The organism is Bradyrhizobium sp. B117 (assembly GCF_038969555.1).
Lineage (GTDB): Bacteria > Pseudomonadota > Alphaproteobacteria > Rhizobiales > Xanthobacteraceae > Bradyrhizobium.
Genome location: NZ_CP152414.1, coordinates 2,607,732 through 2,663,454 on the forward strand (window position 1 = coordinate 2,607,732; position 55,723 = coordinate 2,663,454).

The 55,723-nt window shown below is 62.6% G+C and carries 54 protein-coding genes, 1 tRNA gene and 2 pseudogenes; 33 read left to right on the forward strand and 24 right to left on the reverse strand.

Going from position 1 to position 55,723, the window contains the following annotated elements; translation table 11 throughout:
• Positions 1-21: 21 nt before the first annotated feature.
• Both AAFG16_RS12645 and AAFG16_RS12650 read right to left on the reverse strand, forming a co-directional pair.
• Positions 22-1,332 (reverse strand): ABC transporter substrate-binding protein, encoded by a 1,311-nt coding sequence (locus AAFG16_RS12645; RefSeq protein ID WP_342739349.1) that lies wholly within the window; start codon positions 1,330-1,332, stop codon positions 22-24.
• A gap of 163 nt (positions 1,333-1,495) precedes the next feature.
• Complete coding sequence (locus AAFG16_RS12650) at positions 1,496-2,884, reverse strand: PLP-dependent aminotransferase family protein (protein WP_342739350.1); 1,389 nt, start codon at positions 2,882-2,884, stop codon at positions 1,496-1,498.
• Positions 2,885-3,216: 332 nt separating this feature from the next.
• Between AAFG16_RS12650 and AAFG16_RS12655 the strand changes: the two genes are divergently transcribed.
• Genes AAFG16_RS12655 through AAFG16_RS12690 form a run of 8 tightly spaced genes read left to right on the forward strand, consistent with a single transcriptional unit; the run spans position 3,217 to position 10,136 of the window.
• Entirely contained in the window at positions 3,217-3,699 is a 483-nt protein-coding gene (locus AAFG16_RS12655; protein WP_027526573.1) for an MSMEG_0572/Sll0783 family nitrogen starvation response protein, read from the forward strand.
• 33 nt (positions 3,700-3,732) lie between these two features.
• Positions 3,733-4,788, forward strand: coding sequence for a Nit6803 family nitrilase (locus AAFG16_RS12660; protein ID WP_342739351.1), 1,056 nt, complete (start codon positions 3,733-3,735; stop codon positions 4,786-4,788).
• The gene (locus tag AAFG16_RS12665; protein WP_342739352.1) at positions 4,715-5,833 is read left to right on the forward strand and encodes an MSMEG_0568 family radical SAM protein; all 1,119 of its coding nucleotides are present in this window, start codon (positions 4,715-4,717) and stop codon (positions 5,831-5,833) included. Before AAFG16_RS12660 ends, AAFG16_RS12665 begins: the two co-directional genes overlap by 74 nt.
• Positions 5,830-6,378 carry an MSMEG_0567/Sll0786 family nitrogen starvation N-acetyltransferase gene (locus AAFG16_RS12670; protein WP_342739353.1) on the forward strand — a complete coding sequence of 183 codons (549 nt, stop codon included), beginning with the start codon at positions 5,830-5,832 and terminating at the stop codon, positions 6,376-6,378. The genes AAFG16_RS12665 and AAFG16_RS12670 overlap by 4 nt, the downstream gene beginning before the upstream one ends.
• Positions 6,379-6,380: 2 nt before the next feature.
• A complete protein-coding gene (locus tag AAFG16_RS12675) occupies positions 6,381-7,376 on the forward strand; it encodes a sll0787 family AIR synthase-like protein (protein WP_342739354.1) in 996 nt (331 codons plus the stop codon).
• Complete coding sequence (locus AAFG16_RS12680; RefSeq protein ID WP_342739355.1) at positions 7,373-8,539, forward strand: MSMEG_0565 family glycosyltransferase; 1,167 nt, start codon at positions 7,373-7,375, stop codon at positions 8,537-8,539. Before AAFG16_RS12675 ends, AAFG16_RS12680 begins: the two co-directional genes overlap by 4 nt.
• On the forward strand, positions 8,532-8,819 hold the full coding sequence (locus AAFG16_RS12685) for an MSMEG_0570 family nitrogen starvation response protein (protein ID WP_342739356.1): 288 nt from the start codon (positions 8,532-8,534) through the stop codon (positions 8,817-8,819). The genes AAFG16_RS12680 and AAFG16_RS12685 overlap by 8 nt, the downstream gene beginning before the upstream one ends.
• 12 nt (positions 8,820-8,831) lie before the next feature.
• A complete protein-coding gene (locus tag AAFG16_RS12690; protein WP_342739357.1) occupies positions 8,832-10,136 on the forward strand; it encodes an MSMEG_0569 family flavin-dependent oxidoreductase in 1,305 nt (434 codons plus the stop codon).
• Between the two features lie 61 nt (positions 10,137-10,197).
• Here the strand turns inward: AAFG16_RS12690 and uvrA are convergent, their stop codons facing one another.
• From uvrA to AAFG16_RS12730, 8 genes are all read right to left on the reverse strand, one after another.
• Positions 10,198-12,720: an excinuclease ABC subunit UvrA gene (gene uvrA, locus AAFG16_RS12695; protein ID WP_342739358.1), complete on the reverse strand. Its 2,523-nt coding sequence runs from the start codon at positions 12,718-12,720 to the stop codon at positions 10,198-10,200.
• Positions 12,721-12,882: 162 nt separating this feature from the next.
• Positions 12,883-14,118 carry an ABC transporter substrate-binding protein gene (locus AAFG16_RS12700; protein WP_283084864.1) on the reverse strand — a complete coding sequence of 412 codons (1,236 nt, stop codon included), beginning with the start codon at positions 14,116-14,118 and terminating at the stop codon, positions 12,883-12,885.
• A 40-nt stretch (positions 14,119-14,158) separates the two neighbouring features.
• Positions 14,159-15,640 carry an ATP-binding cassette domain-containing protein gene (locus AAFG16_RS12705; protein WP_342739359.1) on the reverse strand — a complete coding sequence of 494 codons (1,482 nt, stop codon included), beginning with the start codon at positions 15,638-15,640 and terminating at the stop codon, positions 14,159-14,161.
• Entirely contained in the window at positions 15,640-16,566 is a 927-nt protein-coding gene (locus AAFG16_RS12710; protein ID WP_342739360.1) for a branched-chain amino acid ABC transporter permease, read from the reverse strand. The genes AAFG16_RS12705 and AAFG16_RS12710 overlap by 1 nt, the downstream gene beginning before the upstream one ends.
• Position 16,567: 1 nt before the next feature.
• The gene (locus tag AAFG16_RS12715; RefSeq protein WP_283084867.1) at positions 16,568-17,443 is read right to left on the reverse strand and encodes a branched-chain amino acid ABC transporter permease; all 876 of its coding nucleotides are present in this window, start codon (positions 17,441-17,443) and stop codon (positions 16,568-16,570) included.
• Positions 17,444-17,545: 102 nt separating this feature from the next.
• Complete coding sequence (locus AAFG16_RS12720; protein WP_283086861.1) at positions 17,546-18,760, reverse strand: ABC transporter substrate-binding protein; 1,215 nt, start codon at positions 18,758-18,760, stop codon at positions 17,546-17,548.
• 287 nt (positions 18,761-19,047) lie between these two features.
• Positions 19,048-20,148 (reverse strand): FAD-dependent oxidoreductase, encoded by a 1,101-nt coding sequence (locus tag AAFG16_RS12725; RefSeq protein ID WP_342739361.1) that lies wholly within the window; start codon positions 20,146-20,148, stop codon positions 19,048-19,050.
• Positions 20,149-20,247: 99 nt separating this feature from the next.
• Positions 20,248-21,486 (reverse strand): SMP-30/gluconolactonase/LRE family protein, encoded by a 1,239-nt coding sequence (locus AAFG16_RS12730; protein WP_283084869.1) that lies wholly within the window; start codon positions 21,484-21,486, stop codon positions 20,248-20,250.
• A gap of 318 nt (positions 21,487-21,804) precedes the next feature.
• On the opposite strand from AAFG16_RS12730, the gene AAFG16_RS12735 reads away from it, so the two are divergent.
• The 6 genes from AAFG16_RS12735 to AAFG16_RS12760 all read left to right on the forward strand — a co-directional run bounded on the left by AAFG16_RS12735 (position 21,805) and on the right by AAFG16_RS12760 (position 27,505).
• Positions 21,805-22,068: a hypothetical protein gene (locus tag AAFG16_RS12735; protein ID WP_342739362.1), complete on the forward strand. Its 264-nt coding sequence runs from the start codon at positions 21,805-21,807 to the stop codon at positions 22,066-22,068.
• Between the two features lie 590 nt (positions 22,069-22,658).
• Positions 22,659-24,221: a 2-isopropylmalate synthase gene (locus AAFG16_RS12740; RefSeq protein WP_027560443.1), complete on the forward strand. Its 1,563-nt coding sequence runs from the start codon at positions 22,659-22,661 to the stop codon at positions 24,219-24,221.
• A gap of 272 nt (positions 24,222-24,493) precedes the next feature.
• Positions 24,494-25,510: a TRAP transporter substrate-binding protein gene (locus AAFG16_RS12745; RefSeq protein WP_342739363.1), complete on the forward strand. Its 1,017-nt coding sequence runs from the start codon at positions 24,494-24,496 to the stop codon at positions 25,508-25,510.
• Between the two features lie 222 nt (positions 25,511-25,732).
• Positions 25,733-26,329, forward strand: a complete 597-nt coding sequence (locus tag AAFG16_RS12750) for a Spy/CpxP family protein refolding chaperone (RefSeq protein WP_342739364.1) — start codon at positions 25,733-25,735, stop codon at positions 26,327-26,329.
• 158 nt (positions 26,330-26,487) lie between these two features.
• Positions 26,488-26,563, forward strand: a tRNA-Lys gene (locus tag AAFG16_RS12755).
• Positions 26,564-26,695: 132 nt separating this feature from the next.
• Positions 26,696-27,505, forward strand: a complete 810-nt coding sequence (locus tag AAFG16_RS12760; RefSeq protein WP_342739365.1) for a metallophosphoesterase — start codon at positions 26,696-26,698, stop codon at positions 27,503-27,505.
• On the opposite strand, the gene AAFG16_RS12765 is transcribed toward AAFG16_RS12760, so the two are convergent.
• Entirely contained in the window at positions 27,444-27,713 is a 270-nt protein-coding gene (locus AAFG16_RS12765) for a hypothetical protein (RefSeq protein WP_248890107.1), read from the reverse strand. The genes AAFG16_RS12760 and AAFG16_RS12765 overlap by 62 nt on opposite strands.
• Positions 27,714-27,894: 181 nt before the next feature.
• Here AAFG16_RS12765 and AAFG16_RS12770 point away from each other — a divergent pair, with 181 nt between their 5' ends.
• Positions 27,895-28,227, forward strand: a complete 333-nt coding sequence (locus tag AAFG16_RS12770) for a hypothetical protein (RefSeq protein WP_244553781.1) — start codon at positions 27,895-27,897, stop codon at positions 28,225-28,227.
• A gap of 267 nt (positions 28,228-28,494) precedes the next feature.
• Here the strand turns inward: AAFG16_RS12770 and AAFG16_RS12775 are convergent, their stop codons facing one another.
• From AAFG16_RS12775 to AAFG16_RS12790, 4 genes are read right to left on the reverse strand one after another with little or no spacing between them, the layout of a single operon-like run.
• Positions 28,495-28,749 (reverse strand): hypothetical protein, encoded by a 255-nt coding sequence (locus AAFG16_RS12775; RefSeq protein WP_092216788.1) that lies wholly within the window; start codon positions 28,747-28,749, stop codon positions 28,495-28,497.
• Positions 28,746-29,066, reverse strand: a complete 321-nt coding sequence (locus AAFG16_RS12780; protein WP_092216787.1) for a hypothetical protein — start codon at positions 29,064-29,066, stop codon at positions 28,746-28,748. The genes AAFG16_RS12775 and AAFG16_RS12780 overlap by 4 nt, the downstream gene beginning before the upstream one ends.
• A 1-nt stretch (position 29,067) precedes the next feature.
• Positions 29,068-30,906, reverse strand: a complete 1,839-nt coding sequence (locus AAFG16_RS12785; RefSeq protein ID WP_248889911.1) for an AAA family ATPase — start codon at positions 30,904-30,906, stop codon at positions 29,068-29,070.
• Positions 30,903-31,028 carry a hypothetical protein gene (locus AAFG16_RS12790; RefSeq protein WP_283258615.1) on the reverse strand — a complete coding sequence of 42 codons (126 nt, stop codon included), beginning with the start codon at positions 31,026-31,028 and terminating at the stop codon, positions 30,903-30,905. Before AAFG16_RS12790 ends, AAFG16_RS12785 begins: the two co-directional genes overlap by 4 nt.
• Positions 31,029-31,216: 188 nt before the next feature.
• Here AAFG16_RS12790 and AAFG16_RS12795 point away from each other — a divergent pair, with 188 nt between their 5' ends.
• The 8 genes from AAFG16_RS12795 to AAFG16_RS12830 all read left to right on the forward strand — a co-directional run bounded on the left by AAFG16_RS12795 (position 31,217) and on the right by AAFG16_RS12830 (position 38,040).
• On the forward strand, positions 31,217-31,597 hold the full coding sequence (locus AAFG16_RS12795; protein ID WP_143130629.1) for a hypothetical protein: 381 nt from the start codon (positions 31,217-31,219) through the stop codon (positions 31,595-31,597).
• A gap of 285 nt (positions 31,598-31,882) precedes the next feature.
• On the forward strand, positions 31,883-34,465 hold the full coding sequence (locus AAFG16_RS12800) for a hypothetical protein (RefSeq protein ID WP_092216783.1): 2,583 nt from the start codon (positions 31,883-31,885) through the stop codon (positions 34,463-34,465).
• A 158-nt stretch (positions 34,466-34,623) separates the two neighbouring features.
• On the forward strand, positions 34,624-35,079 hold the full coding sequence (locus AAFG16_RS12805) for a hypothetical protein (protein WP_092216782.1): 456 nt from the start codon (positions 34,624-34,626) through the stop codon (positions 35,077-35,079).
• 226 nt (positions 35,080-35,305) lie between these two features.
• Positions 35,306-35,548, forward strand: a complete 243-nt coding sequence (locus tag AAFG16_RS12810) for a hypothetical protein (RefSeq protein ID WP_342739366.1) — start codon at positions 35,306-35,308, stop codon at positions 35,546-35,548.
• Complete coding sequence (locus AAFG16_RS12815; RefSeq protein WP_092216780.1) at positions 35,545-36,228, forward strand: hypothetical protein; 684 nt, start codon at positions 35,545-35,547, stop codon at positions 36,226-36,228. Before AAFG16_RS12810 ends, AAFG16_RS12815 begins: the two co-directional genes overlap by 4 nt.
• Before the next feature lie 305 nt (positions 36,229-36,533).
• Positions 36,534-36,788 (forward strand): hypothetical protein, encoded by a 255-nt coding sequence (locus tag AAFG16_RS12820; protein ID WP_143130628.1) that lies wholly within the window; start codon positions 36,534-36,536, stop codon positions 36,786-36,788.
• A 174-nt stretch (positions 36,789-36,962) separates the two neighbouring features.
• Positions 36,963-37,190 carry a hypothetical protein gene (locus AAFG16_RS12825; protein ID WP_143130627.1) on the forward strand — a complete coding sequence of 76 codons (228 nt, stop codon included), beginning with the start codon at positions 36,963-36,965 and terminating at the stop codon, positions 37,188-37,190.
• A gap of 169 nt (positions 37,191-37,359) precedes the next feature.
• Positions 37,360-38,040 (forward strand): SOS response-associated peptidase family protein, encoded by a 681-nt coding sequence (locus AAFG16_RS12830; RefSeq protein ID WP_018646271.1) that lies wholly within the window; start codon positions 37,360-37,362, stop codon positions 38,038-38,040.
• Between the two features lie 101 nt (positions 38,041-38,141).
• Here the strand turns inward: AAFG16_RS12830 and AAFG16_RS12835 are convergent.
• Positions 38,142-38,329, reverse strand: a pseudogene (locus tag AAFG16_RS12835) (hypothetical protein); the annotation flags it as partial.
• 364 nt (positions 38,330-38,693) lie between these two features.
• Positions 38,694-39,482 (reverse strand): polyphosphate kinase 2, encoded by a 789-nt coding sequence (gene ppk2 / locus AAFG16_RS12840; protein WP_092216779.1) that lies wholly within the window; start codon positions 39,480-39,482, stop codon positions 38,694-38,696.
• A 328-nt stretch (positions 39,483-39,810) separates the two neighbouring features.
• Here ppk2 and AAFG16_RS12845 point away from each other — a divergent pair, with 328 nt between their 5' ends.
• The 3 genes from AAFG16_RS12845 (at position 39,811) to AAFG16_RS12855 (ending at position 42,392) form a co-directional block, all read left to right on the forward strand.
• Complete coding sequence (locus AAFG16_RS12845) at positions 39,811-40,674, forward strand: transglutaminase family protein (protein ID WP_092216778.1); 864 nt, start codon at positions 39,811-39,813, stop codon at positions 40,672-40,674.
• Positions 40,675-41,652: 978 nt separating this feature from the next.
• Positions 41,653-41,991 carry a hypothetical protein gene (locus AAFG16_RS12850; RefSeq protein ID WP_342739368.1) on the forward strand — a complete coding sequence of 113 codons (339 nt, stop codon included), beginning with the start codon at positions 41,653-41,655 and terminating at the stop codon, positions 41,989-41,991.
• 236 nt (positions 41,992-42,227) lie between these two features.
• Entirely contained in the window at positions 42,228-42,392 is a 165-nt protein-coding gene (locus AAFG16_RS12855) for a DUF3309 family protein (RefSeq protein ID WP_018646276.1), read from the forward strand.
• 606 nt (positions 42,393-42,998) lie between these two features.
• On the opposite strand, the gene groL is transcribed toward AAFG16_RS12855, so the two are convergent.
• The 3 genes from groL to AAFG16_RS12870 form a co-directional block, all read right to left on the reverse strand.
• Complete coding sequence (gene groL / locus AAFG16_RS12860) at positions 42,999-44,639, reverse strand: chaperonin GroEL (RefSeq protein WP_028338372.1); 1,641 nt, start codon at positions 44,637-44,639, stop codon at positions 42,999-43,001.
• Between the two features lie 139 nt (positions 44,640-44,778).
• The gene (locus AAFG16_RS12865) at positions 44,779-45,093 is read right to left on the reverse strand and encodes a co-chaperone GroES (RefSeq protein ID WP_092216776.1); all 315 of its coding nucleotides are present in this window, start codon (positions 45,091-45,093) and stop codon (positions 44,779-44,781) included.
• A 343-nt stretch (positions 45,094-45,436) separates the two neighbouring features.
• Positions 45,437-45,706: a hypothetical protein gene (locus AAFG16_RS12870; protein WP_092216775.1), complete on the reverse strand. Its 270-nt coding sequence runs from the start codon at positions 45,704-45,706 to the stop codon at positions 45,437-45,439.
• Positions 45,707-45,904: 198 nt separating this feature from the next.
• Here AAFG16_RS12870 and AAFG16_RS12875 point away from each other — a divergent pair.
• A pseudogene (locus AAFG16_RS12875) lies at positions 45,905-46,230 on the forward strand (IS701 family transposase); the annotation flags it as partial.
• Positions 46,231-46,258: 28 nt separating this feature from the next.
• On the opposite strand, the gene AAFG16_RS12880 reads toward AAFG16_RS12875, so the two are convergent.
• Positions 46,259-46,534 (reverse strand): hypothetical protein, encoded by a 276-nt coding sequence (locus AAFG16_RS12880; RefSeq protein WP_018648614.1) that lies wholly within the window; start codon positions 46,532-46,534, stop codon positions 46,259-46,261.
• A gap of 209 nt (positions 46,535-46,743) precedes the next feature.
• On the opposite strand from AAFG16_RS12880, the gene AAFG16_RS12885 reads away from it, so the two are divergent.
• From AAFG16_RS12885 to AAFG16_RS12900, 4 genes are all read left to right on the forward strand, one after another.
• Positions 46,744-46,992 carry a hypothetical protein gene (locus AAFG16_RS12885; protein ID WP_018273528.1) on the forward strand — a complete coding sequence of 83 codons (249 nt, stop codon included), beginning with the start codon at positions 46,744-46,746 and terminating at the stop codon, positions 46,990-46,992.
• A 261-nt stretch (positions 46,993-47,253) separates the two neighbouring features.
• On the forward strand, positions 47,254-48,618 hold the full coding sequence (locus tag AAFG16_RS12890) for a trehalose-6-phosphate synthase (protein WP_026312942.1): 1,365 nt from the start codon (positions 47,254-47,256) through the stop codon (positions 48,616-48,618).
• A 330-nt stretch (positions 48,619-48,948) separates the two neighbouring features.
• Entirely contained in the window at positions 48,949-49,479 is a 531-nt protein-coding gene (locus AAFG16_RS12895; protein WP_018648616.1) for a DUF1003 domain-containing protein, read from the forward strand.
• A 687-nt stretch (positions 49,480-50,166) separates the two neighbouring features.
• Positions 50,167-51,231 carry an IS110 family transposase gene (locus tag AAFG16_RS12900; RefSeq protein WP_342739369.1) on the forward strand — a complete coding sequence of 355 codons (1,065 nt, stop codon included), beginning with the start codon at positions 50,167-50,169 and terminating at the stop codon, positions 51,229-51,231.
• Between the two features lie 791 nt (positions 51,232-52,022).
• Here the strand turns inward: AAFG16_RS12900 and AAFG16_RS12905 are convergent.
• Positions 52,023-52,184, reverse strand: a complete 162-nt coding sequence (locus AAFG16_RS12905; RefSeq protein ID WP_244436661.1) for a DUF2061 domain-containing protein — start codon at positions 52,182-52,184, stop codon at positions 52,023-52,025.
• On the opposite strand from AAFG16_RS12905, the gene AAFG16_RS12910 reads away from it, so the two are divergent.
• Positions 52,117-52,644: a hypothetical protein gene (locus AAFG16_RS12910; protein ID WP_225005886.1), complete on the forward strand. Its 528-nt coding sequence runs from the start codon at positions 52,117-52,119 to the stop codon at positions 52,642-52,644. The genes AAFG16_RS12905 and AAFG16_RS12910 overlap by 68 nt on opposite strands.
• A 41-nt stretch (positions 52,645-52,685) precedes the next feature.
• Here the strand turns inward: AAFG16_RS12910 and AAFG16_RS12915 are convergent, their stop codons facing one another.
• Together AAFG16_RS12915 and AAFG16_RS12920 are read right to left on the reverse strand one after the other, a co-directional pair.
• Positions 52,686-53,057, reverse strand: coding sequence for a hypothetical protein (locus AAFG16_RS12915; RefSeq protein WP_018643682.1), 372 nt, complete (start codon positions 53,055-53,057; stop codon positions 52,686-52,688).
• 13 nt (positions 53,058-53,070) lie between these two features.
• Positions 53,071-53,589: a hypothetical protein gene (locus AAFG16_RS12920; RefSeq protein ID WP_244553930.1), complete on the reverse strand. Its 519-nt coding sequence runs from the start codon at positions 53,587-53,589 to the stop codon at positions 53,071-53,073.
• Positions 53,590-54,937: 1,348 nt separating this feature from the next.
• On the opposite strand from AAFG16_RS12920, the gene AAFG16_RS12925 reads away from it, so the two are divergent.
• On the forward strand, positions 54,938-55,615 hold the full coding sequence (locus tag AAFG16_RS12925) for a Crp/Fnr family transcriptional regulator (RefSeq protein ID WP_342739370.1): 678 nt from the start codon (positions 54,938-54,940) through the stop codon (positions 55,613-55,615).
• Positions 55,616-55,723 lie beyond the last annotated feature (108 nt).

Genomic DNA, 55,723 nt, shown 5'->3' on the forward strand with positions numbered 1-55,723 from the left:
AAAGGGAGAGGCCCCACCGCCTCACGCCCCGTAGGTCGAGCCCTTCGGCAGCGGGAACACCGGATCCTGCGTGCGGATGTTGGTCGGCCACACCACCGAGATGTGCTCGCCGGCGTTCTGCATCACGACCGGCGTCGAGCGCTCGTTCTGTCCGGAGAGCGGCGTGCCCGGCGGGAAGAACTTGACGCCATAGCCCTGGATGGTGCCGCCGGCGGGAATGTCGACGTCGAGCGCGGCCTTGCGGATCGCTTCCGGCTCGAAGCTGCCGTATTTCTCCTTGGCGACGGGCAGCACGTTGTTGAGCAGCACCCAGGTCTGGTTGAAGCCCATCGAGCAGTGCGGCGGCACCTCGGTGGCGCCGGTCTTGGCCTTGTAGCGCGTGACCATCGCGTTGGTCAGATCGCCGATACCTGGCGCGAGCTTGGCCGGATCGAGCAGCTGTGCCGGCACCGGATCGATGTTGCAGAAATTGTCGATGTCGGCGCCAAAAGTGGCGCGCAGCTTGTCGAGCTGGCTGTAGCCGGCGCCGGCGCCGAACAGCATCTTGAAGCGCAATCCGCTCTCGCGCGCCTGGCGCAGGAACAGGGTGATGTCGGGATTGTAACCCGCATGCGAGATCACGTCGGCCTTGGCGCGCTTGATCTTGGTGACCAGCACCGAGAGATCGGGCGCGGAGGCCGAGTAGCCCTCGCGCAGCACCACCTGGATGCCGGCCTGCTTGGCATAGGCTTCGTCCGCGGCGGCGACGCCGACGCCATAGGGACCGTCTTCGTGGATCAGCGCGACCTTGACCTCCTTTGGGTCCATGCCGAGCTTGCCTTGCGCGTGTTCGGCGAGGAAGGCGGCGAAGGCCTGTCCGTATTGGTCCGAATGGATCTGCGCGCGAAACACGTATTGCAGGTTCTTGTCCTTGAACACGGCGGTCGAGACCGCGGTCGTGATCCAGAGGATCTTCTTCTGCTGCTCGACCTTGGCCGCGAGTGGCACCGCATGCGAGCTCGCATAGACGCCGTTGAGGATGTCGATCTTCTCCTGATTGATCAGGCGTTCGGCCTCGTTGATGGCAACGTCGGGTTTGCTCTGGGAATCCGCGGCGACCGGAGCAATCTTGTACTTGCCGCCGACACCGCCTTTCTCGTTGACGAGGTCGATCGCGATCTGTGCGCCGATCGACGAGGCGACCGAGCCGCCGGCGGCGAAGGGGCCGGTGAGGTCGTAGATCAGCCCGATGCGCAAATTCTCGGCTTGCGCCTGGGCCCTGGTCCAATCGAGGCTGAGTGCGGCGGCGGCAGCCGCCGAGCTCTTCAGCAGCTGTCTGCGTGAAGTCGGCATCCTATCCTCCCTCAAAACCCGTCTGTTGATCGGTCTTGTTGTTTTTTGCGAAGTATTTGGAGGGTGCGTGTGAAAGTCAACATGCAGCGCACCAGACAATTCGCAGTCGGCCGCGCGGCGCGGATGGCGCGAGCCGGCACTGCATCATCGTACGCCTGACGGATCAGAGAAACGGCGATGCCAAGGCCGGAGTTTCGACCAGCGCGTGAGCGGCATACTCGAGCGCAGATCTAATCTGCGCTCGCGTGGAAGGGCCGCAGATGCATACTCTGACGGCCTCGGGGGGCGGATCAGTCACGACAAAGGCGTCACTTGCGACGACGCCGACGCCGGTCTGCCGCATATGCTCCACGAAAGCCGAGCGCCTCCAGGGCGTGGGCAGCGCGACCCACAGGTTGAAGCTGAGGGGATCGCCCCGGTAGGACCCCTTGGGCAGGATTTCGGCCGCGAGCTTCTGCCGCGCCGAGGTCTCGGCGCGGATGAACCGCAACATCGTGTCCGCGGTGCCGTCTTCGATCCAGCGGGTCGCGATCGCCACGGTAAGGGGCGATGCCATCACGGTCGCGGACCGGAGCGCCGAGGCAAACGGCCAGGCCGAGCGCGTATCGGGCACGACGACATAGGCGGTGCGCAAGCCTGCTCCGATGCATTTTGCCAGTCCCGCAACGTGCCAGGTCAGATCGGGCGCGATCGCGGCGAAGGGCGCGTGGCCGTGGCCGTGCTCGGGAATGAAGCCGTAGGCGTCGTCCTCGATGATCGGCAGCTTGAAGCGTCGTGCAATCGCGACGATCTCGCGCCGTCGCGAGTCCGGAATCGTCAGGGTCGTCGGATTCTGCAGCGTCGGATTGAGGTAGATGGCCTTGGGCTTCAGCTTCTTGCAGGCATCGGTCAGCGCCTGCGGCTCAATGCCATCGTCATCCATCGGCAAGCCGACGAGCGTGATGCCGAGCTGCGCGGCGATGGACCTGATCCCGGGATAGGTGATGGCCTCGCACAGCACCACCTCGCCCGCCTTCGCAAGGATCGAGAGAATGCCGAGCAGCGCCGGATGTGCCCCCGGCGAGACGAAAATGCGGCTCTGCGCCGGCACCAGCGCACGGCGGCCGAGCCAGCTCGACGCGGCATCCTTGTCGGCCTGCGTGCCGCCAAAGCCCTGGTAGCGCAGCAGCGGGACAATGTCGCGCATCACATGCTCGACGCCTGCCTGCATGCGCTCGATCAACTCGGGATCATCAGGCTCCGGAGGCAGGTTCATCGACAGGTCGACGGGGCGAGGCGGAAAGTTTGTCGCAGAGCGCCGCAGCCGCGGCTTGTCGCGAACGAAGGTTCCCTGTCCAACCTTCGATTCAATGAGCCCGCGCTTCTGGGCCTCGACATAACCGCGCGCGACGGTGGTGAAATCGACATCGAGACGCTTGGCCAGTTTCCGCTGCGGCGGCAGGCGGTCGCCGATCACAAGCCGTCCGGCGGCGATATCATCGGCAATTGCGTCTGCGATGGCGAGATAGCGCGGCTTGTCGCTGCTCGAGAGATCGGGTCGCCAGTCGGCCATAGTTCAGTTCCGGTCAGTTACGTCAGCATAATTGACTGTATATTGTTGCAAGCGTCGAGGCAATTGCATCGCGTATTTTGGACTGCCTGCGGAGGCGTTCCGTCTGAGCGCTTTGCACACCGATCAGGCGCGCTGCCCAGCATTTTTCAGGCACTATTTTTCGAGCACAGCGCAAGCATAGCCAAATCCAGTCAGGTCTCCATTCAACATTGAATGCATAATTGAATGTAAATTGAATGGTTTGATGATTTGTCGTGCAGAAGGTCGCTTGGCACATTGATTGCAAAACCTGATCTCGATCCGGGAGGCCCGGACGTGAACAGGAGGTGTCTATGCCAGCAGTGAACATGCCCGCGCGTCAGAAGGGCGACTTTCTTGTCGACTATGAAGAGAAGGTTTTCGAGGACGTCAAAGCAAAGCCGGGTGAGAAGGCGCTGGTCACCTTCCACACCGTCGCGTTCGAAGGCTCCATCGGCCTCGTCAATATTCTCCAGGCGCTGCGCCTGAAGCGGAAGGGCTTTGAGACGTCGGTTCTGCTCTACGGTCCCGGTGTCACGCTCGGCATTCAGCGCGGCTTCCCGAAGATCGGCGACGAAGCCTTCCCCGGCGCGCAGAACTTCAACAACCAGCTCGCAAAATTCATGGACGAGGGCGGCAAGGTCTATGCCTGCCGGTTCGCGCTGCAGGCGCTTTACGGCCATGGCGAACCTTCACTCATTCCGGGTATCCGGCCGATCAATCCGCTCGATGTGCTCGACCTCATCCTGCTTCACCGCAGGGACGACGCGTTCATGATCCACACCTGGACCGTCTGACTTCGGCTCGCGCGACGGACGAGGGAGAATGCAGTGACAGCGAAACGCACGATCAGGGCTGGCGCGATTCAGATCGCGCCGGATCTGGATACGCCGACCGGAACGGTCGACCGGATCCTGGCGGCCATCGCGGAGGCGGCGGGCAAGGGAGTCCAGTTCGCCGTTTTTCCGGAGACGTTCGTTCCCTGGTATCCGTATTTCTCCTTTGTCCGTCCGCCGGTCCTCAGCGGCGCCGAGCACATCCAGCTCTACGACAACGCCGTCGTCGTGCCGGGTCCCGTCACAGACGCCATTGCGCAGGCGGCGAAGCGCCACGGCATGGTGGTGGTGCTCGGCGTCAACGAGCGCGATCACGGCTCGCTTTACAACACCCAGCTCGTGTTCGACGCGAACGGCGCGCTCGTCCTGAAGCGGCGCAAGATCACGCCGACCTTTCACGAGCGCATGATCTGGGGGCAGGGCGATGGCGCCGGCCTGAAGGTGGTCGAGACCGCGGTCGGTCGTGTCGGCGCGCTGGCGTGCTGGGAGCATTACAACCCGCTCGCCCGCTACGCGCTGATGGCCCAGCACGAGGAAATCCATGCGGCCCAGTTTCCGGGTTCGCTGGTCGGACAGGTCTTTGCCGACCAGATCGAGGTGACGATCCGGCATCATGCGCTGGAAAGCGGATGCTTCGTCGTCAATGCCACCGGCTGGCTGACCGAGGAGCAGATCGCGAAAATCTCGCCGGAGGAAGGCCTGCGCAAGGGCCTGCGCGGCGGCTGCATGACAGCGATCGTCTCACCGGAAGGCAACCATCTGGTGCCGCCGCTGACCAGCGGCGAGGGCATCCTTGTCGCCGATCTCGATCTCGCTCTGATCACCAAACGTAAGCGGATGATGGATTCTGTCGGCCACTACGCCCGGCCGGAGCTGCTTTCGCTGGTGCTGAACGACCGACCCGCGCGTCCGATGCACGGCTTTCACCCGAACCGCCTCATGTCCATTCCGGGAGACCAATCAGATGAGACCGCAGATGCCGCAACCCAAGGCGATCCCGACCGAGCAGCTGATCAACGAGTTGCAGTCCTTCGGAGTCCGGCTCGCTGATCCCAAGACCGGCGGAACGAGCCGCCGCGGCGGCGCCGGGCCCTCGGATCACACGGCGTTCACGATCGACGGCGCGACCGTGATGATTCCGGTCCACAACGCGCCGGCTTTCGAGAGCCCTTATCTCGTCGAGCGTCCCGACGAGGCCGGGCGAAGCCGCATCTCGCGCGACGGCGTGGTGCTCGCGGACGTCTCGTTTCCGTTGCGACCCAAATTCTACGACCGCACCACCGAGGACGGCGTCCCCTATTGGAAGATCGCGACCCTGCACGGGCGCGACGTTCTCGCCACCACCGTGCTCCAGACCTGCATTCGCTACCAGAGCCGCACCAAGACCTGCCAGTTCTGCGCCATCGGCCAGTCGCTCGCAGCCGGGCGTACGGTCGAGCGCAAGACGCCGGCACAACTCGCCGAAGTGGCCAAGGCGGCCGTCGAGCTCGACGGTGTCAGGCACATGGTGATGACCACGGGCACGCCGCACACGTCCGATCGCGGCGCCGGCATCCTTGCGGAGAGCGCGCAGGGCATCAAGGCCGCCGTCGATTTGCCTATCCAGGCGCAATGCGAACCGCCGGACGATTTCGCCTGGTTTCAGCGCATGAAGAGTTCAGGGGTCGACGCGCTCGGCATGCACCTGGAGGTCATCGGGCCCGCCGTGCGGCAAAGGATCATGCCGGGCAAGGCGCAGGTCCAGGTCGAGCAATACATGGAAGCATTCGCCGCGGCCGTGCCGGTCTTCGGCCGCGGTCAGGTCTCGACCTATATTCTGGCTGGCCTTGGCGACGAGCCTTCCGAGATTCTCGCGCTGTCGCGCCGGCTCATCGATATCGGCGTCTATCCCTTCGTCGTGCCGTTCGTGCCGATCGCCGGCACGCCGCTGGAGAGCCATCCGACGCCGTCTCCAGGGTTCATGCACGACATCCTGCGTCCGCTCGCCGAGATGCTGCGCGCCGGCGGCCTGCGCGCCACCGATATCAAGGCAGGCTGCGGCAAATGCGGCGCCTGCTCGGCCCTGTCCACTTACGAGCGCGGAGCACGTGCATGATCTTTGAGCCATTCAAGCCGTTCGTCGCGCCGGAGTTCCAGGTGAAATTCGCGACCGAAGCCTGGGAGCGTGGTGCCGCCGCAGCCTTGCGTCGCAAGGTGTTCTGCGAGGAGCAGGGCGTGTTTGCGGGTGATGATCGCGACGCGGTCGACGATTTCGCCATCCCGCTCGTGGCCGTGTCGCTGCTCGGCGTCGCCGAGGATGAAGTCGTCGGCACCGTGCGCATTCACCCCGATGACCACGAGACGGATGTGTGGTGGGGCTCCCGCCTTGCCGTCGAAAAAGGCTATCGCCGGCTCAGCGCGGTTGGCGCCGGCCTGATCCGGCTCGCGGTCTCCTCTGCCCATGCGCGCGGTTGCCGGCGCTTTCTTGCCAATGTGCAAAGTCAGAACGCGCTTCTGTTCCAGCACATGCATTGGCGCTCGCTCGGCGAATTCGAGCTCCATGGCCGGCCGCACCATCGCATGGAGGCCGATCTCGACCACTACCCGCCGTTCCGGACGCCCGAAACCGGCTTCCTGTCACTCGCAAAGCTGGCGGCCTGATCATGCTGACGGACGCCGCACTCGCAAGCCTTGCCGAGACGTTCCGCAAAAGCCGCGGCATCGCCGCCAAGGCCGACATTGCGGGTGTTGCGGCCGCGCTCGACCTCTCGAGCGGCGATGCCATCCCGGTGGGGGACGATTGCGCGGCGATCCCGGAGGGCGACGGCTATACCCTGTTCGCCATCGAAGGCTTCATGAACGAATTCGTCGCCGCCGACCCCTGGTTTGCGGGTTGGTGCGGCGCCATGGTCAACATCTCGGACGTCGCGGCAATGGGCGGACGGCCGACGGCCATCGTCAATGCGATCTGGTCCGATGGCGCGGATAAGGCCGCGCCCATTCTCGAAGGATTGAAAGCTGCCGCGAAGACTTTTGGTGTGCCCGTCATCGGCGGCCACACCAATGTGCGCAGCAACCAGAGCCAGTTTGCCGTCGCGATCCTGGGTCGCGCGAGGCGGCTTCTCACGAGCTTCGACGCGAGGCCCGGCGACAAGCTCGTTGCGGCGATCGATCTGCGCGGCCGCTACCGCGAGCCGTTCGCGAACTGGGAGGCTGCGACCGACGCACCCGCGGAGCGGCTGCGCGGCGATCTGGAGATCCTGCCGTCGATCGCCGAGGCGGGGCTCGCACGCGCAGCCAAGGACATCAGCCAGGGCGGCATCGTCGGAACCGCGGCGATGCTGGCCGAATGCTCGCAGGTCGCCATCACACTGGACGTCGAGGCGGTTCCGATTCCTGCCGGCGCGCCGCTCGAACGCTGGCTCCTGACGTTCCCGAGCTTCGGCTATCTCCTCTCGGCGAAGTCCGAAGATGTCGACGAGATCCTGTCGCGCTTCCAGCGGCGCGGCATTGCGGCAGCCGCGGTCGGAGACGTCAGCGCGGGGACGAGCGTCGACATTCGCGCCGCTTCCGGTCGCGCAACGGTCTGGGACTTCGCGGCGCAGCCCCTGATCGGATGTGCGCCAGGGCAGGGCTATCGGCAGCGGAGCGTGGCATGAGCGGAGGCTCGTCAAGGCTTCGCATTGCGATCCTCACGCACTCGACAAATCCGCGAGGCGGCGTGGTGCACGCGCTCGCGCTTGCGGACGCCCTGGCACATCTGGGACATCGGCCGGTCGTGCACGCGCCCGACCCACCAGGCAAAGGCTTCTTCCGCCGCAGCGTCGCGGCGACGCGCTCCGTGCCTGCATCGCCCGTCTCGGGCGACGTCGTTGCGATGGTCGAAACGCGCATCGCCGACTATGTCCGGCATTTCGGGGATGTGGCCAATCGGCAGTACGACGTCTTCCATGCCCAGGACGGCATCTCCGGCAATGCGCTCGCGATGCTGAAGCAGCGCGGCCTGATCCAACGCTATGTCCGCACCGTTCATCACATCGATGCATTCAAGGACGAACGGCTCCGCGAACTCGACCGTCGCTCGATCGTCCGCGCTGACAGCCTGTTCGTCGTCAGCCGGTTCTGGCAGGAGCACTTGAAGGCGGAGATGTCCCGCTCTGCAATATTGGTCGGCAATGGCGTCGACACGGGGCGATATTCGCCTGTCTCGTCACCCAGTGATCGGCTCCTGCGCGCCCGGCTCGGCCTCCGCGCAGGCCCGATCCTGCTGTCGATCGGCGGCGTCGAGCAGCGCAAGAATACGCTCGGCATTCTCGAGGCGTTCCGGCAGGTGCACGCCGTACATCGATCCGCGCAGCTCGTCATCGCCGGCGGGGCTTCGCTGCTGGACCATGGTGTCTATCGGCAGCAGTTCGAGTCACGGCTGCGCGATGCGGGACTGCCTGTTGGTGCGGTGATCGAGACGGGGCCGCTGATCGATGCCGACATGCCATCGCTCTTTCGCCTCGCGGATGTCTTGTTGTTCCCGTCCCTGCGCGAAGGCTTTGGCCTGGCCGTGCTCGAAGCGATGGCAAGCGGCGTGCCGGCCGTGGTCTCGCATACCGCACCGTTCACGGAATATCTCGGCCCGGACGATGCTGCCTGGTGCGATCCGCATCACGCAGGCTCGATCGCGGATGCCACCCTCAGCGCCCTCGCCGAGCCCCTGCGCTCACGCCTGATCGCGAATGGCGCGAGAGTCGCCCGGCATCATGACTGGAGTCGCACCGCCATGGCACACATGGCGACCTATCAGGATATGCGCGAGGTGCATTATGCCTGAGATGCGCTTCCACGTGCGCTGGCCCGATGAGCGGATCGAGGTCTGCTATTCGCCCTCGCTGGTCATCAAGGATCATTTCGTCGCCGGCACGACCTACACGCTCGACGACTTTCGCGAGCGCAGCCGCGTTGCCCTGACGATTGCGGCCGAGCGGGTCCGGGAGAAGTACGGCTTTCTCTGCTCGCGTGCGCTCGGGCAACTCGCGCGGATCGAGGCGACAGCCGTGCGGTTCGAGGCCACGCCTGGCGCTTCCGTCACTATCGTCTCGTTTGAAGAATAGCAGGAGCTGATCATGTCCGACCTTCACACACACTATCCGGTCGTCGTGATCGGCGGCGGCCAGGCCGGCCTTGCCATGAGCGCGCAACTCAAGGCGCGCGGCGTCGCCCATGTCGTGCTGGAGAAAAACACCATCGCGCATTCCTGGAAGACGCAGCGTTGGGACGCGTTTTGCCTCGTGACGCCGAACTGGCAATGCCGGCTTCCCGGCTTTCCTTACGCCGGCAGCGATCCGCATGGCTTCATGCTGCGTGACGAGATCGTCACCTACATCGAGGATTTCGCCAGGCACATCGATGCTCCGGTCCGCGAGGGCGTCGCCGTCACACGCCTCAGGCAGTCCGGTCGTGGCTTCATGCTCGAGACGACAATCGGCGAGATCGCTGCCGACAGCGTCGTGCTGGCCGTCAGCGGATATCACGTTCCGAAAGTGCTGCCGTTTGCGGACCGGCTCGATCCGTCGATCACGCAGATCCACTCTTCAGCCTACCGCAATCCGGAGCAGTTGCCGCCCGGCGAGATCCTCGTCGTTGGAAGCGGACAGTCGGGCTGCCAGATCGCCGAAGACCTGCATCTGGCCGGCCGCAAGGTGCATCTCGCCGTCGGCAGCGCGCCGCGGTGCCCGCGCTTCTATCGCGGCCGGGACGCCGTCGATTGGCTCGACGATCTCGGGCAGTACGACTTGCCCGTCGACAGGCATTCGCTAAAGGAAGGCGTTCGCAAGAATGCCAACCATTACCTGACCGGGCGAGACGGCGGCCGCGACATCGACCTGCGCAGGTTCGCGCTTGAGGGCATGAAGCTCTACGGTCGCCTCAAGGACGGCCGTGGGACGTCCTTGCAGCTTGGCGACGATCTCCAGGTCAATCTCGACAATGCCGATCGGGTCTACAACGGCATCTGCCGAATGATCGACGAGCACATCGTAAAGAACAGAATCGCCGCGCCCGTGACGCCTCACTATGAGCCCGTGTGGTCCCCCACTGCGGCGCCCACGGAGCTCGATCTCGCAGCGAGCGGCATCAGCAGCATCGTATGGACGACCGGCTTCCGGTCCGACTGGTCCTGGGTCGACCTGCCGATGTTCGATGGCACCGGTTATCCAACCCACAAGCGGGGCATCACGTCGGTCGACGGTGCCTATGTGGTCGGCCTGCCGTGGCTCTACACCTGGGGCTCGGGTCGGTTCGTCGGCATCGGTCGTGATGCAGAGTTCGTTGCAGACCATATCAAGGAGCGATCGAGCGCATCGCATGCCGACGCGTATCGAGCCGGCCGACGCGAGTTCTCGCAAGATGCCGCGCGAGAAGCCGTTTAACCTTGCGCGACTACGCGCCCTCAATAGGTGAGGCGAGGCGACCATGCCCGGGACAGGCCCATCACTGCTCCAGGCGGCGGGCAAGATAGCGCGCCGTCTTCCCGCTGCTCCTCCCATTGTTCTTGGCGACCTGATGCGGTGTGCCGGATGCGACGATCTTGCCGCCCTCGTCGCCGGCGCCGGGGCCGAGATCGATGATCCAGTCGCTGTGGGAGACGACATCCATGTCATGCTCGACCACGACCACGCTGTTGCCGGCCTCCACGATCCGGTCGAGCTGGGCGATCAGGCGCTCGACATCGCGTGGGTGAAGACCGGTGGTCGGCTCGTCCAGGACATAGAGCGTGTGCCCGCGTTGCGGACGCATCAGCTCGGTCGCCAGCTTGATGCGTTGCGCTTCGCCGCCGGACAATTCGGTGGCGGACTGACCGAGGCGGATATAGCCGAGGCCGACCTCGCGGACGACCGACAGCGACCGGTTCAGCGTGGCATCGCCCTCGAAGAAGTCGAAGGCCTCGTCGACGCGCATCGCCAGCACGTCCGCGATGGACTTTTCGCGGATCTTCACTTCCAGCGTCTTGTCATTGTAGCGCGCGCCCTTGCAGGTTGGGCAGGGCGCATAGACGCTGGGCAGGAACAGCAGTTCGACGCAAACGAACCCCTCGCCTTCGCAGGTCGCACACCGGCCCTTCGCGACATTGAACGAGAAACGCCCGGCATCGTAGCGGCGAGCCTTGGCCTGCGGCGTTGCCGCGAACAGTTTTCGCACATGGTCGAACAGGCCGGTATAGGTTGCAAGGTTCGATCGCGGCGTGCGGCCGATCGGCTTCTGGTCGACGACGACCAGGCGATCGATTTGATCTAGGCCGGCGACAATCCTGCCGCCCAATGTCGCGATCGTGGGCGCCAGGCTGTCATCCTCGGGATCGGCGGCAAGCGTGTGCCCGAGATGATCGGCCACGGCATCGACCAAGAACTGGCTGATCAGGCTCGATTTGCCGGAGCCAGATACGCCGGTGATGCCGGTGATCACGCCCAGCGGGATATCGACGTCGAGGCCTCGGAGATTGTTGCGGACCACACCCCTGATCTTCAAATGCCCTTTCGGCGCGCGGCGGGTCGTCGGCAGCTTCTTGCGCGGATGCGCGAGATAGGTCGCGGTTCGCGATTGCGCGATGCCGCCGAGCCCCGCGGGCGGCCCGCTATAGAGGATGCGTCCGCCACCCTCGCCAGCGTCGGGCCCGACATCGACCAGCCAGTCGGCATGCCGGATCACCTCGATCTCGTGCTCAACCACGAAGATTGAATTGCCCGCGCGCTTCAGCCGGTCCAGCGCCCGCAGCAGCGCCTCGGTGTCGGCGGGATGCAGGCCTGCGGACGGCTCGTCGAGCACGTAGACGACGCCGAACAGGTTGGAGCGGACTTGTGTCGCCAGCCGCAGACGCTGCAGCTCGCCCGGCGACAGCGTGGGAGTGCTGCGTTCGCAGGCGAGATAGCCGAGGCCAAGGTCGAGCAGGACGGCGAGGCGCGCCGACAGATCCTCGCAGATGCGCCGGGCGACGACGGCCTTCTCCGACTTGTCCGGCGATGTTTTTGCGAACGGCTTGATCAACTCGTGCAGCTGCTTGAGCGGCAAATGCGAGATCTCTGCGATGTTGAGCCCAGCGAACTTGACCTTGAGCGCCTCCGGCTTCAGCCGCGTGCCATGGCAGGTCGGGCAGTCCTGCGTGATCATGAACTGCGCGACGCGGCGCTTCATCATCGCGCTCTCGGACTTGGCGTAGGTCTGCATCACGTAGCGCTTGGCGCCGGTGAACGTGCCCTGGTAGCTCGGCTCCTCCTTGCGGCGCAGCGCCCGTTTGACCTCGGCGGCGTCGTAGCCGGCATAGACCGGAACGGTCGGCTGCTCCTCGGTGAACAAGATCCAGTCGCGGTCCTTCCTGGGCAGCTCGCGCCAGGGCTTGTCGACGTCGTAGCCCAGCGTCGTCAGGATGTCCCGGAGGTTCTGGCCCTGCCAGGCGCTCGGCCAGGCGGCGATGGCGCGCTCGCGGATCGTCTTGGTGTCGTCGGGCACCATGGACTTTTCGGTGACGTCGAGCATCCGGCCGATACCGTGGCAGGTCGGGCAGGCGCCCTCCGGCGTGTTCGGCGAAAATGCCTCCGCATAGAGCATCGGCTGCCCGCGCGGATAATCGCCGGCACGGGAATAAAGCATCCTGAGCAGGTTGGAGATCGTCGTTACGCTACCGACGGACGATCGCGTCGTCGGCGCTCCCCGCTGCTGCTGGAGTGCGACGGCAGGCGGCAGCCCTTCGATGTCGTCGACTTCAGGAATCTGCATCTGGTGGAAGAGGCGTCGCGCATAGGGCGACACCGATTCCAGATAGCGCCGCTGCGCCTCGGCGTAGATCGTCCCAAAGGCGAGCGAGGATTTTCCGGAGCCTGATACGCCCGTGAACACGACGAGGGCGTTGCGCGGAATCTTGACGTCGACGTTCCCAAGGTTGTGCTCGCGCGCGCCCCGGACCCGAACGAAGCCGTCATCCTGCATCAGACTGTCAGTTTGCTTTGGTCGATCGTCCATTTGGCTTCTCCGGCCCCATCCGGGCATTAACGGCAAGATCGCAGGATGGGTCCTTTGATGCCAGCGGGCCGGTTACGTTCTGCACAAAGCGAAGGCCCGCCGCGGTGCTGGCGGCGGGCCTTGCGGAGTGTTGGGCTGCCGGCAGCGCGCCGGCGCCGGGCGTTACTGCGACAACTTCACGAAGTTCGGAAACTTCAGCTTGCCTTCGGCGATCTTCTCGGGCCAGACCACGACCTGCTTCTGATCCTGCCACTGGAAGACGAGGCCGGTCACCGCGCCCGGGCCGGACTTGAGGCCGTGAGTGAACTCGTCGTCCTTGCCGTAGAACTGGATGCGGCCGATCGTGCCCTCGTAATCGGTCTTCTCGAGCTCGGCCACCATCTTGTCGGGATCGGTCGAGCCCGCGCGCTTGATCGCTTCCGTGATGAAGTACACCTCGTCATAGGCGGTGTAGCCGGTATAGGCCGGCGGCGTGCCGAACTTGGCCTTGAAGGCGGCCGCGAACGGTTTTGTCTTGGAGGTCACGGCGACGTCCGGGGTGGCCACTGCGAGCGACGGCACACCGTCGGCGGCGCCATTGGTGTCCTTCCAGAAGGTCGGGCTCAGCGCCTGCGCGCTGATGCCGAACATCGGGATCGGCACCTGCTGGTTCTTCCACTGCACGGTCGGCTGCACGCCGACATGCGAGATGCCGGTGACGATCACGTCGGGCTTCTTGCTCTCGATGTTGTTGAAGATCGGCGTGAAGTCGGTGGTATCGGGCGAGAAGCGGACGTGCTCGACGACCTTCAGGCCCGCCTTGGGCAGGCAGGCCTCGTAGCCGACGTCGAGCGGCTTGGTCCAGGCGGCGTCCTCGCTCATGATCGCGACGGTCTTGAACTTGAGCTTGTCCACCAGCAGGTCCTTGGCGGCGTCGCAGACGAGCTGGGCCTGGGCGGCCGAGGTCAGATAGCCGTGGAAGGTGTACTTGTTCTTCTCGTAGTCGTTGTGGATCGCTTTGGTGATCTCGTTCGAGGCGGCGCCCGGGGTGATCAGCGGCATCTTCAGCCGCGCCGCCCAGGGCTCGAGCGCGAGAACGACCTCGGAGATGTAGCTCGCGATCACGGCCGAGACCTTGTCCTCGCTCACTGCGCGCTGGAAGGCGCGCACGGAGTCGGCCGAGGAGCTCTTGTTGTCATAGGTGACGATCTCGACCTTGCGGCCGAGGATGCCGCCCTTGGCGTTGATCTCGTCCGCGGCGATCTGCGCGCCGCCCGGGGTTGCGGCGCCCGCGATCGACTGCACCTCCGCGATGACGCCGATCTTGATCGGATCGTTCGATTGCGCGTAGGCCGGGGCGGCAAGGCACAGTGCCAGCGCCGAGGCGATGAAGCTGCCGCTGAGAACTGAAGATCGCATGGTCGTTTCCCTTTCTATGCTTTTTGTTGATGTCGAGGACTTACAGAAAATCGGCGCCGGCCTCCGCCGCGAAGCGGCCGGGATCGCCTTCCCAGACGATCCGGGCATGCTCCAGCACGTAGACGCGATCGGCATGCGGCAGCGCGAAGGTCACGTTCTGCTCGCCGAGCAGCACCGTGATCGACGTTGTCTGCCGCAGCTTCGTCAGGGCCTTGGACAATTGCTCGAGGATGACGGGCGCAAGGCCCAGCGTCGGCTCGTCCAGGATCAGGATCTGCGGCTGCATCATCAGCGCGCGGCCGATCGCGAGCATCTGCTGCTCGCCGCCGGAGAGCGTCTGCGCCATCTGACCCTGGCGTTCCTTGAGGATCGGGAACAGCTCGAACAGCCAGGCGAGCTGCACGGCGCGCTTGTCGTCGGAAAGATGCTGCCCGCCGAGATCGAGATTCTCCCGCACGCTCATCTCGCCGAACAGCTCGCGCGATTCTGGGCACTGCACGAGACCGCTGCGAGCGATCTTGGCAGGAGACGTGCCGCGCAGCTTGTCGCCGCCGCGCACGATCTCGCCGGTGTAGGGCAGGAAGCCGGAGATGGTGTTGAACAGCGTGGTCTTGCCGGCGCCGTTGAGGCCGACAACGGAGACGAACTCGCCCTCGTGGACGTGGATCGAGACGTTCTCCAGCGCCTGCGCCTTGCCATAGAACACGCTAACATTCTCGACCTGGAGCAGCGGCACCTTGTCCTTGAAGCTGGTCTCGGGCCGCGCATGGGTCTCGATGGCGCCACCGAGATAGACCCGGCGCACGGTCTCGTTTCGCATGACGTCCTCGGCCTTGCCGGTGACGATCTCCTCGCCGAGATACATCGCGAGCACGCGGTCGACCAGCGCTGCGACGCTCTTGACGTTGTGGTCGACCAGCATCACGGCGCGGCCCTCGTCGCGAAAGCTGCGGATCAGGTCGGAGAAGATATCGACCTCGGCCCGCGTCAGGCCGGCAAAGGGCTCGTCCACCAGCACGACTTTTGGATCGCGCGCGATGGCCTTGGCGAGCTCGAGCCTGCGCAGGTCGGCAAAGGGCAGCGTCGGCGGACGGCGGTTCATGACGTTGCCGAGTCCGACGCGGTCGGCGATCCATTTGGCGCGCTCGACCAGCGCCTTGTCCGGGAACAGCATGAACAGGCTGTCCGGCAGCAGCGCCACCATGATGTTCTCCAGCACCGTCTGTCGGTTCAGCGGCCGCGAGTGCTGGAACACCATGCCAAAACCCTTGCGCGCGATCTTGTGCGCGGGCAGGCCGGCGACGTTCTCGCCCTCGAAGATCACCTCGCCCGCGGTCGGGCGCTCGATGCCCATCACGCTCTTCATCGCGGTCGACTTGCCCGAGCCGTTCGGCCCGATCAGGCCAAAGATCTCGCCGCCACTGACCTCGAAGCCGAGGTTCTTGACCGCCGTTAGTCCGCCGAAGCGTTTTGTCAGGCCGTGAACTTCGAGCACGGCCCGATTTGAAAGTCTCATATCCATCACGAGCGAGCCTCGCGCGAGAGGGCCGCTCCGAGGAAGCCGCCGGGGAAGAACAGCACGACGAGCAGCGCGACTGCCGAGACGATGAAGGTCGCAAGCTCGCCGGTCGGCCGCAAAAATTCGCCGGCGACAATCAGGAAGATCGCGCCCAGCGCAGCGCCGAGCACGGTGCGCCGGCCGCCGAGCACGGCCGAGACGATGACGTTCACGCCGACCGCGACGTCGACGACGGTGCCGACCGAGGCGGTGCCGAAGTAGAACACCAGCAGTGCGCCTGATAGCCCCGAGAAGAACGCCGAGACGATGAAGGCGGCGAGCTTGTGCTTGACGATGTTGAAGCCGAGCGCGCCGGCCTGCACCGGATCCTGGCCGCTCGCCTGCAGCACGAGTCCAACAGGCGATTGCGACAGGCCATAGAGGATCGCCGCCGAGATTGTCATGAAGCCGAGCGCGATCCAGTAATTGGCGCCGGAATTGATGGTGATGACATCGGGGATGGTCAGGCCGATCTCGCCGCCGGTGAGGTCGGCGAACACCACGATGAAGTTCTGCAGCATCAAGACCGCGACCAGCGTGGTCAGGCCGAAATAGGGCCCGCGCACCCGCAGCGCCGGCAATGCCAGCACAAGGCCGGCGATGACCGAGGCCAGCGCACCGAGCACGATGCAGAGATAGACCGACCAGCCGAACTGGTTGTTCAAGATGCCGGCGGTGTAGGCGCCGACGCCGATCAGGAAGGTCGGACCGAAATTGACCTCCCCGGCGAAGCCGAACAGCAAATCCCAGGCCATCGCGAACACACCGAAATAGAACGCGACGGTGAGCAGGCCGAGCACATAGCCGGAGACGTAGAGCGGCAGCGTCGCCGCGATGATGACGAGGGCCAGCGAGACGAAGAACAGCCGCGAGGTGAAGAAGGTGGACATCTCAGCGCCTCCCCAAGAGGCCCTGGGGCCGGATGTACATCACGAACACGAGCAGCAGCAGCGCCGGGATGGTGCGATAGGCCGGCGAGACCAGATAGGCCGTGATGGTTTCGAGATAGCCGACCACGAAGGCCGCGATCAGCGAGCCGGAGACGCTGCCGAGGCCGCCGAGCACGACGATCGAGAACGCGCTCGCGGTCAGCGGTCCCACGCTGTAGGAGCTGACGCCCAAGAACATGCCGAGCAGCACGCCGGCGATGCCGGCGAGGATGCCGTAGATCGCCCAGACCACGATGTAGATGTTGGTGAGCTCGAGCCCGAGCAGGGTGACGCCGCGCGGGTTCATCGAGGCCGCCAGCACCGCCTTGCCGGTGCGGGTGCGGTTCACCAGGAGCCACAGCAGCGCGATGACGAGGCAGCACACGATCGCGGTGAAGATCTCGTTGCGCGGCGTACGCACGCCGAGGATCTCGACCACGCCCTCGACGATTGGCAGCACGGTCTTGGCGTTGTTGGTGAAGAAATAGGCGATCAGCTCCTGGATCATGATGCCCCAGAGCAGCGTGCCAGTGAGGACGAAGATCTCCTTCTCCTCATTCGGGATGCGACGTGAATCCTGGATCGGCTTCACCACCGCGAAATAAGTGGCGAAGGCGGTGACGAGGGCGACCGCGACGCCGATCAGCGCGCCGGCATAGGTGCCGACGCCGAGGATGCTGGCGGCGGCCCAGGCGGCGACGGCTGCGGCCACCATGATGGCACCGTGGGAGAGGTTGAGCACGCCGGAGACGCCGAAGATCAGTGTGAAGCCGGTGGCACCGAGAGCGTAGAGAGCGCTGATGGCAAAGCCATCGATCAGGATCTGGAAAACTCGCATGTATGATTGGCCAGGTGGCAGTCAAACTGCCGCTTCGAGGGAAGGTGCTGCGGGGCGCCGCATGTGGAAGCTCCCGGGAGATGGTCCCGGGAGCTGTTCCTGCTAGTTCGAAAGCTTGATGAAGCTCGGGAACTTGACGTCGACCTTGGCGACGTCCTTGGGCCAGACCGCGCTCTGCTTGCCGTCCTGCCATTGCAGCATCAAGCCCGTGATCAGGCCTTTGCCGTATTTGATCGAGTGGGTGAACGGATCGTCCTTGCCGTAGAACTGGACGCGGCCGATCGTGCCTTCCCAGTCGGTCTTCTCCAGCGCTGCGACCAACTTGTCGGCTTCGGTCGAGCCGGCGCGCTTCACCGCGTCGGCGATGTAGTAGACCTCGTCATAGGCGGTGTAGCCGGCATAGGACGGGTAGTTGCCGAACTTCTTCTTGAAGTTTTCGGCGAACGGCACCGACTTCGGCGTCACCGCGACGCCGGGGCCGGAGACGCCCTGGTAGAGCACGCCTTCGGCGGCCTGGTTGGTGTCCTTGCCGAAGGTTTCGTTGGTCGCCTGCGAGGAGATGCCGAACATCGGGATCGGCACCTGCTGATTCTTCCACTGCACCGTCGGCTGCACGCCGACATGGGAGATGCCGGTGATGATTACGTCGGGCTTGGCGCCTTCGATCTTGTTGAAGATCGGCGTGAAGTCGGTGGTGTCAGGCGAGAAGCGGATGTGATCCAGCACCTTCAGGCCGATCTTGGGCAGGCACTCCTCGTAACCGATGTCGAGCGGCTTGGTCCAGGCGGCGTCCTCGCTCATGATGACGGCCGACTTCATGTGCATCTTGTCGACGAGCAGATCCTTGGCGGCATCGCAGACCGAAAGCGCCAGCGCGGCCGAGGTCAGGTAGCCGTGGAAGGTGTATTTGTTCTTCTCGTAATCGGCGTGGACGCTCTTGCTGATCTCGTTGGACGCAGCACCCGGCGTCACGAACGGCGTCTTCAGGCGAGAAGCCCAGGGCTCCAGCGCCAGCACCACCTCGCTGATGTAGCTGGCAATGACCGCGTTGACCTTGTCCTCGTTCACCGCGCGCTGGAATGCACGCACTGAATCTGCGGAGGACGAATGATTGTCGTAAGAGATGATCTCGATCTTGCGGCCGTCGACGCCGCCGCTGGCGTTGATCTCGTCGGCGGCGAGCTGCGCCGCTTGCGGGATGGAGGCGCCGGCAATCGCCTGCGCTTCCGCGATCACACCGATCCGAAGCGGATCGGCTGCAAGTGCTGCGCCTGAGGCTGCCATCACCGCGCCCGTCGCGGCCGCACCAAGCGTCATTCGCAATGCAACAGAGAGTGCTTTATTCATGTTGTTCTCTCCCTTTGAACCAAGCTTCTTTGAGCTATTGGGGCGCGACTATAACGGCGAAGGAATTCTCGGCAAGTGAAACCGCATTCAGGAATGTGAGAAGGGGACTAAAGTCTATCGCTGCGTAAATTGCAGGCAGGAGAGGCGCGAACAACGCGTTGCACGCGCAGGCATGCAGATTTCGTCGATGGGCATGCGTGAGCGTCGAAGGCGCGCAAATAACAGGCGTGGAGCGAAAAGCTGCGATGCTGCTGCGTTCAGCGCGCTTGCAGCAGCGATGGATCGAGCGGCGGGAGCCGGTTCGGATCGAACGGCGCGAGGTCCACATCGCGCGTTGTGCCCTCGGCGATCAGCTGTGCCATGGCTTCCCCCGTCGCGGGCGCATTGAGGATGCCCCAGACATTATGTCCGGTCGCAACATAAAGACCTTCGCTCTGCGGCACCCTGCCGATCAGCGGCAAGCCGTCTTGGGTCACGGGACGAAAGCAGGCCTGTTGCGCGATGATCTTCGCAGGGGTGAACAACGGCGACAGCCGCGCGGACATGGCTTGCAGCCGTGCGATCGCGTCGCTGTCCGGCGTCACGGCTGCCGGATCGAGCGGCAGCGGCGCGATGTCGGACAAGGCCGTGACATGCGTGGTGCCGTCGGCGCGCGGAAACACCTCGATCGAGACGCCGCCGTCGTCCTCATGCTCCAGGAACAAGGCATCGGCCGGCACGTTGGGACCGAGATCGTAGACGATGCTCGGGCTGCGCTGGCCATAGACAGCGGGCAGGCTCATCCATTGAGCTGCGAGGAGCGACCACGGTCCCATCGCGACCACGACGGCATCGGCCGCGATGGTGTCGCCATCGACCGCGACGCCTTTCGCACGCGTGCCGTCCGCATCACGCTCGATGCCGGTGATGCGGCCGAAGCGAAGCTCGGCGCCTAGCGCGAGGGCGGCGTTCATCACCGCCGACGTGAACTTGTGGGGATGCGCGATCGCGGTCGTCTGCGGCGTGCCGATCCGCTGCGCGATGACGACGCCGTCGCTGAGCCAGCTCAGCGCGGACGGCGCAGTCCGGCGCGCATCGCCGGCGGACGCAACGAAGCCGCTATACGCGCTCATCGGGCGATAACCCCAGTCGCCTGCGATCTCGTCCGGCAGTTGCGTGTGAAGCGTAAAACTGCGGCGCGCCAGCGCATCGAGCGGCGAGCCGGCGCACCAGTCGCGCGCCAGGAAGCCGCCGGCCTTGCCCGATGCTGCAGCCGCGACCTCGGTTCGTTCGACGACGATGACGTCGATGCCATGGCGGCGAAGAAAATACGCCGTGCAGGCTCCGATCACGCCGCCGCCGCAGATCACAACGCGCATGGCTTGTTCCTTGACGATCGCTTTTGCATCGAAAGAACTATCCAAAACAATTCGGCGCCGGCGAGGCACGCCGGCGCCGCGTTGGAGTTGCGCGCTGCCTCAGCCCGGCCCAGCGCCTTGCGTTGCCGTATACACCGCATAGAGCGACTGGCTGGCCGCCATGAACAGGCGGTTGCGCTTGGGGCCGCCGAAGGTGATGTTGCCGCAGACTTCCGGCAGGCGAATGCGGCCGAGCAGCTTGCCCTCCGGCGACCACACCGTGACGCCGTTATAGCCGACGGCGCGGCCGGCATTGCTGGAGGCCCAGAGATTGCCGTTGACGTCGCAGCGCAGGCCGTCCGGTCCGCACTTCACGCCGTCGATCACGCAATCGCTGAACCTCTTGACGTTGGACAGCTTGTTGTCCGTGCCGACGTCGGCCACGAAGATCTCGCCCTTGCCGCCGGGGCCGGTGTCGCCCGGACCCTTGCCGGTCGAGGCGATGTAGAGCTTCTTGAAATCGGGCGAGAAGCACAATCCGTTCGGATCCGGCACCTGCTCCTCGGTGACGACTAGGTCGATGCGGCCCGAGGGATCGATGCGATAGCAATTGGTCGGCAGCTCGCGCTTGCCCGGCGCGAAGCCGGCCGGCTGTCCGATCCGCGGATTGAGCTTGCCGCTCGTATTGCTCGGGCCGCCCGGACCATCGGGCTCGCCCTCATAGAGCTGCCCGCCATAGGGCGGGTCAGTGAACCAGTAGCTGCCGTCGGGATGCGCCGCGATGTCGTTCGGCGAGTTCAGCCGCTTGCCCTGATAGGAATCGGCGAGCACGGTCGCGGTGCCGTCATGCTCGTAGCGTGTCACCCGGCGCGTCAGGTGCTCGCAGGAGAGCTGGCGGCCCTGGAAGTCGAACGAGTTGCCGTTGGAATTGTTGGAGGGTGAGCGGAACACGCTGACATGGCCGTCGTCCTCGCTCCAGCGCATCTGCCGGTTGTTGGGAATGTCGCTCCACAGCAGATACCGTCCTTGCGCGCTCCAGGCCGGACCTTCGGCCCACAACAGGCCGGTGTAGAGGCGCTTGATCGCGGTGTTGGGCTGGGCGAGATCGTTGAAGGATGGATCGACCGCGAGGATGTCGGGGTCCCAGAAATAGGTGGTCGGCGCACCGCGGGGGCTGAAATCGCGCGGTGGGGTGGTGATTGTCGTTGGCGGTGCGGCTGGTCCCGTCTGCGCCAGCGCGGAGCCGGTTGCAGCCGCAGTGGCCACGGCACCGAATGCAAGTCCCTGAACAAGTGTTCGTCGTGAAAGCGCAGCATCCCGGTCACGCTGCTCGTGGTCACGAGCCTCTTGGCGTGTCATCGCGTCCTCCCGATCATGTTCGGCTGGCCGGTTGATCCGGCCGAGCAGTAGTGGAGGTTAATGCGGTCCGCAGTCAGTTGCGAGAGCCGGTTTTGCATGCTTTGGGCGATTGCGGGGGGATGTCGTGATTTCGTCGCAAGTCTGTCTAAAACGCCGGCAGCGCTGTGCAGGAAACCTGCATATGGTTGCTCGCAACAGGTGAACGACTATTCGTTCTCGTCAGAAAGATTCCGCGAATACGACCTCCGGCATTTCAAGCCTTGATTTCGCACTTATTGCCGCGCACAAAATGTCCCGGGGCGCAGGTCGGAGTTGGTTGTGGGTGGCGTTGTCATATTGATCGTATTGCTCGGGATCGCGTTCGCGGCCGGCTATTTCACGCGCGACCAGATCTCCCGCAAGCGACATGCGCAAGCGCGCCGCATGCGAGGCTATGCAAAGCCGGACTGGGACCGCGCCACCGCGCCCGCCAACACCAATGAGATATCGAGCGCCAGGCCGGCAGCGCCCGTGGCCACCGGCGAGCTCGGCCAGATGCTGAACCGCTGGGAGAACCGGGCCCGCGCTCGCCGCGCGGGATAGCGGCCTGACTGCCACCGCCGAGAGGCTCTCGATGGCCCCACTCCGCACGCGATGACGTGGAGGCGGCCGCGAACGCCAATCCCGTCACCGTCACCCTGAGGTGGCCGCGAAGCGGCCCTCGAAGGATGGACGGCCCGGCTGAATCCGGGCCGTCCATCCTTCGAGGCCTCCGCTACGCTCCGGCACCTCAGGATGACGGGACTGAATGCCGCGCACCCGCAATCAGGTCAGTTCCGCTGACCATCTTTTGGCGTTGCAGTTCCGCCCGTTTCTCGTCTAGAAACAGACGCATCGAGCCTCCCGGCAACCAACCGTCAACGGTTTTGACCGAGGATTTGGGGCTTAAAAGGGTCTGGCAATGCTGATTCGCGGCCAAATCGATGGGATTTCGGGGGAGGTGGCTCTGGCCGCCGCCACGATCCCGGCCGCGCTGCTGCCCACCCTCCTTATTGGCGGCCTTCTTCTTACTTGCCCCTGAGGGCCGGCTGGGCGCCACGCGCCTGGGCACTCAGGGGTTGGTACGAGATCACCGGACAACCTCAGGCGCTCAAGGCAGATGAAGGGCGCCAAAGCTCAAAAGGAAATTTGAAATGGCCCCCGCGAACAAGTCCGACAAGGACCGCGTCATCATTTTCGACACCACCTTGCGCGACGGCGAGCAGTGCCCCGGCGCCACCATGACCTTCGAGGAGAAGCTTGAGGTCGCCGAGCTCTTGGATGATATGGGCGTCGACGTCATCGAGGCCGGCTTCCCGATCACCTCCGAAGGCGACTTCCAGGCGGTCAGCGAGATCGCGCGCCGCTCGAAGAACTCCGTCATCGCCGGCCTGTCCCGCGCCCATCCGGCCGACATCGACCGCTGCGCCGAAGCCGTGAAATTCGCCAAGCGCGGCCGCGTCCACACCGTGATCGCGACCTCGCCGCTGCACATGCGGGTGAAGCTCAACAAGACCCCGGAGCAGGTGATCGAGACCTCGGTCGCGATGGTTGCGCGCGCCCGCAACCAGATCGACGACGTCGAATGGTCGGCCGAGGACGGCACCCGCAGCGAGATGGATTTCTTGTGCCGTATCGTCGAGGCGGTCATCAAGGCCGGCGCCACCACGGTGAACATCCCCGACACCGTCGGCTACACGGTGCCGGAGGAATACACCCACTTCATGAAGACGCTGATCGAGCGCGTGCCGAATTCAGATAAAGCGGTGTTCTCGGTGCACTGCCATAACGACCTCGGCATGGCCGTGGCGAACTCGCTGGCCGGCATCGTGGGCGGCGCGCGCCAGGTCGAATGCACCATCAACGGCATCGGTGAGCGCGCCGGCAACGCCGCGCTCGAAGAGATCGTGATGGCGATCAACGTGCGCAACGACAAATTCCCGTACTGGAACAAGATCGACACCACGCAGCTGACCCGCGCCTCCAAGGTGGTGTCGGCGGCGACCTCGTTCCCGGTCCAGTACAACAAGGCCATCGTCGGCCGGAACGCGTTCGCGCATGAGAGCGGCATCCACCAGGACGGCGTGCTGAAGGACGCCTCCACCTACGAGATCATGCGGCCCGAAATGGTCGGCCTGAAGCAGTCCTCGCTGGTGCTGGGCAAGCACTCCGGCCGCCATGCCTTCGTGCACAAGCTGGAGGAGATGGGTTACAAGCTCGGCCCGAACCAGCTGGAAGATGCGTTCACGCGGATGAAGGCGCTCGCCGACCGCAAGAAGGACATCTACGACGAGGACATCGAGGCGCTGGTCGACGAGGAGATGGCGGCCTCGCACGACCGCATCAAGCTGACCTCGCTGACCGTGATCGCCGGCACCCATGGCCCGCAGCGCGCCACCATGAAGCTCGACGTCGACGGCCAGATCAAGATCGAGGAGGCCGAGGGCAACGGTCCGGTCGACGCCGTGTTCAACTGCATCAAGCGCCTGGTGCCGCACGAGGCCAAGCTCGAGCTGTATCAGGTCCATGCGGTGACCGAAGGCACCGACGCGCAGGCGGAAGTCTCGGTGCGCCTGTCGCAGGACGGCCGCTCGATGACGGCGCGCGCGGCGGATCCCGACACGCTGGTGGCTTCCGCGAAAGCGTATCTCGGCGCGCTCAACAAGATCGTCATGAAGCGCCAGCGCGACACGGTGACGACGGCGGCGGCGAGCTGACGTTGCTGACTTCGCCTCTCCCGCTTGCGGGAGAGGCCGACGCCCGAAGGGCGGCGGGTGAGGGTTTTCTCCTCTAGGGGAGTCCCACTGTTGAGAGACCCTCTCCCCAACCCTCTCCCGCAAGCGGGAGAGGGGGCGCAGCGGCATTCATGGTGAATAGCTGCCCTGCTAAGGGCCAATAGCGGCTGTCTCTCCCAGCCGCTATTGATGCTCTCGCATAGAGGCTAGGCCGCTCACACTGGGCTGCCCAAGAGAATAACAAGGGAGAGATTATGCGTAGCTTCGCGATCGCCGCGTCCATTGCGGCACTGGCACTTGGTCTGAATCTTGGCTTGACCGGGCCGGCATCGGCCCAATCGCCGATCATCATCAAGTTCAGCCACGTGGTCGCGACCGACACGCCGAAGGGCAAGGCGTCGGAGAAGTTCAAGGAGCTCGCCGAGAAGTACACGAACGGCAAGGTCAAGGTCGAGGTTTACCCGAACTCGACGCTCTACAAGGACAAGGAAGAGCTCGAGGCGCTCCAGCTCGGCAGCGTGCAGATGCTGGCGCCGTCGAACTCCAAGTTCGGCCCGCTCGGCATCCGCGAGTTCGAGGTGTTCGATTTGCCCTATATCCTTCCCGACCTGAAGACGCTGCGGAAGGTGACGGAAGGCCCGCTCGGCGCCAAGCTGCTCAAGCTGCTCGAGCCGAAGGGCATCACCGGTCTCGCTTACTGGGACAACGGCTTCAAGCAGATGAGCGCCAACAAGAAGCTGATTACTCCCGCCGATTATCAGGGCGTGAAGTTCCGCATCCAGTCCTCGCGCGTGCTCCAGGCCCAGTTCAAGGCGCTCGGCTCGCTGCCGCAGGTGATGGCGTTCTCGGAGGTTTACCAGGCGCTGCAGACCGGCGTCGTCGACGGCCAGGAGAACACCTGGTCGAACATCTATACCCAGAAGATGCACGAGGTGCAGAAGTACATCACCGAAACCAATCACGGCTACATCGGCTACGTCGTGATCGTGAACAAGAAGTTCTGGGACGACCTGCCGGCCGACATCCGCGACCAGCTCTCCAAGGCGATGAAGGAAGCAACCGACTTCAACAACGCGCAGTCGCAGAAGGAGAACGACGACGCGCTCGCCGAGATCAAGAAGAGCGGCAAGAGCGAGATCATCAAGCTGACGCCGGAGCAGGATGCCGCGATGCGGAAGGCGATGGAGCCGGTCTACAAGGATGCCGCAAGCCGCGTCGGCCAGCCGCTGATCGACGAGTTCCAGAAGGAAGCCAAGAGCGCGACGAACTAAGCGCGCGACGAACTAAGTCGTGCACGGATATATAATGCATGAACAAAGGGCTTCCGTGCCGGCACGGAAGCCCTTTCTGTTGCAAATCGTTTCAGTGTGCATCTGAACGGACATTCACGGTAGTTACATCTCCGTAAGAACGTGCTCCCTGTCCAAGTTGTAAGTTGCGCGTCAGCCACTTGGCGCTCATCCTCACGCCCATCCTTCCAGAGGAGGCTCGTCATGAGGAAGTTCACCGTCGCCGCCATCGCCGCGCTCAGCATCGCCGGCTCGGGCGCGGTCTATGCCCAATATCATCGTCCGTGGATGGAGCACTTCCGCCACATCCGCATGAACCCGGAAGACCGTGCCGCCCTCGTCGACGCGCGGATCGCCGCCGTCCATGCCGGGCTCAAGCTCAACGCCGATCAGGAGAAGCTGTGGCCGCCGGTCGAGGCCGCCGTGCGCGACTTCGCCAAGCTGCGCATCGACCGCGCCAATGCGCGCATGAATGCCGGTCCCGGCGATGCCGACAAGCCGGAGGATCCGGTCGCCCGCCTGCGCCAGCGCGCCGAGGACATGGGCGCGGCCTCCGCCGCCCTGAAGAAGATCGCCGATGCCGCAGATCCCCTCTACAAGACGCTCGACGAGGGCCAGAAGCGGCGCCTCGCCGTGCTGACCCGTCACCGCGGCCCGTTCGGCGGCGGCGAGGACGGCCCGCCCCGGCACTTCATGGAACGGGGAATGGACCGGATGATGGAGCGCGGCATGGAGCACTTCCGCCGCGATCGTTTCGACCGTGACGACGCTCCGGACCGGGACCGGGAGGGCCGGCTCTGAGCCACCGCGGATTTTACGGGGATTAACCTTGGCGAAGCCGCTGGAATCCAGCGGCTTTTCGCTTTTTGGGGACTGTGGAAAAACCTTCACCGCATCGCTTGCCAGACCCGGATCGCTTTGCTAAACGACCGGCCTCGCAAGGCATTTGACCGCCTTTCGGGCGCATAGCTCAGTTGGTAGAGCAGCTGACTCTTAATCAGCGGGTCCCAGGTTCGAGCCCTGGTGCGCCCACCAAGCATCCCCTTCACATCGTTGAATTAAACCGCTTGGCGATCCTTCGCGAGACGGGGCCGGGGGCGAACCGGGGGCAAAGTGCTCCGACATCGAGTCCTTGCCTCTTGCCGTCGCGGGCGCGATCGTCCGGCCATGAAGCTCTTCATCGCATCGGATCTGCACGGCGAGGCGTGGTCGCACGACTACACCGTACCCGAGGGCCTCGACTTCGACGTCGCGGTGTTCGCCGGCGACGTTCACAATGCCTACCGGGCGGTGAGCTGGATCTCCAACCAGCGCGCTCTGTGGGGCAAGCCCATCCTGTTCGTTGCCGGCAACCACGAATACTACGGAAGCGTCCTGCAGGACGCCGCCGCCGTGATCCGCGACGCTGCGCGCCGCACCAACGTCACCTTCCTGGACGCCGACGCGGTGCCGGTGATCGGAGGCGTTCGCTTCCTGGGCTGCACTATGTGGACCGACTACCGCTTCGATGCCGAAAGCCAGGCGCACGGGCTGCACGCCGGCAAGTGGATCAACGACCACAAGATGATCCGGACCTCAGGCGGCGCGGAATTCCCGGCGGCGTTCACTCCGTTAGAGGCGCTGAAGCGGCACACTACTGAACGCCGCTGGCTGACCGAGCGTCTTGCCGAGGAGCACGACGGCCCGACCGTCGTCGTGACGCATCACGCGCCGCATCCGCGCTCGCTGCATGAGCGCTACGCGGACGACGGAGCGATCAATGCTTCGTTCATCAGCGATCTCTCCGACCTCATCGAGGAGCATCAGCCATCCCTCTGGATCCACGGCCACGTGCACAACACGTTCGATTATGCGGTCGGAGAGACCCGCGTCGTCTGCAATCCCCACGGCTACGCCTGGGAGCCAAACCCACAGTTCATTCCTGATCTCGTCGTCGAGATTCCGGAGTGGACTCCGCGCCCGGCTTGGCGCCCGTAACTCGCGTCTTCACCCGCCGGCCGCGCAGGAATCCATGCGACGCCTTCGCGTAGACCTCGCTGAGCTCCGCCTCGAGCAGCGAGTTCGCGACGATCAGCGCCTTCACCGTCGCGAGCATGTCGCCGCCGCACGCCTCGATCGCCTGAGCGGCCGCGACCTCTAGCTCGGCGGCCTCGTCGACGGGTTGCTGCTCGGCGGGATCTGACATCGAAGGATTCCTGGAGCATGCAGCGTTCGGGTGACGAAGCCGCGGCTGCGTCACCTCATCGCTGCATCTGTTGACTGTGAAACCATCTTGTTCTCTATTCGTTCTCCGGTCAATTGGAGTCTAGCGTATGGCCGGAAGAAGGTGTGCAGAGTGGCGGTTCCCGACTGCGAAGCAGCAACGTGTGGAGGAGACTGCGCGTCGCCTGGCCGAGAACCAGCGCAAGCGCGCGGGCGTCAACGACGAGGACGCCTGGTGGGCGAGCGTGCTGGCGGATCCCAGGGCGGCGACGAACAAGCCGCGCGCCGATCGCACGCTCGCGGAGATCAGGTCCTCGGAGCTGAAGGTCGAGTGCCTGAAGTGCTTCCGGGTCGTCACTGTGTCGCGAAAGGAAGCGCTGCGGAGGTACGACGGCAACTCGCTATGGAAGCTGGTCGCCGTCCGCCTGCTCGGCGACGGCTGCGCGCACAGGACAGGGAGGCACGAAGAAGACGGGTGCTGGCCTGACTTGCGGTGATGCTCGATAGCTCCGTCGACTGCTCGCTGAACTCTCGCCGCACATTCTTGGACGGTCGATCCACCCGCCTCGATCTCGGCCCTCAGCTCGTCGTCGCTCAGCAAGCCGATGCGCCCCTCAGCCGCCCCGACAAGGACGAAGCGACGGAGGCGTCCCGAATCCTTCTTTGCGGTCCCAAATCCTTCTTTTGGAGGCCGCGATGTCCCAAATCCTTCTTTCGGCAACCCTGCAAAATGGGAAGCCAGGTTGTGTTGGCTTCCCGTTCGGCTAGTCGAGCCACCAGAAGTTGTCCTCGCAGAGCGCCCAGCGCAGCTCGGCGTCGATCCAAAGTATCTCGTCAGTCCGGACCAGGCCCTGCCGGCTCTCCGGGCGTCCGATCAGCACCGCTTCAGGGCGCGAGAACGACGGCGCGAACGACCAATCGAACAGCCTGCGCTGGCTGATGCGCATGTCGATCTCGTCGGACCGCGGCCGCCAGCCGGTCTGCAGACGCTCCAGCAGCCGCTGCATCTCCGGTGTCATATGTCGACCCCTTCGATAGGGATCTCTGTGCCTTCTGGCTCGCCGAGCTGCCAGAGCGTATTCCGCGTCTGCGCCCACCGGCAACGACGGTCGAGCCATACGACCTCGCCCGTCGAGGACTGTTTCCCGTCGGCGAGGCAAGGATGACCGAACGGAAAACCGTACAGGGTCATGTAGTAGCCCCCGTTGGGACCGTGCTGGATCGAAGGCGCCCATTGCTCCAGCCTCGGCGCCTTCGCCAGCACCGCCGGCGGCGGCTGCTCGCCGCGCAGGTGGGACTCGATACCATTCCGCAGTGCCTTCTCTTCGATCGACATATCAATGCCTCCTGGCGCAAGCGTCCCGGGCTTCCAGCGTTGCTTCGACCAGGCGCCGCAGCTTGCGCAGGCTGAACCGCTCCTTGGCCCACGCGCGGCCGATGATTTCAAGCTCGTCGGGCGCCAGCGGCTCGATGGCGTGAGAGGCATACATATCGTTTTCGACCGCCAGCTCGTTCACGACGATCGCGGCCAACCGCGGCAAATGCGCAAGCGTGGGCGACGGGATCCGAATCACGCGATATCGATCGCGCAACTGTGACGGCAGCCGCTCGATCGAATTGGCCGTGGCGATGTGGACGACGTGCGACAGGTTCATCTCCGCATCGATGCCACTCTCGCGGTAGCGCGCCGCAGTCTCGCGTTCCAGGTGCGGCGTGATGGCGGACCATAAATTGCCGTTGTGCTGGCTTTCGCCGGCCTTGCAGATCTCGTCGACGAACGAAATCGGGTTGGCGGTTTTCGACATCATGATCGCCCGAGCGGGAACGGACGCCTGCGCGCTCGACCAGCCCTTGGGGGTACCACCGTACATGCCATCGAAACTGGACGCGGCATCAAACCTGTAAACGTACATCTGAGGCGAGATCACCTCCGCCAGCCTCCTGACGACGCGCGTTTTCCCGAAGCCCGGCGGCGATAACAATAGGGTCGGCCGCATTCTGACCGGCTCGTCGTCGCGCAGATCCTGCGTCAACAGCGCGATTTCTCTATACGCGTGCGGATACTCATCCTGCAGTTTCTCTCGCACCCACGTGGCGTCGTCGCAGACGACGAGCGGCAGCGGTTGGTCGCGCAGGTCCTTCCACGCCTGCGGAAGGCCCTTTTCCTCGGCATGCCTGGCCGGCATCACGACGACGGTCGGCGGCGCCGGCCGCAAATCCTCGGGCTCGGGATCCGGTTCGGGCAGGGGGAAATCTCCGCTGTCTTCGTATGTGCAGCTCGCCGTCTCGCGCTCGGCGATTCGGAAGATTGAAACCGGTTTTGTCGCGCCGGCCCATTCGCCACGGGCAGCCAGCCACCAGACGTGCAGTCGGTCGTGCAGGCGCGCCTTCTGAATGGGGCTAGTGATGATCGACCAGTGCTGCAGCAGCCACGTCACCTGCGGCAGGACCGCGTTGAACGACTCCGGACGCTCCGGATCACAGGTCATCATCTGCCAGGCGAGAGCCAGCTCGCCAGTATAGTGGCGGCCCTGCGCGAACAGCAGCTCGACATGTGCGTTGATCAGGATGCGCTGCTTCTTGCGGTCGGCGTGCGACGGCGGCGATCCGACGCCGAGTTTGGCGGCCTGGCGCGCGGTTTCCGCCGACAACCAGGCGAAAGCGTCATCCCAGCGACCCTGATCGAGCAGCTCCACGCAGACAGGGATACCGCCGCTGCACCGGTTCTCCTCATCGAGCCGCGCGACGATGTACTCGCGCTCGCCGCGCCAAAACTGCCCGGCGATCTTGAAGAAATCATCGCCGGTGAACTTGCCGGCGGCGACGGCGTCCCACACGCGCAGCCGCGCCAGAGCATCCGTCACGTCGCCGTCGGTGCTCGACACCACGGAAACGACGACGCCGACGACTTCGTGGATGAGGGCCTTGTCGTCCGATGTCCGCAGCGCGAGCATTCGCCACGCCAGCGAGAGCGTGGGGTGGTCCCCCTTGAGACGATGCGCGATGTCCAGCAGCGCGCGAGGGCTCACGTCGCGCAGCGAACCGTCCCGTAGCAGGTTCATTTCGAACCCGAGCGCCGTAGTCCGCGCGGTAGCGGCCCGGGCCGCCTCCGCCCAGTTCGGAATGCAGACGAACGCCGCGAGCCACAGCAGTTCCTTGTCGACCTTGCTGCTCATCGCTCGTCCTCCGGCTGCGGCTCGGGCGCCGGCGCGCTCTCGGCGCGGTCCTCGATCACCGTCGCCATCCAATAGTCGTCCACATCCGGCGCGGGCGGTCTCGACGAATCCTTGCTGGTCATGCTATCCACGCTGTACGAAGTTGCCATCACTGCATAACTTCGTTACAACGTGGTTATAACGAAATCAAGGACTCGTCCGGCCAATGGTTAGCAAAGGGTTTCCTCCCAAGAAGAAGCGCGGCCCGGTCGCGCGGGACGTCAACGATATCCGCCACAACCGGCTGACGCTGCGGGCCCACGACGACCTGATGAAGCTTTTGTCGCTCCGGGCATCGGAGGCGGGTCTGTCGAGGTCGGCCTACATCGAGCGGCTGCTGATCAATTGGCTCCGCGCCGATCCGAGAAACCCGCGGATCGACAACATGGGCAAGATGGCCCCATCGGCGGGGCCTACGCCATTCGAAGCGAGGTCGACCGAGCCGCTGCGGATCGCCGAGCGCTGGAACCGGTTTTCCCAGGCCCATGAGCTGATTTTCGGTCAGAACGCGCCGCGCGACTGGTTCGAGGACGCGGATTCATACTGGCCGGCAGCCGTTGGCGGGCACCTGGACCCAAACGACAGCGGCGACGATCCGGAGGAGGCGGAGGCCCGACGCTTGGCGGCGAAAAAGCCTCGCCAGCGCTACTGACGTTTCGAGACTCGAATTCTCGTCCGAAAAAGTTCAGCCTGATCAACGCTTCGACCCTACGGCTGCATTACGACTCTTTGAATGTTCTCAGATCGGGACTTTCCGAGAGTCGAATTGATTATGTCCGACTTCGAACCTGCTCCGGCGCCTCCAAGCTGGGGCACCGGTGGCGCTGCAGCAGTTTTCCCCGCTGTCGGCTGTCAGTACCACGCGAATCCTTGGAAAGGGCTTGCGCTTTTTCGCCTGCAGCTGGAGACTGGTGCCGGATCGCTCTCATCAGGCCCCATGACCGACAGCTCGACCACGCATTCCGAATCCTTGACGCACGCCTCGGCCGACGCTGGCCCGGCGAAGGCGCGTCGTCGGCCCACGGTCGTGCGCGTCGTGATGCCGCGACCGGACCTGCTCGACGACCTGCCGGACAGCGAGCGCGAATTCTCGATCGAGAGCCGCAAGGTCGTGCAGCGGCTGGCCGACAATCGGAAAAAGGCGGCCGAGCGCCGTGAGCGCGACGAGGTCGACATCGAGTCCTTGGCGAACGCCATGCTAGAGCTCGGAAATGAGGAGGATCCCGAATCCTTCCGAGACCTGCCGATCGCCTCCGTCGCCGCGATGGCCGAAGTCGACGTCAAGCGTGCCGAGCGCCTCCGGCGGGACGCTTTCTGGCTGGCCCGCGACCACGTGGTGACGGATCCGGCCGTCAAGGCGAGCGAGACGGCCTACCAGCGCAATCTTCGGATCGCGACGGACGCGCTGACTTCCGGGCTGGTGAAGACGAAACACCTCAAGGCATCGCAGAAGCCGTACAGCCCCCGGCAGGCCACACTCATCCGAGAACACTGCCGCCAGGAAGAATATCTCCGCCGCATGGCCGACGAGCCGCGCGCGCAGTCCCACATCGTTGAGCGCCACGACGCCGACGGCGTCGTCACCACCCGCCATCAGAGCGCTCGCGATCGCTTCGATCCAGGCGGCCGCGGCTACGTCGGCAGCGCCGGCTATGTTGGAGGATCGTCGACGCAGGAGAACGGCGGCACGTGCTGGCAGGACGAATACGTCGAGAAGGGCAAGCGCTCGGACGCCAGCGTCATGGATCAGCGCTATCTCGAGATGACGCCGAAGGCGCCCGGTAAGCGCCGCAAGGGCATCAGCGACAAGAAGACAATCCAGCGCATCCAGTACCTGGATGGCATCGGAAAGGCTCCGGAGGAGATCGCCGCCGACGAATTCGTCAAAGAGACCGTCAGTCGCGTCAAAGGCGCGCTGCACTCCCTGCGTTTCGACACCCGGCACTGGGCCGGCGACAACAACGACCGTCGCGCAGTGCACCTGAAAAAGTGGGTCGGCTTGGATCAGATCCACGGCAACACGCGCACCGACTGCCGCGAGATCATCCGCGTGGACAAGGACTACGTTTTCGAGTCCTGGCAGGAGTGCGAGGACCACCTGAACACGCTCAAGGTCCGGCCGCAGAAGGTCAATTTCGTCCGCGACGATGCTCATCCCGAGCGCGTGACCAAGCCGCATTATCTCTACTATCTGCCGGACGGAAATGGCGTCTGGTACGACGAGAGCACCGGCATGGCCATGCTCGAGGCCGCCGCCGCCGCGCTGACGATCGATGCCGGGGGCGATATCGGCGGCCTGGCGAACATCGGAGACGTCAAGCAGCCGACCAGCCCCCGCGTCGTGAGCATCGACATGGAGACCGAGCACCTGCCGACGCTCTCGGAGCTCTGCAAGATCCTCGATGTCGACCTGAAGCAGAACCTTGTTGTCACCATGCGCCAGCAAAGCGTCGCCAGCATGGTCGAGGCTGGCATCTCGGAGACGCAGTCCGGCGCCATCTATTCGCTGGCGTGGAAGCGCGGCATCGAGCTGTGCGGTCTTTGGGAGCGGCTGAACCAGCTCCGCGTCGACGCCGAACTCGACCGCCGCCGCCTCGGCGTCGAAGTCTTCGACGCTCTGCTCGAAGACCGATTCATGGCCGACCACCTGCGGACGCTGCGCGCCTCGGCGCTCACCGCGGCCGAGAACAGCATTCGCGTGGCCGCCAAGAAGGTCGCCGAGTCCTACGGGCGCGGGCTCCGGGCTTCGAGCCGCGGCTACGACCTACGGGCGGCCGAGGCGGAGGTGAAGAAGGCGGTCGCCGACGTCCGCGCCACCGCTTCCTCCGACCTGACGCCGGCCGAGCTCAAGAAGCTGGAGATCCATGCCGCCCAGAGCATCGGCCAGGTCCACTGCAACCGGGTCCAGGTCCAGCGCAGCGTGCGCAGGATCGCGGACGCGATGCTGGAGATCTCGAAGACGGGCGCGGTGCCCGATCAGAAGGCCGTCCGCAAGCTGACCGGCATGCATCGGACGACCGTCGGAAATCACTGGGATGCCGCCATCGCCATCAAGGCTGCCAACGCCATTGTGGCCGTGATCATGGACGCGCCGCCGGTCGCTCCGGAGCCCGAAAACCATCCCTCAGCGGCCATTGCGACCGACCGTGCAGAATGCTCCGGTGTACGGGGGGTAACTGGAACAGACAGCCGAGAGAGGCAGCCCGGCCAGCCCGTCGACCAGCCTTCCGAGGCCATCCCGGCGACCTCCGGCGAGACGCTGACCATCGAAACCATGATTCCGGCGACCATGCTGCCCCTCGTCAACGGGCTCCGCCCCTGGAATCCGGGCTCCGGTGAGACGCAGACCGGCCGAGCCTTGCTCGAATTCTGCCGTCCAGGGTTCCGTATTTACCGCTCGAAGCTTGGAATCCGCGAGGAAGCCCGCCGTGAACTCAAGGGGCGCCCGGCCTCCGGCAAGTCCGGTTCTCACGATCATCTCGATGACGCTGACGTCTGGCCGGAGGCGGCGCCGGCCTGATCGTCGCAGACCTCCGGGCCCTGATGCAGAGCCTGCGGCGCGCTGATCGCGAGGCCGCCGGCCCATGCCCTCATCTTCGTCGGTTGCGCCTTGCAGCGGCGTGCCGGATAACCGCGCGCACAGCGATCGGATCTTCCGGTCCGAACGGGAGAGCACAGATGGCGAAGCTTCGCCGCAGGCTGACTCAGGACGACGTCGCCATGATCGAGAAGATCGACGACGTTACCCGGACTTGTTTTGCTCGGGATCCGGATCGGCCGGACAATCAATTCTTCAAGCCTCGGGGCCGCATGCCGGTGGAGCTGCGTCGCGCGAAACAGCGTATGAGGACCGCGCGTTGGCGTGCTGACATGGACCGGCGCAAGTCGCCGACCATCGACGAAGTCGGCCGCGCGCTGGTCGAAGCGTTGGTCACCAGCGACCGCGAAAGGCTCATGGATCGTTCCGGCGCTGAGTTCGACCTGGTCAAGAGGGCGCTGGTGTCGTTGCGGGATCGCGGCTACTCCGTCGAGGAGACGTTGGAGACGCTGCGCCGTCGCCGCAACGGGCTGGTTCACCCAGGCGACCGCCTAGACGAGGACTCGGAGTCGACCGGCGGAGCGATGTTGTTCTGATCCGCTGACCGGACGCATCATGTCCGGAAAATAGTTCGCCGGCGCACGTTGACCTTTTTAGCTCCGAAGACGATTGTATCCGCGTTGGTCGCGAGCGATCCACTTGCTGGCCGTACACGAAGCCCCGCAGACCTACCCCTGGTAGACCCCCTGCGGGGCTTCTGCATTTCCGCCTTCGTCGAAAACGGCTTCGTTCGTCACCAGTAGTGACGCGTAACGTCTCGGCATGGACGAGAAGCCGACACGCTCACACGCAGAACGCCAGCGGCGGTACCGCAACCGCAAGCGCGACGGGATTCCGACGGACGAGCAGTTCGCCAAGGAGCTCTGCCGCGTCGTCTTCGAGAACCTCGACAACGCAGGCTTCAAGCCCGTCGACGCCGTGAGCACGTCGCGATCCAGGCTGCTAGACCGCTTCTCGTTCGACGGGATCAACCGCGTCATCGTGCGCCATGGGGCGTCGCGATGATCCGGATCGAGATGGACGCCGGCGTCGCCGGCAGGATCGACAGGATCGGCAAGGCCATCAACAAGGGCCTCGCCTTCACGCTGACGGACAGCGCCAAGTTCGCCAACGAGGACCTCCTGACCGAGCTGCGCGGCAAGGTCGACCGCCCGTCGCCGTATACCCTCAACAAGTCGGGGTACGGGCTGACCATCGCCAAGATCGACGACGTGAGCCCGTTCTCCGAGTCGTTCGTGAAGCCGGACCAGGCCGCCTACCTCAAGTTCATCATGGGCATGGCGAGCGTTCGCGGACTCGGCGACGCTGGCGCGTCGGCAAGACACGCCTGGGTGCCGGGCCAGCGTCCGGGATTCACCCCGAGCGGATCGTACTCGGCCAAGCCGCGGCTTTCGACCTACGGGGGCGTGCCGGACAAGTATTCGAAGGCGCTCTACGACCTGTCCAAGAAGGACTTCGCGATGACGCTGCGCACGCCCGGGAAGACGACCGGTCTGGCGCCGTCGTCTCAGGGCGGAGTGTTCTACGTCAGGAAGCCGTCCGGCAAGCTGAAGGTCGGCGCCTTCTACGCCAGGGCCGAAGCGCACCGCGCCGATCACCGCCGAACAGCAGGCACGCGCCGAGAAGAAGAACGGTCGTTCGCTGGCGCTGCGTCAGCGCGACGCACATGGTCGGTTCATCGATAGCCGAGGATGGATGCCATCGAGTCCGACGGCCATCGCTGATAGTTGTGGAAAAGCTTGGACAGCGCCAGGTCCGCGCTTTGGCGCCTCAGAAGCGAATTTAACCATGCTGGCGAGGCCTCCGCCGAGTTGGTTCTTCCTTGCGCTCAGGATCGTGCTTTGCGCCGACGAGAAGGCCCATCCTGAGCTCTTTCCAGCCCGCGATCATGATGCCTTCATCGACTCTGCGAAGGCTCTCGACGCGCCCGCCGCAGTCGCGGCATGTTGAGCCATAGCTTCGACGTGGAAGCGAGCAGAGGAGTATCAGTATGTCTAAATCGAAGTCTGGTGTTCAGCTCGATATGTTTCCGCCCTTCACGATCAACAAGACGGATTCTGGTCGCGTCATCGTTCGCCCGCTGGAGGATGGTCACGGGATCAAGAACCGCGTTGACCGGCTCTGCGAGGCCTTCGGGGGCCGTTATGTCGACCAGGAGGAGGGCTACGTCATGACCAAGGCCGGCGTGGCCAACATGGAGGCGGCTTACGTGAAGGGCCGCGAATCGTTCTTCTGGTTGCTGTAGTTTGTCCCGCGAGCCGGCACCGACGGATGCGGTTTGAAGCGCACAACTGTCGATTTTGCGCAGTGTAGCACGTAAGCCATCAAGGACTCACGGCACGATTGCTAGGCGCCGTGAATCCCAGAGTGCCGACGGGTGGCTGGCCGCCTCCCGCAGTGGTAGAAAGAGGAGTGATAGATGGGCAAACCGCGCACTTATTCGTGCTGGGACACGTCAGTAAGGATCCAGGAGGCTGGTCACGGGCTTGGCGTCTACGGGAATACGTATGAACTCTTCCCAGGCGGCGGTCACACGCGTACCGGCGACGCGATTATGATCCATATGACGCCGGGCATCCGGTTTCTGATCAAAGATGTCGACGCTGCTATTGCCGAGGCCAATCGCCGCGCGAACGAGCGGGTCTGACGTGTAAATCGGCGCCGGACGCCGGTAAGTACGGCTACCCACGTGGCGAGTGCCCCGCTGCGGTATCAAAAAGACAACGCAGCCGCAATGGACCGGCTCCCGGTCGCTGCCGCGAGGCCAGACTGCTAAAGCTCCAGCAACGAACCCGCCAGCCGGATCCGGAATACCGATGGGCAATCTCTATTCGATCACGACCAACCAAGCCGCTATCAGCGCTCTGTTCCGCGTCGTCAACCGCTACGTCGGCAACCTTGCGCTGATGCCCGGCGTCTTTCCGGACTACAGGGCGCCGATTGTGCGCAATAGTGCCGATGGCCGGGAGCTCGCTACCGCAAGGTGGGGGATGCCGTCGTCCCAGCAAGCCCTCCTGCAGGCAACCAAGAAACGCGCCGAGAAACTGCAGGCGAAAGGCAAAACCATCAACTTCAAGGAGTTGCTGCGGATGGAGCCGGACAGCGGCACCATCAACATCCGAAACGTGAAGTCGAAGCACTGGAGGCGCTGGCTGGGTCCGGAGCACCGCTGCGTGGTGCCGTTCAACTCGTTCAGCGAGTTCAACAAGGCCGAAGGCGGCGACATCTGGTTCGCGCTCGACGAAAGCCGTCCGCTCGCATGCTTCGCCGGCATCTGGACCAACTGGACGTCGGTCCGGAAGGTCAAGGAAGGCGAGACCACCAATAACCTCTTTGCATTTCTGACGACGGAGGCGAACGCCGAAGTCTTCGCCATCCATCCGAAGGCAATGCCCGTCATCCTGACGACGCCCGACGAGATCGAGACCTGGATGACCGCACCCGCCGCCAAAAACCGAGCCGATGCCGGCGAGCTCACAATGCTGAAGACGTACTGAGTCAGAGTTCGTTGGACTGTTCTGAATGGCGCGCCACTCAGAACAAAACTGCGAACTCGAATGTAATTGAAATTACAGCCATACATTGCTCGACCTGCCGCTTAAGGGTTGAGCCTATCTTCAACAGGACAAGCGCGCCGGCTGGAAGGACATTGGGCCAAGAGAAAGCGAGTGGCCTCAAGTGCCGTCATGCAGCCGAGACCGGCGTGACAGCTTGCCGATAGACGCCGTCCCCCACGTCGCCAGCCGCAAAGAGGCCCGGCTTGAGCGTCGCAAATCGGTGAGGGCTACGCTCGCCTGCGCTGATCGTCGGAGGAACGAGAATACGTTTACTCCTTCAAACAGGATATTGTGCACTCCAGCGCATTGGCAGCGTACCGCAGCGGCTCTAGGTAAAATGATGATATTGTGACGATCGTCGAGAAGCGGGAGACGAGGCAATGATACGGGATGAGAAGCTCCAAAGGATCATCGAACGCGCTATCCAATCAGCTTTCGTTGATTTTCCGGACGCGGGAAACGGGACGGCGTGGCCGAAAACTTACAAAGAGCCCAACGAATGCAAGACTATCGCAACAGCCGTCCTCGCCGCTCTCGAAAATGCAGGCTACACAATTTCGCTCGATGCAAACTGAGGCATCAAGGTAAGCCAACTAAGCCTCGATCAGGGCGCGCTCATAACAGGCTTTATCGTAAGGAAAAACGACCGCCGGATCGGGCCTGTGGAGACGACGGTGCTTTCCGGGATAGTGCAGCCGCCACAGAACATCGCGAATGATATTAAGTCGCGCATGTTCCTTGTCGCCGGCCCGGACCACGGTCCAGGGCGAGGTGACGGTGTGCGTCCGTTCCAGCATCTTGTCCCGGGCTTCGGAATAGGCCTTCCAAAGCTTCTGCGCCTTGGCATCGATCGGGCTCAGCTTCCATTGCTTCAGGGGATCCCTTTGGCGGTCGGCGAGCCGTCGCTTCTGCTCCTGTTTCGAAATATCAAGATAGTACTTGAGCAGGGTAATACCCGAACGCTCAATCATTGCTTCGAAACCCGGCACGGTCTCGAGGAATTCCTCGGTTTCCTTCTTGGTGCAAAAATTCATGACACGCTCAACTCCAGCACGGTTGTACCAACTGCGATTGAACAGCACGATCTCTCCTGCCGCGGGCAAGTGCGAAACGTGACGCTGGAAGTACCATGAACACCGCTCCCGATTGCTCGGCGGCCCCAGCGCTACGATGCGGGTATCACGCGGGCTTAGATGTTCGACAATCGACTTGATCGTGCCATCCTTGCCGGCGGCGTCGCGACCTTCGACGATGACAAGGATTCGCTGGCCGCGCTCAATCACGCTGCGCTGCAGCTTGACGAGCTCGATTTGCAGCCGGACCAGCAGCGCGTGATACCTATGGCGACTCAAATGTTGCGGAAGCGGTGGCCGGTTCTTCATGGTTCGATCCCTCCTAGTCGCCTCACTATCCAGGGTTGTCACGCCGACACGACGCTGTCCATCATTTGCGGCCCTCCGACCAGCGGTCACGTCACACTTGTCGGATCCTGTCGCACCGCGAAACTGATGTTGTGCTTGCACTTCGACACCCGTCAACATGACCGTATGAATGAATCGCAGCGTTCTTGCTCGGTGCCTCGTCCGCAAATCCGCCCGGGTTTCGGTCGTCTGGATTGACATTTGCATGGGCACGTTCAACTCGGCCATACTTCCCGAGGGGACCACCGGATAAGGGCCTGTCAGACGCTGCCGCGGATTGGAGCTTGCGTTGATTACGCTGAAGGTTCTTCACACGACGACCTATCGATTCAACGAACACGTGCACCTGTTGCCGCACCGCTTGATGCTTCGTCCGCGCGAAAGCCGCGAGCTTCGTTTGATTTCGAGCAACGTCACGGTGACGCCGCATGCGGCCTTGACCTGGGCGCACGATGTGTTTGGCAATGCAATCGCGACGGCCACGTTTCAGATGACAGCCTCCAACCTGGTGATCGCCAGCGTCGCGGAGCTTCAGCTCGACGCGGTTGCATGGCCGGTGTTCGATATCGCTGTCTCGGCCATGTCTTACCCATTCCGCTATTCTGATGACGATTGGACCGATCTCGGCGCCCTGGCTCTCCCCCAGTTCTCGGACACGGCGGGGGTCCTACGAAATTGGGCACAAATGTTCGTTCGAGGAGGTCGGACTGATACGCTGTCGCTGCTAAAGGACCTGAGCGTCGGCGTTTCGGAAGCTGTCCGGTACCAGAGCCGTGAGGATGAGGGTACCCAAACGCCGGTAGAAACATTAAATCGTGGCTTGGGGTCATGCCGGGATTTCGCGGTGCTGTTTACCGAAGCAGCACGCATGCTCGGGTTCGGAGCCAGGATCGTCTCCGGCTATCTTTACAATCCAGAGCAACAGAGCGTCGGATCGAGCAATGCGGGATCAACCCATGCGTGGGCCGAGGTCTTCGTACCGGGCGCCGGCTGGATCCCTTTCGACCCGACGAATCGCAGCCTCGGCGGCCTCAATCTGATCCCAGTCGCGGTCGCGCGCGACATCCGGCAGACGATTCCAGTGTCCGGCAGCTTCGTCGGCAGCATCGGCGCCTTCGCCGGGATGTCCGTAGAAGTTCTTGTCACATCATAGATCGACGCATTGGACCTTCGGCAACCTTTCTGATCAGTCGTTCAGCTTCAAGGCCCTCACGTTTTCTAGAAGGGACTTCAGGCGCCCGCTCATGATGGGCATCGCCTGTTGCGCCTACTCGTCAGTGGGGCTTGGGCCAAAGAGTGACGTTGCGATCAGTGATGCCGTCCTAATCTGATGGCAAATTCCCTTTCGTTAAATTTTCTTGAATGAGCAATTTTGACCATGAGCTCGCGCCGCGTTGCGGCACAATACTTCTCACCGCCCTGCTCTCGGCATCCATCGATGATTGAGAGAATGTTTGCGAGGAGCGCAGCTATAGCCAAATGATTCCCGCTAACGGCAACACCCACTGAAGGATCGCCGCTAGGCAGAATGGAATTGGGCGATTGGCATAACCTGTCGACAGACTTTCAGGGCTGTCGCTGACCCACGTCAATCCACACGAAACAAACAAATCGGCGATAGCTGGAACTCTTGTCGGCTTGCCCTGTTCATTCTTTGTCCCATTCCGGACGCATAAGAATTGGTGGATACTATGAAAAGAATTCTATTAGCGACAGTCTCTGTTCTCGCATTCGCTTCTCCGTCATTCGCGGCTGAGACTGGCAAAACCGTTGGCCAATCGCCCTCCTCGTTCTACCTGGCTCAGGATACTGCGACCATGAAGTGTCAGATCGTCGAGAGCCAGCCTGCTGCCGGCGGCAGCATGAGGGTTGTCGGCGCCGCTCACACGACAAAGGCCTCGGCAGAAGCGGCTTTGAAGGCGGACAAAACTTGCGCCAAGTAATCGGTTAAGTCGCGGCGCGAGCACAAAGGCGGCTCTGCGAGTTCGCTAGAACCACGAATCCTCGGATCCGCTCCCACCAGCGCCTCGAGCGCCCTGGGTCGAGGTTCTTTATCGGCCAGCGGCACGCAATCGACTTGCCGCTTGAGGTGCTCCAAATTCGAGAGGATACGACCATGAACCAGCAGACAATGAAATACGCGATTGCGGTCGCACTCTTCGGTGCGGCGACGCTCGCCTCGGTGCTGCCTTCGGGGGCAGCTCCGATCTCGCCGAGCACGACTCTTCCGACACAAGCGGCTTCGTCGTCCGCAGTGACAGAAGTCTACTACCGACGCCACTACCGCGGTCGCGGCTACTATGGCGCTCCGGGGGCCGCAATTGGTCTTGGCATCCTGGGTGCCGCGGCTGGAGCCGCCGCCTACGGGGCCTACGGAGCCTACGGGCCAGGCTACGCGCCGGGCTACTATGCGCCAGATTACTACGGCGGCCCGTATCCCTATCGCCGCCAATACTACGCCCCGTATTGAGGGCACGAGCGACGCTGTTTGGGCGTGGCAACCTCTGTCACAGACCATTCCCACTCAACACGCGCTCGAGCGCGCACTGGATCGCGATGGCGCGGCTGCGCCCTTGTGATCCGGTCAACTGCATCGGCCGCTCCCATCCGGGGTCGCCTGCGGACTCTTGCAGGAGGTCGACGAATCGCAAGACAGACAAAACTTGAGACCCAATATCCACAAGGTCCCACCAAAGGAGTCGGACAATGTCGATCGGACTTATCCTCATCATCCTCCTCATCATCTTCCTGCTTGGTGGCTTCAGCGGCCGCTTCGGCGGCTACGGCTACGGCTATGGCCACGGTGGGATGGGGGTCATCGGTACCATCCTGGTCATCCTCGTCGTATTGCTACTTCTGGGTCGGCTCTGACCCTCGCAGGGTCGGCTGTGTCGACCGGGCGCCTCCCAAAATATCCTTTCCCCGCGTACCGGGTCCCAACGAGCTCGACCAGCTGAAGCCGACAATGCCCGCCGATGAAGGGGTGTTTGTGCCTGCCTCGGTCCTGCTGCAGCGGCTGCACGACGAGGCAGCGGCAAGATCGCTTTACCCTGGGCTGGCTGATGGGTCGCCTACACAAGCGCTCCTTCGGCCCTATTATGCCGCTGCTCGCTGTGGTCGCTATTGCACCGGATGTCTCGATCGTAGCCGGCCTGCTACTCATGATCCCCGCGTCCCAGATGATCGCGGTCTTCGGTCTAATCACGGGGGCGACCAACCAGGGCAGAGCTATGCACTTCCCAAAATCCAGTAACGGTGGGGTGAGTCCTGACTGGTTTGGTAACAATTCTCACCCGCCACCCGGCTGCAATGCAAAGTGCTGATTTTGAGATATTGCACAAGGCGTCCTCACGGAAATCCGTGAAACGGCGAGAATTCATCACGCTTCTCGGCGGCCGCTTTTTGCTGATTCCTGCAAAAAAGGCCCAAGCATCTCTGCCGGGCCTTCGTTATTGTTGAGCTCTGAACGAGTAGGACTTAAAAATCCATACCACCCATGCCGCCACCTTGAGGCATGCCCCCACCGCCGGCGTTCTTCTTTGGCAATTCGGCCACCATGGCTTCGGTAGTGATCAGGAGCGCCGCAACAGAAGCCGCATTCTGAATCGCCACACGAACGACCTTGGTCGGGTCGATGATGCCCTTGGTGACCAGGTTGCCGTACTCGCCGGACTGGGAGTCAAAGCCGTAGCCATACTGATCCTTCTCCAGGATCTTGCCGACGATAACGGAGCCGTCCTCGCCAGCGTTGATCGCGATCTGGCGGGCCGGCGCAGACAGCGCCTTGCGCACGATCTCGACGCCGGTCTTCTGGTCATCGTTCTTGGTGCGCAGCCCCTTGAGATGCTCGGAAGCACGCAGCAGGGCGACGCCGCCGCCCGGCAGGATGCCTTCCTCGACGGCCGCGCGGGTCGCATGCATCGCGTCATCAACGCGATCCTTGCGCTCCTTCACCTCGACCTCGGTCGCGCCGCCGACGCGGATCACCGCGACGCCGCCCGCGAGCTTGGCAAGACGCTCCTGCAGCTTTTCACGGTCATAGTCCGAGGAGGTCTCCTCGATCTGCGCCTTGATCTGCGCCACCCGCGCCTCTATGTCGGCCTTCTTACCGGCGCCGCTGACGATGGTGGTGTTCTCCTTGTCGATCATCACCTTCTTGGCGCGACCGAGCATGTTGAGCGTGACGTTCTCGAGCTTGATGCCCAGATCTTCCGAGATCGCCTGGCCGCCGGTCAGGATCGCGATGTCCTGCAGCATGGCCTTGCGGCGATCGCCGAAGCCCGGAGCCTTCACGGCCGCGACCTTCAGACCGCCGCGGAGGCGGTTCACGACCAGGGTCGCGAGCGCTTCGCCCTCGACGTCTTCCGCAATAATCACAAGCGGCTTGCCACTCTGGACGACGGCTTCCAGCAGCGGAAGCAGTTCATTCAACTGAGATAGCTTCTTTTCGTGGATGAGGACGTAGGCGTCTTCCATTTCGGCGCGCATTTTGTCGGCGTTGGTGACGAAGTACGGCGAGATGTAGCCGCGGTCGAATTGCATCCCTTCGACGACCTCGAGTTCGGTCTCGAGCGACTTGGCTTCTTCAACCGTGATGACGCCCTCGTTGCCGACCTTCTTCATGGCGTCGGAGAGGAACTTGCCGATCTCCGCGTCGCCGTTGGCCGAGATGGTGCCGACCTGGGCGATCTCCTCGTTCGAGGTGACCTTCTTGGAGTTCTTCACGAGATCGGCGACCACGGCTTCCACCGCGAGGTCGATACCGCGCTTCAGGTCCATCGGGTTCATACCGGCGGCAACCGCCTTCGCGCCTTCACGGACGATCGCAGCCGCGAGCACGGTCGCGGTGGTGGTGCCATCGCCAGCTGCATCTGCCGATTTGGAGGCAACTTCTCGCACCATCTGCGCGCCCATGTTCTCGAACTTGTCCTCAAGCTCGATCTCCTTGGCGACAGTGACGCCGTCTTTGGTGATGCGGGGGGCGCCGAACGACTTGTCGAGCACGACGTTCCGGCCCTTGGGCCCGAGCGTGACCTTAACCGCATTGTTGAGAATTTCAACACCGCGCAACATCCTGTCGCGGGCGTCGACGCCGAACTTAACTTCTTTGGCCGACATCATGATCTCCGTTTTCAACTGTCAAATCCAAAAGACCGCGCGACTCGGCGAGCTCTTTAGGGACGTGAGTTCAACTTGCGGGCCTTATCCTTCTCCTTCGAGACGCTGGCTGCTTGGGATAAGGAAAACAGACTGGCGCTTAGGCGACCTTCTTCTTGGCGGCGGGCAGCTCGGTGAGAACGCCCATAATGTCGCTTTCCTTCATGATCAGTACTTCCTGATCATCGAGCTCGATCTCCGTACCTGACCACTTGCCGAACAGGACGCGGTCGCCAACCTTGAGATCGATGGGCAGCTTGCCGGATTCGTCGCGGCCGCCTGGGCCAACCGCCGTGATCTCGCCCTGCGAAGGTTTTTCCTTGGCGCTGTCCGGAATGATGATGCCGCCAGTGGTCTTCTCTTCGGCTTCGATACGCTTGACCGCAACGCGGTCGTGAAGCGGACGGAATTTCATGCTGCCCTCCTGTTTTCTTGTTGTTGTTGCTTTGGACGAAATGGCAGTCGTGGCCAGCGAGTGCTAATCAGCACATAAGCCGCCGCAAGGGGACGTACAAGACCGTCCCGAAACGATATTCGCTCAGAGCATCACGAAATAGCTGCCAAGACCGCGGCGGCTAAGGATCCGGTGAAGGCCAGCTGTGTGGTGCGAAAGTCGTTGGACGCCGCGTCATCAAATTTGAGAAAGCTTCCCATCGCGCAGGGGCATTGCGTTGTTCTCGACGTGCGCCAGAATACGCCGGACGTCGGTCGCTTCTTGTGCAGCCATTCAGCGGTGCTTGTCGAGATCGAGTGGCTCGTCACTCGCGAGGCGCTTCGGCATCAATGCGCTGAGCGTCAGCCAAATCGACCGGGTTGATGGAAATCCTCTCCACCGTTGAAGTGCGCGGCGGCGCCGCCGGCACCGTGATCATAGTGGCAACCCGGCGAAACGCCTCGAACGACAATCCTTCGATCATCTCCTCATCGGTGATGACCTCGTAGGCACCCGGAGGCAGGAGGCGGTCGATGCCCTTGATCCGGAAGGGATGCTTGAAGGTGACCGTTTCGCGTCGGGAGCGCATGGTCATGATCGGCTATCCTTCAGAAACGGCTTTGCATCGGCGCGATAGTGAAGCAATCCGTTTACAGTGCTTTCTGTGCCGAGATTAGCTATCTCTTTATCATGAGATGGCTGCGAAGTCACCAAACACAAGGCAATACACATCGCGGATTTGTATAGATGCCGGCGGACGAAATGCTTGCTGATGCCAAGTGAAAAAATGCGAGTTGGCGATCGGCAAGCATCGCGACTCGGAGAGAAGAAATGCTATCTCGCAAATCTACCAGCCGAGATAGACTTGCAGCGGTTGGCTACAACCGTCATGGCGCGATGGGACGGTTCTGGCACGGTCTTCATCGTCACGCTCTTATGACGATGGTTGCTTACGCCTTCTTGCAGCACTTCCGCATTGCCAAGACGGGGCGCAAAAATGAAACGACGGCCACCACCTCAGCCCAACCTGCCAGCCGCGCGTCCCGCCATCGTCGCTCTCATTCTTCAGCCATCAGATCCGCGATACGGGTACTGCAGAACACAGGTCAGCGAAGAGCAAGGCGTGAACAAATCTGCCAAAGTCGTGTTAGCGCCCACCCGAAGCACCTTTATGATCGTGCAGGAAACGGGCGATCCGCGTCTTCAACACGGTGGCGTCGTGCGATTTGCCCGAGGCCGCGTGCTCGAAGAGCCTGCGCTGGACGTCAGTAGGCAGATCATTCCATTCGCTGACAAGGGCGGCACCCAGACATTCCAGGACTCTGCGCTCCACATCGCGCAAATCGCTGGCTTCATAGGGTAAAGGCCACGCCAACTCCTGCGCTCCGCCTTCCTCGTCCCAACGGTCGAGAGCGGTTGCCATTTCTTCTCCCGACGTTGGCCTTCGACCTTTCTTTTTGACCATTCTATATAGTCGCATATATCGGCATTAAGCGCCATTCGCTCGATCGCGGGGCGATCCGAAGCGCCAATCCTTCCAGTACCGAGAATGCCGCGGCCGCGGAACTCGGTAGTTCGCCCATCGGTTATTGCAGCGGTTTGTTCGCGCGGCGTACAGACTCAAGGTTCACCATGGATGTGATCGTTACACCGGCAGAGGGAGGCACGGTTTGGCAGCTGACGGACCTGCTCGGCCGCTCGATGGGGCGCATCACGGCTAGCGCTCCACGTCAGTTCATGATCCATCCGGAGGGCCACGCATCGGAAACTATGGCCGGCATACAGCAAGGGCCGCACGCCTCGCTCGACGCCGCACTGGCTGAGATCGAGAGGCACACCCGGGGCGTCTGCCGTCGAAATCCTGGCGAAGATCAGCTTTAGACAGCGCCCAACAATCCAGATCGTCGGCAGAGTATCCTATATTTACTGCGGGAAGATCTATATGTTTTACAGGTAACGCCCGCCTAGATTGCCTGATGACGGGACCGTCAGTTCCGGTAGAAGGAATTGTGGATTTTCGCGCGAGGACCGAGCGAATGTGGGCTCCGGCGGATGTCACCGCCGATCATTGCGTTGCCGTGTTCGCCGAGATCTTTTGGCGGCTCGGCTCGACGCAACCCTGACAGTGCGGAGGGAACCCGCTTGAGCCGCTTGGTCATCGTCTCCAACCGTGTCGCCTTGCCGGCAGAAGCTGCGCAGCGCAGCGGCGGGCTCGTGACCGGCCTCGTCGACGCTCTGCATCAGGCTGGAGGCTTATGGTTCGGGTGGAGTGGCAAGCTTGGAGAAACAACACCAGAGCCGAACGTTTTTGAGACCGAGGGAGTGACGTACGCTACCGTCGATCTTACCCGCGCGGACCATGACGGCTACTACAGCGGCTTCTCCAACGCGGCACTGTGGCCCTTATTCCACTATCGCCTTGACCTCATGAACTTTACCCGCCGGGACTTGGCCGCCTATCGACGGGTGAACGCCGTGCTCGCCGACGCCCTCGCGCCCCTGCTCAGCCCGAGTGACCTCGTCTGGGTGCATGACTACCATCTGATCCCGATGGCCGAGGAACTTCGCCGCGCCGGCGCCACACAGCGGATCGGGTTTTTCTTGCATACGCCGTTTCCGTCTTTGGGGGTGCTGGCGACCCTTCCTCACTACGGCGACCTGCTGAAATCACTGTGCGCTTACGATCTCGTCGGCTTCCAGACGGTGGAGGATTTGACCGCCTTCCATGACGCCATCCTTCGCCGTGCAGGAGGCACGATTTCGTCCGATGGCCACGTTCACGCTTTCGATCGGGTTCTGCGCGCCGGCGCCTTCCCGATTGGTATCGATACTGAAGCGATCGCCGAAATGGCTAGTCGCGCTGTGAAATCCCGAACGGCACGCCGGCTGCAGGAGAGTCTCCGGGGGCGCAAGCTCATCATTGGGGTGGACCGGCTGGATTACAGTAAGGGTCTCGAGCACCGGTTCAAAGCGTTCGCCGCCTTTCTCGAGGGCTATCCCACATACCGCAACCACGTCCGCTTGCTGCAGATCGCCACCGCAACGCGCAGCGACGTTCCTGAATACCGTGCGCTGCGGCAGAGGCTCGGTGCGCTGGCGGGCGACGTGGCCGGACGCTTCGCGGAACTCGACTGGGCGCCAATCCAGTATTTGAACAGGAGCTTTTCCCAGCGCTCGCTCGCTGGCTTCTTTCGGCTCAGTCGCGTCGCTCTTGTCACTCCGTTGCGCGACGGAATGAACCTGGTTGCCAAGGAGTATGTCGCTGCACAGAACCCCGATGACCCCGGCGTGCTCATTCTCTCGCCCTTCGCGGGCGCGGCCTATGAACTCGACGCTGCCGTGATCGCCAACCCCTATGACCCCGACGCCGTCGCCGAAGCATTGCGGACAGCGCTGGGGATGCCACTTGAGGAGCGATGCGAGCGTTGGGGGGCCATGATGGCGGTGCTGCGCCGCAATAGCATTATGGCATGGCGCGAGAGTTTCCTCGGGGCACTCAGCAGCTAACTGGGGATGTCGTTCGGAGGGTAGCATCACTGCAGCAGGTCGTGATCCGCTCGTCAACCAAGTCGCCCCAGTCCGCCGATAAAATGGTACTTGGAAATCCTCTCCCTGGCGTAAATGATCCTCGAGTGACGGGACCACTTGCATCCGCCTGATCGCCGCGCTGACCAGATAGACCACAGGCAAGTCGCCCGCCGCCTTCTCCGCCTCCGCGTCAACGTAGTAAACTTATTCTGCTGGCTCAGCGCGAGGCACCCCAATCAGCCCCTTCTCATCTCAAAACGCCCTGTACCCGATTGTCATGGCCCTCCTAACTGACTGTGGATTTAACGAATGACCAACGAGCAAAGCCACAAAGTGCACCTAAGTCCCGAAGACCAGGAGCGGTTGCGAGAACTTCGGGCGCAAAAGCCAGCCCGCAACTTACCCAAGCTCGCACTGACGCCGGGCGCGATGCTTGCCGACCGGGTTGCTGAAACAGTTGGTTCTTGGCGCTTCATCATTATCCAAAGCGTGCTACTCGGCATTTGGATCATTCTGAACATGATCGCATTCATCAACCATTGGGACCCTTATCCCTTCATCTTGCTGAACTTGGTTCTTTCTTTCCAAGCAGCCTACGCGGCGCCCATCATCATGATGAGCCAGAACCGTCAATCCGAGATTGACCGCAGGCACGCAGAACACGACTATCGAATAAATGTGAAGGCTGAACTCGAGATCGAATTGCTGCACAACAAGATTGACGCCTTGCGTGAGCAAGAAATCTTGCAGCTACTCAACATCATTCAGCGTTTGTCCGCGCACCTTGCGCCCGAGCTTGTCGCGGCTATCGAGGCCGAAGCGGTGCCGGGTAAGACCTAGGCGGTGACGACCTTGTCTATTATGGACCAGAAGGGAAGCGGGAAGCACTGATGTTTATCGGGCACGAGATTTTCATTCGCGCTCTATCGTCGAGGTTGTCAGTTAGAGGGCACTTGTAGCGCTGACACCTTCGAGGCGACGCCAAGTTCGACCGGATCCGCTAGTCAAGGCACAGGCTGCTCGCGATGTTCCTGAAGTAGTTCGTCAAGTCGTTTTTCGCACCACGTGAACACCTTCGCCTCGACCAAGGCAACGGCCTCAGTGCGGGGGCATCTGAGGCCGCTAAGCCTTCCGCCGGGCATTGGGGCAAAATGTCGACCGGTCAGTGGGCTTGGTTCTCGAAGATAAGATCTCCGATTGCGGAGGACCAAGAAGTCCCAAGATCAATCGTTCCAGCCGTTTGAGAATATTGCCTGTCCTAACTTGGGCAATATTCGAAAGACTCAGGACGTGCCCCTCCGCCCCGGGGCTCACCGCCGGCACTGACTTGCCATTTGGTGGAAGCGATGACTTCGGTGCGTCGCCGTTTTTGGGTAGCGCTCGGACAAGCAATCCGCTCGAGCATGCCAGCACGCTACGCCGATTCTGCACCTGATGAATAACTCCCGCTAATGGGATGGTCCGGCCGTGCTCCGGCCCTGCCAGCACGAGAAGCTGGCAAGGGGCGCTCAAGACAAGGAGCACGCCATGTCTCAGAAACTCAACGCGGCGATCGCCGTGATCGGCATCGACATCGGCAAAAACTCGTTCCACATCGTGGGTCAGGATCACCGCGGTGCCATCGTGCTGCGGCAGAAGTGGTCGCGCGGCCAGGTGGAAACGCGGCTCGCCAACCTGCCGCCGTGCTTGATCGGTATGGAGGCCTGCGTAGGCGCCCATCATCTCAGCCGCAAACTCCAAGTACTTGGCCACGACGCCCGCCTGATGCCAGCGAAATACGTGCGCCCGTATTCGAAGGGACAGAAGAATGACTTCCGAGATGCGGAAGCCATCGCCGAGGCTGTCCAACGCCCGACCATGAAGTTCGTCGCGACCAAGACCGCCGATCAGCTCGACCTTCAGGCACTGCACCGCGTCCGCCATCGATTGGTCGGTCAGCGTACCGGCGCGATCAATCAGATCCGTGCGTTCCTGCTGGAACGGGGCATCGCCGTGCGGCAAGGCCCGCATTCCCTGCGGTTCGAGTTGCCAGGTATCTTGGCAACACGCACTGATGTGCTCTCGCCTCGCATGTTGCCCATCATCGAGGGTCTGGCGGAAGACTGGCGCCGGCTGGATGAGCGTATCGAGGGTCTATCTGGCGAGATCGAAACACTAGCCCGTCAAGATAGGGCCTGCCAGCGACTGATGACGGTGCCTGGCATTGGCCCAATCATCTCGAGCGCAATGGTGGCTGCGATCGGCACCGGAGACGTGTTCTCGAAAGGCCGCGACTTCGGCGCCTGGCTTGGACTTGTTCCGAAGCAGATATCGACCGGCGACCGCACGATCCTCGGCAGTATATCAAGGCGCGGTAATCGCTACCTGCGCGCGCTGTTCGTGCAAGCCGCGTGGGTTGTTCTGGTAAAGGTCAAGTGCTGGGAGCGCTATGGCCTCAACTCTTGGATCGAAGCCGCCAAGAAGCGATTGCACCACAACGTGCTGGCGATTGCGCTCGCCAACAAGCTCGCCCGGATCGCCTGGGCGGTCCTCAACAAGGGACGCGCCTTCGCGTGCGTCAAGATGGAGGAGACGGTGTCCCGACCTGCTTGATCCTCGCGCCGTGCGCGGGGCCGTCAAGGCGCAGCCTGGCAGCAGGAGAGCAAGACGTCAGGACAGCACGACGGCCGGCTTTGACGGCCCCTTGCGCGCGGCGCGTCTGCGCGCGCAGGCCGGGACGAAGGAACGGCCGCCAGGCACGAACGAAGGAACAGCGCGAAGTGAGGAGCTATCGATGACGTAACAACCCTTACCCGCCGAGGTCTGCGAGAGGATGAGACGACGATGGAGAATCGGTCTTCCCGGCACATGTGAACCCTGGTGACCCAAATGGCCCGGTCGAGGCCTGTCCGCTAACCAGATCACATGCGCGCTGATATCCATGATGGCCCGGAGCACTGCGCTCCAAACAGAGGCCGGATACATTGATGCAAGACCGCATCTACCGGATCGTCGAAATCTTCTTGCACCCCACGGCCGGACCATACATTGGGTCACCTCGTTGCGGAAGATGAAACCAATTGACCTTCCCGCGACCAAAACGGCTATCCATTGATCCGGGGGTCGTCAATATTGACCAGCAACTGTAAGAGTTTCAGGTCATATTTCGCCAAAATGGGGGTTGGCGGATCGATGCAGTCACTCGACGATAAGCTTTTTTACCTCCAATCCATTTCAAAGGATCTCAATACACAGCTGCTCACTTTGATCGCTTTGCGAGAGAGCACCAACGAGGCCCACAGAAAGATCGCCTATCGGCAGAACTTACCCATGTCGGTCGACACTCGCTCCTCCAACTACTAAATAGGCCGAAGTCGCTCTTGCGCAGTGAGCCGAAGCGCGAATCAGGTTGAGCTGGACTCGCCACCGGTTGGACCTCGCTGGTCCCAGAGAATGACGGACCAGGCTCTTTCGTGAAGATAGTAGAGGATCATTTTCGTGATCGCTTCAGCGCCGGCGATCGAGCCTGCAACCTTTACGCTGCCCGTGAAGATGAAACTCAGCACGAAGGTGTCGATACTACCGGTAATCCTCCAACTGACGGCCTTGACGATAGAGCGAAAATGGGAATCTCGTACCCGAATGAACATCGGTTCCTCCCGCTCCCGGCGTCGGCATAAGATCTCGAGACCTACGGGCAACGAACTGTATCAAAAAAGCAAAAGGCCGGGCGTCGCCATCCGCATTCTCGGGCGCCATGTGTCCGCCGGCGGCCGGAGCTTCGGCTCGGCGACGATGGCCATCCTGCTGATCAAGAGAGCTGCCACCGAGGAGGCATTCCGGGTCGCATTGGGCACTTTTGTCGGGGTCGATATCGATCTTGTTCTCCGAATTGTTGTTGAATGTACTGTGAGTCGAAACCGTATTGTACTGATCCTCCAGGATCTTGCCGCCACGACCGAGCTGTGGTTTCGCGGCTCTGCTTATCGCCAAGCGCAGGTCATTCTTCTACGATTGTGGTACTGAGCGCACATGACTCCAGTCGCGGCACTCTCGTGGTCCAGGTCTCAGGCCAGTCTATGAAATGCTGGCGGCAACGCCTCCCGAACGAGTTCACTTAGATCCAAAGCCTCGCCGCTTTCCGTAATGTCAGAGAATAGAACCTCGACAAAGGGATGCTGGCGGTTGAATGCGGCGCCTCGCTGGTATTTCGCGCTCACAATCCGCTGAAGTGCGGCAAGGTTCAGCCTGCCAAGCGCATTGTATTGATCGCGGAACAGACTTTGTCGTCCTCCACGATGCTCGACAGACTCCGCCCAAACGTCCATCACCTTTCGGCCCATGAACGCCTCGACCCGTTCATTTCCATCCAGAGCAAAAAGCCGTAGCCCGTCCATGGTGTGTGGTCCGTCATCAACTCGAAACTGTGTAAATGACATGGGAGTCCTCCTGTTATTGACGTCTATTTTCATCGGCAGCCACGTCGCGGACTGCGCCTCCCTCGTTGTCCCACCGTGACAGAGCCAGAGCGACCGTTCTCGCATCGCTAGGCGTGCCTTCTGTTAAAGGCAGTTTGCCGCGACCGGCATCATCCTTGTGCTTATGCAGAAATCGGGCGATTTGCCCGCGGAGCGCCGCCGTCTCCAACAACTTGCCGACCGACCCGGCGGTGTCGAAGATCTCTCGCCGCAGCGTCGTCGGCAGGGCGTTCCATTGCATGATGATGGCCGCGCCGAGACAACGCAAAACGAGCTCTTCTTCGGCCGCAAGGGCTGCGCCGCTCGATCCGTCCTGCTCCGCAACGTGCACTGCATTGTCATAGTCGTCCGCCAGACCCTGCTCGTTATCCGCGAGCGAGGCAAGTCGGTCCTGCAGTTGTTGAAATTTACGGATCTCAGCCGGACCGATCGAACGCTTAATCAGTTCGCCGTACTCGACTGCCTTTGCACGATATTGCTGAGATTTAAACATGCCGGGCCCCTTTCGTTGAAAGTCTCGGCCCATTCCGACCAACTTCGATGGTTGATCAGACATACATAGATATGGGGACCAAAGGTTCGAATAACGAGCCCAGGGCACAAATAAACTGGCACGAAAAGACCGCGCTAGTTGGCAATGGTTGGCGTCTAACACTCGTGTCTCTCAAAGAGGCTTGCCGCTACAGCTGATTACAATCATCCCGTCAAATTCTCATGAGTGAGCAATATTGACCAGCGGGCCGCGCTCCGAGTCGATACTGCTGTGATCACCCCCCGACCGTTGGCACCCATCGGTGACAGAGAGTTGGATAGTGCGCCCGCCTGTCCCACAGGGGGCAAGTTTGCCCGATCACAAGCAAAGACCCTATCACCTCGCGCGGCGGCGCAGCCTCGTTGTCCCAAATGGCAGTCGCGTACAGAGGTGCGAAACATTGCGGTGGCCCATGCTGGGTTCGAGCACTGGACCCTGCGTTGCATCAGGTGCGCCCATATTCATGAGGCGCAGATAGTCGCCGACCCGATGAAGTCCGGTGCTGTCGATTGGGAACACAGCCACTTGCGAAGGCCGCAGTAAGGATCATGACATGACAGGGCTGCCGCGCAACGATCTCGGTAGTCACGATTGGGCTACCCGGGCATCTGAGGCTCTGGCACGGGCAGAGAAGTTGCCGGCTGGATCGATGCGATCCGAAGCCATCAGAAAAGCCGAACAACTTGGCTTTGCCGCTGACATGAGGAAATGGCTGATACCGAAAAAGCCCAACGCACACCGAAAGTGACCGGCTGACCGCGATCCAAGACATAGGACGCGTCCTCAACTCGGAATGGCAAACTGCCTTCCCACGCCGATCTCGGGGTTGGGTAGACGTGCACAGGTGGACGGTTGATGGCAAAGACTTATTCCTCGTCCCGCGTTTCACTCCTCGCCCAGCCAGCAACCGCAATGTCAAAACTGCAACGCAAGGATGCATTTGGAGCGTGTTGAGCTGGGCCATCCGGCTTCGATATCCGCACACTTGAGTGCGCCAAGTGCGATCATGCTCACATGGTCACGGTCACAACTGATCTGGTGAGTGACAGCCGCAGCCTGCACGCGAGAGCGATTGACGCGCTTGAGGAAGCGCAGGCGATGTCGCCCGGCGCACAGCGAACCGAGGGGCTCAAAAAGGCGGGCCTTCTCCGTAGAACTGCGGGCAATCAGGCGGTAATGTCTGCGAAACGGGGCAAGCCCCGCAAAGTGATCAGTTGGCTAAAGTAGCAGCTCGCCGCTCGGTTCGAAAGGCTTGGCGCTTGGCAGCCAACCGAAATCGAGCAAATTCGCTGAGTCAAAGGAGGCTCCCGTGGCGAAGCCAACCAAGGACATGTTTGACCCCAAAACGTTTCTCGCCAAAGTGGGCGCGGGGAAAACGATTCTCAAACTTCCCAAGAATCAACATGTGTTCCAGCAAGGCGACGTCGCGGACACCGTTTTTTACATTCAAAGAGGCAAAGTCAAGCCAACGGTCGTGTCTGAGCAGGGCAAGGAAGCGGTCGTCGCAATTCTGGAGCCCGGCCAGTTCTTTGGCGAAGGATGCATGAATGGTCACCCGTTACGCATCGCTACGACAACAGCGATGGAAGATTGCGTCATCACGTCGATCACCAAGGAAGCCATGATGTCGGCTATTCGTGACGAGCCGAAATTTTCAGAGCTATTCATGTCATACCTCCTGACCCGGAACAGTCGGATTGAGGAGGACCTGATCGACCAGCTATTCAATTCGAGTGAGCGGCGGCTTGCTCGGCTGCTGTTGCTGCTCGCGAATTTCGGCAAGGAAGGGAGCCCGCAGCCGATCAGCGTGAATATCAGTCAGGAAACATTGGCTGAAATGATCGGGACCACGCGATCCCGGGTCAGCTATTTCATGAACAAGTTTCGCAGGCTGGGCCTCATCAGCTATAATGGGCACATTGAGGTCCACAATTCGCTGTTGAGTGCGGTCTTGCATGAGAAGCCCCTGCTGAGAGAGCGCGACTAGAAGCACCGTTCCAAGGAACGGCCCCAGCGCGGGGGGACGAGCTGAGGCCGTCATTTCATCGGATGCTTGGGGGCACATGCATCCGGTCACCCGTCACCAAGTTGCGCC

Excerpts from the sequence above, each read along its gene's own strand:
- AAFG16_RS12655 (WP_027526573.1), top strand. The coding sequence starts at position 3,217 with ATGCCAGCAGTGAACATGCCCGCGCGTCAGAAGGGCGACTTTCTTGTC.
- AAFG16_RS12750 (WP_342739364.1), top strand. The coding sequence starts at position 25,733 with ATGAGGAAGTTCACCGTCGCCGCCATCGCCGCGCTCAGCATCGCCGGC.
- AAFG16_RS12900 (WP_342739369.1), top strand. The coding sequence starts at position 50,167 with ATGTCTCAGAAACTCAACGCGGCGATCGCCGTGATCGGCATCGACATC.
- AAFG16_RS12690 (WP_342739357.1), top strand. The coding sequence starts at position 8,832 with ATGTCCGACCTTCACACACACTATCCGGTCGTCGTGATCGGCGGCGGC.
- AAFG16_RS12850 (WP_342739368.1), top strand. The coding sequence starts at position 41,653 with ATGAAATACGCGATTGCGGTCGCACTCTTCGGTGCGGCGACGCTCGCC.
- AAFG16_RS12895 (WP_018648616.1), top strand. The coding sequence starts at position 48,949 with ATGACCAACGAGCAAAGCCACAAAGTGCACCTAAGTCCCGAAGACCAG.
- AAFG16_RS12650 (WP_342739350.1), bottom strand. The coding sequence starts at position 2,884 with ATGGCCGACTGGCGACCCGATCTCTCGAGCAGCGACAAGCCGCGCTAT.
- AAFG16_RS12675 (WP_342739354.1), top strand. The coding sequence starts at position 6,381 with ATGCTGACGGACGCCGCACTCGCAAGCCTTGCCGAGACGTTCCGCAAA.
- AAFG16_RS12740 (WP_027560443.1), top strand. The coding sequence starts at position 22,659 with ATGGCCCCCGCGAACAAGTCCGACAAGGACCGCGTCATCATTTTCGAC.
- AAFG16_RS12745 (WP_342739363.1), top strand. The coding sequence starts at position 24,494 with ATGCGTAGCTTCGCGATCGCCGCGTCCATTGCGGCACTGGCACTTGGT.
- AAFG16_RS12920 (WP_244553930.1), bottom strand. The coding sequence starts at position 53,589 with ATGTTTAAATCTCAGCAATATCGTGCAAAGGCAGTCGAGTACGGCGAA.
- AAFG16_RS12645 (WP_342739349.1), bottom strand. The coding sequence starts at position 1,332 with ATGCCGACTTCACGCAGACAGCTGCTGAAGAGCTCGGCGGCTGCCGCC.
- AAFG16_RS12710 (WP_342739360.1), bottom strand. The coding sequence starts at position 16,566 with ATGTCCACCTTCTTCACCTCGCGGCTGTTCTTCGTCTCGCTGGCCCTC.
- AAFG16_RS12665 (WP_342739352.1), top strand. The coding sequence starts at position 4,715 with ATGCCGCAACCCAAGGCGATCCCGACCGAGCAGCTGATCAACGAGTTG.
- AAFG16_RS12870 (WP_092216775.1), bottom strand. The coding sequence starts at position 45,706 with ATGACCATGCGCTCCCGACGCGAAACGGTCACCTTCAAGCATCCCTTC.
- AAFG16_RS12790 (WP_283258615.1), bottom strand. The coding sequence starts at position 31,028 with ATGACCAGCAAGGATTCGTCGAGACCGCCCGCGCCGGATGTGGACGAC.
- AAFG16_RS12820 (WP_143130628.1), top strand. The coding sequence starts at position 36,534 with ATGTCTAAATCGAAGTCTGGTGTTCAGCTCGATATGTTTCCGCCCTTC.
- AAFG16_RS12785 (WP_248889911.1), bottom strand. The coding sequence starts at position 30,906 with ATGAGCAGCAAGGTCGACAAGGAACTGCTGTGGCTCGCGGCGTTCGTC.
- AAFG16_RS12810 (WP_342739366.1), top strand. The coding sequence starts at position 35,306 with ATGGACGAGAAGCCGACACGCTCACACGCAGAACGCCAGCGGCGGTAC.
- AAFG16_RS12760 (WP_342739365.1), top strand. The coding sequence starts at position 26,696 with ATGAAGCTCTTCATCGCATCGGATCTGCACGGCGAGGCGTGGTCGCAC.
- AAFG16_RS12765 (WP_248890107.1), bottom strand. The coding sequence starts at position 27,713 with ATGTCAGATCCCGCCGAGCAGCAACCCGTCGACGAGGCCGCCGAGCTA.
- AAFG16_RS12780 (WP_092216787.1), bottom strand. The coding sequence starts at position 29,066 with ATGTCGATCGAAGAGAAGGCACTGCGGAATGGTATCGAGTCCCACCTG.
- AAFG16_RS12680 (WP_342739355.1), top strand. The coding sequence starts at position 7,373 with ATGAGCGGAGGCTCGTCAAGGCTTCGCATTGCGATCCTCACGCACTCG.
- AAFG16_RS12865 (WP_092216776.1), bottom strand. The coding sequence starts at position 45,093 with ATGAAATTCCGTCCGCTTCACGACCGCGTTGCGGTCAAGCGTATCGAA.
- groL (WP_028338372.1), bottom strand. The coding sequence starts at position 44,639 with ATGTCGGCCAAAGAAGTTAAGTTCGGCGTCGACGCCCGCGACAGGATG.
- AAFG16_RS12685 (WP_342739356.1), top strand. The coding sequence starts at position 8,532 with ATGCCTGAGATGCGCTTCCACGTGCGCTGGCCCGATGAGCGGATCGAG.
- AAFG16_RS12830 (WP_018646271.1), top strand. The coding sequence starts at position 37,360 with ATGGGCAATCTCTATTCGATCACGACCAACCAAGCCGCTATCAGCGCT.
- AAFG16_RS12700 (WP_283084864.1), bottom strand. The coding sequence starts at position 14,118 with ATGCGATCTTCAGTTCTCAGCGGCAGCTTCATCGCCTCGGCGCTGGCA.
- AAFG16_RS12805 (WP_092216782.1), top strand. The coding sequence starts at position 34,624 with ATGGCGAAGCTTCGCCGCAGGCTGACTCAGGACGACGTCGCCATGATC.
- AAFG16_RS12705 (WP_342739359.1), bottom strand. The coding sequence starts at position 15,640 with ATGGATATGAGACTTTCAAATCGGGCCGTGCTCGAAGTTCACGGCCTG.
- AAFG16_RS12725 (WP_342739361.1), bottom strand. The coding sequence starts at position 20,148 with ATGCGCGTTGTGATCTGCGGCGGCGGCGTGATCGGAGCCTGCACGGCG.
- AAFG16_RS12775 (WP_092216788.1), bottom strand. The coding sequence starts at position 28,749 with ATGACACCGGAGATGCAGCGGCTGCTGGAGCGTCTGCAGACCGGCTGG.
- AAFG16_RS12795 (WP_143130629.1), top strand. The coding sequence starts at position 31,217 with ATGAAGCTTTTGTCGCTCCGGGCATCGGAGGCGGGTCTGTCGAGGTCG.
- AAFG16_RS12800 (WP_092216783.1), top strand. The coding sequence starts at position 31,883 with ATGACCGACAGCTCGACCACGCATTCCGAATCCTTGACGCACGCCTCG.
- AAFG16_RS12885 (WP_018273528.1), top strand. The coding sequence starts at position 46,744 with ATGGATGTGATCGTTACACCGGCAGAGGGAGGCACGGTTTGGCAGCTG.
- AAFG16_RS12730 (WP_283084869.1), bottom strand. The coding sequence starts at position 21,486 with ATGACACGCCAAGAGGCTCGTGACCACGAGCAGCGTGACCGGGATGCT.
- AAFG16_RS12815 (WP_092216780.1), top strand. The coding sequence starts at position 35,545 with ATGATCCGGATCGAGATGGACGCCGGCGTCGCCGGCAGGATCGACAGG.
- ppk2 (WP_092216779.1), bottom strand. The coding sequence starts at position 39,482 with ATGAAGAACCGGCCACCGCTTCCGCAACATTTGAGTCGCCATAGGTAT.
- AAFG16_RS12670 (WP_342739353.1), top strand. The coding sequence starts at position 5,830 with ATGATCTTTGAGCCATTCAAGCCGTTCGTCGCGCCGGAGTTCCAGGTG.
- AAFG16_RS12715 (WP_283084867.1), bottom strand. The coding sequence starts at position 17,443 with ATGCGAGTTTTCCAGATCCTGATCGATGGCTTTGCCATCAGCGCTCTC.
- AAFG16_RS12855 (WP_018646276.1), top strand. The coding sequence starts at position 42,228 with ATGTCGATCGGACTTATCCTCATCATCCTCCTCATCATCTTCCTGCTT.
- AAFG16_RS12720 (WP_283086861.1), bottom strand. The coding sequence starts at position 18,760 with ATGACGCTTGGTGCGGCCGCGACGGGCGCGGTGATGGCAGCCTCAGGC.
- AAFG16_RS12880 (WP_018648614.1), bottom strand. The coding sequence starts at position 46,534 with ATGGCAACCGCTCTCGACCGTTGGGACGAGGAAGGCGGAGCGCAGGAG.
- AAFG16_RS12915 (WP_018643682.1), bottom strand. The coding sequence starts at position 53,057 with ATGTCATTTACACAGTTTCGAGTTGATGACGGACCACACACCATGGAC.
- uvrA (WP_342739358.1), bottom strand. The coding sequence starts at position 12,720 with ATGGACGATCGACCAAAGCAAACTGACAGTCTGATGCAGGATGACGGC.
- AAFG16_RS12825 (WP_143130627.1), top strand. The coding sequence starts at position 36,963 with ATGGGCAAACCGCGCACTTATTCGTGCTGGGACACGTCAGTAAGGATC.